This window comes from Thalassotalea sp. Y01, assembly GCF_012932945.1.
GTDB lineage: Bacteria > Pseudomonadota > Gammaproteobacteria > Enterobacterales > Alteromonadaceae > Thalassotalea_A.
Genome location: NZ_JABBXG010000004.1, coordinates 1 through 57,671 on the forward strand (window position 1 = coordinate 1; position 57,671 = coordinate 57,671).

The 57,671-nt window shown below is 42.5% G+C and carries 58 protein-coding genes and 4 tRNA genes (1 of these 62 running past the window's edge); 33 read left to right on the top strand and 29 right to left on the bottom strand.

The genetic code is table 11. The features are described from left to right. Window positions 1-50: 50 nt before the first annotated feature. The 9 genes from tuf to hemE all read right to left on the bottom strand — a co-directional run bounded on the left by tuf (window position 51) and on the right by hemE (window position 5,922). Window positions 51-1,235 (bottom strand): elongation factor Tu, encoded by a 1,185-nt coding sequence (gene tuf, locus HII16_RS06510; protein ID WP_169128582.1) that lies wholly within the window; start codon window positions 1,233-1,235, stop codon window positions 51-53. Between the two features lie 226 nt (window positions 1,236-1,461). Continuing rightward, window positions 1,462-1,537, bottom strand: a tRNA-Thr gene (locus HII16_RS06515). A gap of 15 nt (window positions 1,538-1,552) precedes the next feature. Continuing rightward, window positions 1,553-1,627 (bottom strand) — tRNA-Gly (locus HII16_RS06520). A gap of 27 nt (window positions 1,628-1,654) precedes the next feature. Beyond that, a tRNA-Tyr gene (locus HII16_RS06525) sits at window positions 1,655-1,739 on the bottom strand. A 42-nt stretch (window positions 1,740-1,781) separates the two neighbouring features. After that, window positions 1,782-1,857 (bottom strand) — tRNA-Thr (locus tag HII16_RS06530). Between the two features lie 155 nt (window positions 1,858-2,012). Then, window positions 2,013-2,738, bottom strand: coding sequence for a type III pantothenate kinase (locus HII16_RS06535; RefSeq protein WP_169128584.1), 726 nt, complete (start codon window positions 2,736-2,738; stop codon window positions 2,013-2,015). 4 nt (window positions 2,739-2,742) lie between these two features. After that, window positions 2,743-3,717: a bifunctional biotin--[acetyl-CoA-carboxylase] ligase/biotin operon repressor BirA gene (gene birA / locus HII16_RS06540; RefSeq protein ID WP_169128586.1), complete on the bottom strand. Its 975-nt coding sequence runs from the start codon at window positions 3,715-3,717 to the stop codon at window positions 2,743-2,745. Window positions 3,718-3,729: 12 nt separating this feature from the next. Next, window positions 3,730-4,752 carry a UDP-N-acetylmuramate dehydrogenase gene (gene murB / locus HII16_RS06545; protein WP_211183436.1) on the bottom strand — a complete coding sequence of 341 codons (1,023 nt, stop codon included), beginning with the start codon at window positions 4,750-4,752 and terminating at the stop codon, window positions 3,730-3,732. A gap of 102 nt (window positions 4,753-4,854) precedes the next feature. Beyond that, complete coding sequence (hemE, locus tag HII16_RS06550) at window positions 4,855-5,922, bottom strand: uroporphyrinogen decarboxylase (RefSeq protein ID WP_169128588.1); 1,068 nt, start codon at window positions 5,920-5,922, stop codon at window positions 4,855-4,857. Window positions 5,923-6,392: 470 nt separating this feature from the next. Between hemE and HII16_RS06555 the strand changes: the two genes are divergently transcribed. Both HII16_RS06555 and rsd read left to right on the top strand, forming a co-directional pair. Next, complete coding sequence (locus HII16_RS06555; RefSeq protein ID WP_169128590.1) at window positions 6,393-7,274, top strand: S1/P1 nuclease; 882 nt, start codon at window positions 6,393-6,395, stop codon at window positions 7,272-7,274. 165 nt (window positions 7,275-7,439) lie between these two features. After that, window positions 7,440-7,907 carry a sigma D regulator gene (gene rsd / locus HII16_RS06560; RefSeq protein WP_169128592.1) on the top strand — a complete coding sequence of 156 codons (468 nt, stop codon included), beginning with the start codon at window positions 7,440-7,442 and terminating at the stop codon, window positions 7,905-7,907. 78 nt (window positions 7,908-7,985) lie between these two features. Here the strand turns inward: rsd and fkpA are convergent, their stop codons facing one another. Next, window positions 7,986-8,738 carry an FKBP-type peptidyl-prolyl cis-trans isomerase gene (fkpA, locus tag HII16_RS06565; protein ID WP_169128594.1) on the bottom strand — a complete coding sequence of 251 codons (753 nt, stop codon included), beginning with the start codon at window positions 8,736-8,738 and terminating at the stop codon, window positions 7,986-7,988. Between the two features lie 243 nt (window positions 8,739-8,981). Between fkpA and HII16_RS06570 the strand changes: the two genes are divergently transcribed. Further along, window positions 8,982-9,215, top strand: a complete 234-nt coding sequence (locus HII16_RS06570) for a SlyX family protein (protein ID WP_169128596.1) — start codon at window positions 8,982-8,984, stop codon at window positions 9,213-9,215. A gap of 67 nt (window positions 9,216-9,282) precedes the next feature. Here HII16_RS06570 and HII16_RS06575 read toward each other — a convergent pair whose 3' ends face one another. Beyond that, entirely contained in the window at window positions 9,283-9,474 is a 192-nt protein-coding gene (locus tag HII16_RS06575; protein ID WP_169128598.1) for a YheV family putative zinc ribbon protein, read from the bottom strand. 74 nt (window positions 9,475-9,548) lie between these two features. On the opposite strand from HII16_RS06575, the gene HII16_RS06580 reads away from it, so the two are divergent. Then, window positions 9,549-11,456 carry an ATP-binding cassette domain-containing protein gene (locus tag HII16_RS06580; protein ID WP_169128600.1) on the top strand — a complete coding sequence of 636 codons (1,908 nt, stop codon included), beginning with the start codon at window positions 9,549-9,551 and terminating at the stop codon, window positions 11,454-11,456. A gap of 112 nt (window positions 11,457-11,568) precedes the next feature. Here the strand turns inward: HII16_RS06580 and HII16_RS06585 are convergent, their stop codons facing one another. After that, window positions 11,569-12,144 (bottom strand): PhnA domain-containing protein, encoded by a 576-nt coding sequence (locus HII16_RS06585; protein WP_169128602.1) that lies wholly within the window; start codon window positions 12,142-12,144, stop codon window positions 11,569-11,571. Window positions 12,145-12,284: 140 nt separating this feature from the next. Between HII16_RS06585 and HII16_RS06590 the strand changes: the two genes are divergently transcribed. The 3 genes from HII16_RS06590 (at window position 12,285) to HII16_RS06600 (ending at window position 14,075) form a co-directional block, all read left to right on the top strand. Continuing rightward, window positions 12,285-12,740, top strand: coding sequence for an META domain-containing protein (locus HII16_RS06590; RefSeq protein ID WP_169128604.1), 456 nt, complete (start codon window positions 12,285-12,287; stop codon window positions 12,738-12,740). 94 nt (window positions 12,741-12,834) lie between these two features. Then, on the top strand, window positions 12,835-13,806 hold the full coding sequence (locus HII16_RS06595) for a hydrolase (RefSeq protein WP_169128606.1): 972 nt from the start codon (window positions 12,835-12,837) through the stop codon (window positions 13,804-13,806). A gap of 29 nt (window positions 13,807-13,835) precedes the next feature. Next, window positions 13,836-14,075 carry a YheU family protein gene (locus tag HII16_RS06600; RefSeq protein WP_135438273.1) on the top strand — a complete coding sequence of 80 codons (240 nt, stop codon included), beginning with the start codon at window positions 13,836-13,838 and terminating at the stop codon, window positions 14,073-14,075. A 91-nt stretch (window positions 14,076-14,166) separates the two neighbouring features. Here the strand turns inward: HII16_RS06600 and HII16_RS06605 are convergent, their stop codons facing one another. The 3 genes from HII16_RS06605 to nudE are packed head-to-tail and all read right to left on the bottom strand — an operon-like array spanning window position 14,167 to window position 16,144. Further along, the gene (locus tag HII16_RS06605) at window positions 14,167-14,748 is read right to left on the bottom strand and encodes a YceI family protein (RefSeq protein WP_169128608.1); all 582 of its coding nucleotides are present in this window, start codon (window positions 14,746-14,748) and stop codon (window positions 14,167-14,169) included. 11 nt (window positions 14,749-14,759) lie between these two features. Then, a complete protein-coding gene (gene cysQ, locus HII16_RS06610) occupies window positions 14,760-15,584 on the bottom strand; it encodes a 3'(2'),5'-bisphosphate nucleotidase CysQ (RefSeq protein ID WP_169128610.1) in 825 nt (274 codons plus the stop codon). Between the two features lie 2 nt (window positions 15,585-15,586). Continuing rightward, window positions 15,587-16,144, bottom strand: a complete 558-nt coding sequence (gene nudE / locus HII16_RS06615) for an ADP compounds hydrolase NudE (RefSeq protein WP_169128612.1) — start codon at window positions 16,142-16,144, stop codon at window positions 15,587-15,589. 153 nt (window positions 16,145-16,297) lie between these two features. Here nudE and yrfG point away from each other — a divergent pair, with 153 nt between their 5' ends. The 3 genes from yrfG to HII16_RS06630 all read left to right on the top strand — a co-directional run bounded on the left by yrfG (window position 16,298) and on the right by HII16_RS06630 (window position 18,005). Then, window positions 16,298-16,969 carry a GMP/IMP nucleotidase gene (yrfG, locus tag HII16_RS06620; RefSeq protein WP_169128627.1) on the top strand — a complete coding sequence of 224 codons (672 nt, stop codon included), beginning with the start codon at window positions 16,298-16,300 and terminating at the stop codon, window positions 16,967-16,969. A gap of 237 nt (window positions 16,970-17,206) precedes the next feature. Then, entirely contained in the window at window positions 17,207-17,650 is a 444-nt protein-coding gene (locus HII16_RS06625; RefSeq protein ID WP_169128628.1) for an SUKH-3 domain-containing protein, read from the top strand. A gap of 127 nt (window positions 17,651-17,777) precedes the next feature. After that, a complete protein-coding gene (locus HII16_RS06630) occupies window positions 17,778-18,005 on the top strand; it encodes a hypothetical protein (protein WP_169128630.1) in 228 nt (75 codons plus the stop codon). A 483-nt stretch (window positions 18,006-18,488) separates the two neighbouring features. Here the strand turns inward: HII16_RS06630 and HII16_RS06635 are convergent, their stop codons facing one another. After that, window positions 18,489-19,367: a helix-turn-helix transcriptional regulator gene (locus tag HII16_RS06635; RefSeq protein WP_169128632.1), complete on the bottom strand. Its 879-nt coding sequence runs from the start codon at window positions 19,365-19,367 to the stop codon at window positions 18,489-18,491. A 172-nt stretch (window positions 19,368-19,539) separates the two neighbouring features. Here HII16_RS06635 and HII16_RS06640 point away from each other — a divergent pair, with 172 nt between their 5' ends. The 3 genes from HII16_RS06640 (at window position 19,540) to HII16_RS06650 (ending at window position 22,528) form a co-directional block, all read left to right on the top strand. Next, complete coding sequence (locus HII16_RS06640) at window positions 19,540-20,421, top strand: hypothetical protein (protein ID WP_169128634.1); 882 nt, start codon at window positions 19,540-19,542, stop codon at window positions 20,419-20,421. A gap of 37 nt (window positions 20,422-20,458) precedes the next feature. Next, window positions 20,459-21,835, top strand: a complete 1,377-nt coding sequence (locus HII16_RS06645; RefSeq protein WP_169128636.1) for an amidohydrolase family protein — start codon at window positions 20,459-20,461, stop codon at window positions 21,833-21,835. Between the two features lie 63 nt (window positions 21,836-21,898). Further along, on the top strand, window positions 21,899-22,528 hold the full coding sequence (locus HII16_RS06650) for a DUF3299 domain-containing protein (protein WP_169128638.1): 630 nt from the start codon (window positions 21,899-21,901) through the stop codon (window positions 22,526-22,528). 54 nt (window positions 22,529-22,582) lie between these two features. Here the strand turns inward: HII16_RS06650 and HII16_RS06655 are convergent, their stop codons facing one another. The 4 genes from HII16_RS06655 to coaBC all read right to left on the bottom strand — a co-directional run bounded on the left by HII16_RS06655 (window position 22,583) and on the right by coaBC (window position 27,125). Further along, a complete protein-coding gene (locus HII16_RS06655) occupies window positions 22,583-23,326 on the bottom strand; it encodes an alpha-hydroxy acid oxidase (RefSeq protein WP_248289531.1) in 744 nt (247 codons plus the stop codon). A 361-nt stretch (window positions 23,327-23,687) separates the two neighbouring features. Further along, entirely contained in the window at window positions 23,688-25,145 is a 1,458-nt protein-coding gene (locus HII16_RS06660; protein WP_169128640.1) for an aminoacyl-histidine dipeptidase, read from the bottom strand. Window positions 25,146-25,240: 95 nt separating this feature from the next. Next, window positions 25,241-25,825: a nucleoid occlusion factor SlmA gene (gene slmA, locus HII16_RS06665; protein WP_169128642.1), complete on the bottom strand. Its 585-nt coding sequence runs from the start codon at window positions 25,823-25,825 to the stop codon at window positions 25,241-25,243. A gap of 85 nt (window positions 25,826-25,910) precedes the next feature. After that, complete coding sequence (coaBC, locus tag HII16_RS06670; RefSeq protein ID WP_169128644.1) at window positions 25,911-27,125, bottom strand: bifunctional phosphopantothenoylcysteine decarboxylase/phosphopantothenate--cysteine ligase CoaBC; 1,215 nt, start codon at window positions 27,123-27,125, stop codon at window positions 25,911-25,913. Between the two features lie 172 nt (window positions 27,126-27,297). Here coaBC and radC point away from each other — a divergent pair, with 172 nt between their 5' ends. Beyond that, on the top strand, window positions 27,298-27,969 hold the full coding sequence (gene radC, locus HII16_RS06675; protein WP_169128646.1) for a DNA repair protein RadC: 672 nt from the start codon (window positions 27,298-27,300) through the stop codon (window positions 27,967-27,969). Between the two features lie 11 nt (window positions 27,970-27,980). On the opposite strand, the gene HII16_RS06680 is transcribed toward radC, so the two are convergent. After that, window positions 27,981-28,880 carry a neutral zinc metallopeptidase gene (locus HII16_RS06680; protein ID WP_169128648.1) on the bottom strand — a complete coding sequence of 300 codons (900 nt, stop codon included), beginning with the start codon at window positions 28,878-28,880 and terminating at the stop codon, window positions 27,981-27,983. A gap of 418 nt (window positions 28,881-29,298) precedes the next feature. Between HII16_RS06680 and rpmB the strand changes: the two genes are divergently transcribed. The 5 genes from rpmB to mutM all read left to right on the top strand — a co-directional run bounded on the left by rpmB (window position 29,299) and on the right by mutM (window position 33,306). Next, entirely contained in the window at window positions 29,299-29,535 is a 237-nt protein-coding gene (gene rpmB, locus HII16_RS06685; RefSeq protein ID WP_135438283.1) for a 50S ribosomal protein L28, read from the top strand. 11 nt (window positions 29,536-29,546) lie between these two features. Further along, window positions 29,547-29,702, top strand: a complete 156-nt coding sequence (rpmG, locus tag HII16_RS06690) for a 50S ribosomal protein L33 (RefSeq protein WP_033078277.1) — start codon at window positions 29,547-29,549, stop codon at window positions 29,700-29,702. A gap of 201 nt (window positions 29,703-29,903) precedes the next feature. Further along, on the top strand, window positions 29,904-30,503 hold the full coding sequence (locus HII16_RS06695; protein ID WP_135438284.1) for a LemA family protein: 600 nt from the start codon (window positions 29,904-29,906) through the stop codon (window positions 30,501-30,503). A gap of 23 nt (window positions 30,504-30,526) precedes the next feature. Then, on the top strand, window positions 30,527-32,452 hold the full coding sequence (locus HII16_RS06700; protein ID WP_169128650.1) for a M48 family metallopeptidase: 1,926 nt from the start codon (window positions 30,527-30,529) through the stop codon (window positions 32,450-32,452). A gap of 38 nt (window positions 32,453-32,490) precedes the next feature. After that, a complete protein-coding gene (mutM, locus tag HII16_RS06705) occupies window positions 32,491-33,306 on the top strand; it encodes a bifunctional DNA-formamidopyrimidine glycosylase/DNA-(apurinic or apyrimidinic site) lyase (protein ID WP_169128652.1) in 816 nt (271 codons plus the stop codon). A gap of 109 nt (window positions 33,307-33,415) precedes the next feature. Here mutM and coaD read toward each other — a convergent pair whose 3' ends face one another. Further along, on the bottom strand, window positions 33,416-33,913 hold the full coding sequence (gene coaD / locus HII16_RS06710) for a pantetheine-phosphate adenylyltransferase (protein ID WP_169128654.1): 498 nt from the start codon (window positions 33,911-33,913) through the stop codon (window positions 33,416-33,418). 203 nt (window positions 33,914-34,116) lie between these two features. On the opposite strand from coaD, the gene HII16_RS06715 reads away from it, so the two are divergent. Next, the gene (locus tag HII16_RS06715) at window positions 34,117-34,782 is read left to right on the top strand and encodes a TetR/AcrR family transcriptional regulator (protein ID WP_135438288.1); all 666 of its coding nucleotides are present in this window, start codon (window positions 34,117-34,119) and stop codon (window positions 34,780-34,782) included. Window positions 34,783-34,786: 4 nt separating this feature from the next. Here the strand turns inward: HII16_RS06715 and HII16_RS06720 are convergent, their stop codons facing one another. Beyond that, entirely contained in the window at window positions 34,787-35,527 is a 741-nt protein-coding gene (locus HII16_RS06720) for a 3-deoxy-D-manno-octulosonic acid kinase (protein WP_211183437.1), read from the bottom strand. A 108-nt stretch (window positions 35,528-35,635) separates the two neighbouring features. On the opposite strand from HII16_RS06720, the gene HII16_RS06725 reads away from it, so the two are divergent. The 3 genes from HII16_RS06725 (at window position 35,636) to HII16_RS06735 (ending at window position 40,319) form a co-directional block, all read left to right on the top strand. Then, entirely contained in the window at window positions 35,636-36,673 is a 1,038-nt protein-coding gene (locus HII16_RS06725) for a glycosyltransferase family 9 protein (RefSeq protein WP_169128656.1), read from the top strand. Between the two features lie 117 nt (window positions 36,674-36,790). Then, the gene (locus tag HII16_RS06730) at window positions 36,791-37,405 is read left to right on the top strand and encodes a hypothetical protein (RefSeq protein ID WP_169128658.1); all 615 of its coding nucleotides are present in this window, start codon (window positions 36,791-36,793) and stop codon (window positions 37,403-37,405) included. Next, entirely contained in the window at window positions 37,395-40,319 is a 2,925-nt protein-coding gene (locus HII16_RS06735) for a prolyl oligopeptidase family serine peptidase (protein WP_169128660.1), read from the top strand. Before HII16_RS06730 ends, HII16_RS06735 begins: the two co-directional genes overlap by 11 nt. A gap of 62 nt (window positions 40,320-40,381) precedes the next feature. Here HII16_RS06735 and waaA read toward each other — a convergent pair whose 3' ends face one another. After that, window positions 40,382-41,668, bottom strand: a complete 1,287-nt coding sequence (gene waaA / locus HII16_RS06740; protein WP_169128662.1) for a lipid IV(A) 3-deoxy-D-manno-octulosonic acid transferase — start codon at window positions 41,666-41,668, stop codon at window positions 40,382-40,384. 329 nt (window positions 41,669-41,997) lie between these two features. Between waaA and HII16_RS06745 the strand changes: the two genes are divergently transcribed. From HII16_RS06745 to HII16_RS06770, 6 genes are all read left to right on the top strand, one after another. After that, window positions 41,998-43,191, top strand: a complete 1,194-nt coding sequence (locus HII16_RS06745; protein ID WP_169128663.1) for a glycine C-acetyltransferase — start codon at window positions 41,998-42,000, stop codon at window positions 43,189-43,191. A 14-nt stretch (window positions 43,192-43,205) separates the two neighbouring features. Continuing rightward, window positions 43,206-44,231, top strand: coding sequence for an L-threonine 3-dehydrogenase (gene tdh / locus HII16_RS06750; protein WP_169128664.1), 1,026 nt, complete (start codon window positions 43,206-43,208; stop codon window positions 44,229-44,231). 180 nt (window positions 44,232-44,411) lie between these two features. Continuing rightward, complete coding sequence (gene glpE, locus HII16_RS06755) at window positions 44,412-44,744, top strand: thiosulfate sulfurtransferase GlpE (protein ID WP_135438295.1); 333 nt, start codon at window positions 44,412-44,414, stop codon at window positions 44,742-44,744. Window positions 44,745-44,753: 9 nt separating this feature from the next. After that, the gene (glpG, locus tag HII16_RS06760) at window positions 44,754-45,614 is read left to right on the top strand and encodes a rhomboid family intramembrane serine protease GlpG (RefSeq protein WP_169128665.1); all 861 of its coding nucleotides are present in this window, start codon (window positions 44,754-44,756) and stop codon (window positions 45,612-45,614) included. A gap of 3 nt (window positions 45,615-45,617) precedes the next feature. Next, a complete protein-coding gene (locus tag HII16_RS06765; RefSeq protein WP_169128666.1) occupies window positions 45,618-46,184 on the top strand; it encodes a chorismate lyase in 567 nt (188 codons plus the stop codon). A 147-nt stretch (window positions 46,185-46,331) separates the two neighbouring features. Continuing rightward, window positions 46,332-46,736, top strand: coding sequence for a DUF3718 domain-containing protein (locus HII16_RS06770; protein ID WP_169128667.1), 405 nt, complete (start codon window positions 46,332-46,334; stop codon window positions 46,734-46,736). 154 nt (window positions 46,737-46,890) lie between these two features. Here HII16_RS06770 and HII16_RS06775 read toward each other — a convergent pair whose 3' ends face one another. Beyond that, window positions 46,891-48,240 carry an MATE family efflux transporter gene (locus HII16_RS06775; RefSeq protein ID WP_169128668.1) on the bottom strand — a complete coding sequence of 450 codons (1,350 nt, stop codon included), beginning with the start codon at window positions 48,238-48,240 and terminating at the stop codon, window positions 46,891-46,893. Window positions 48,241-48,413: 173 nt separating this feature from the next. On the opposite strand from HII16_RS06775, the gene ubiA reads away from it, so the two are divergent. Both ubiA and HII16_RS06785 read left to right on the top strand, forming a co-directional pair. Then, on the top strand, window positions 48,414-49,277 hold the full coding sequence (gene ubiA, locus HII16_RS06780) for a 4-hydroxybenzoate octaprenyltransferase (RefSeq protein WP_169128670.1): 864 nt from the start codon (window positions 48,414-48,416) through the stop codon (window positions 49,275-49,277). A 74-nt stretch (window positions 49,278-49,351) separates the two neighbouring features. Then, window positions 49,352-51,676, top strand: coding sequence for a hypothetical protein (locus HII16_RS06785; RefSeq protein ID WP_169128672.1), 2,325 nt, complete (start codon window positions 49,352-49,354; stop codon window positions 51,674-51,676). A gap of 21 nt (window positions 51,677-51,697) precedes the next feature. Here the strand turns inward: HII16_RS06785 and recQ are convergent, their stop codons facing one another. Then, a complete protein-coding gene (gene recQ / locus HII16_RS06790; RefSeq protein ID WP_169129214.1) occupies window positions 51,698-53,467 on the bottom strand; it encodes a DNA helicase RecQ in 1,770 nt (589 codons plus the stop codon). A gap of 159 nt (window positions 53,468-53,626) precedes the next feature. Between recQ and HII16_RS06795 the strand changes: the two genes are divergently transcribed. Beyond that, a complete protein-coding gene (locus HII16_RS06795; protein WP_169128674.1) occupies window positions 53,627-54,079 on the top strand; it encodes a thioesterase family protein in 453 nt (150 codons plus the stop codon). 75 nt (window positions 54,080-54,154) lie between these two features. Beyond that, window positions 54,155-55,060 carry an EamA family transporter RarD gene (gene rarD, locus HII16_RS06800; RefSeq protein ID WP_169128676.1) on the top strand — a complete coding sequence of 302 codons (906 nt, stop codon included), beginning with the start codon at window positions 54,155-54,157 and terminating at the stop codon, window positions 55,058-55,060. A gap of 145 nt (window positions 55,061-55,205) precedes the next feature. Here the strand turns inward: rarD and HII16_RS06805 are convergent, their stop codons facing one another. The 3 genes from HII16_RS06805 to HII16_RS06815 form a co-directional block, all read right to left on the bottom strand. Beyond that, window positions 55,206-56,606 carry a S8 family serine peptidase gene (locus HII16_RS06805; protein WP_169128678.1) on the bottom strand — a complete coding sequence of 467 codons (1,401 nt, stop codon included), beginning with the start codon at window positions 56,604-56,606 and terminating at the stop codon, window positions 55,206-55,208. Window positions 56,607-56,974: 368 nt separating this feature from the next. Next, the gene (locus HII16_RS06810; protein WP_169128680.1) at window positions 56,975-57,262 is read right to left on the bottom strand and encodes a DUF2185 domain-containing protein; all 288 of its coding nucleotides are present in this window, start codon (window positions 57,260-57,262) and stop codon (window positions 56,975-56,977) included. A 16-nt stretch (window positions 57,263-57,278) separates the two neighbouring features. Further along, window positions 57,279-57,671, bottom strand: partial view of an alanine racemase gene (locus HII16_RS06815; protein WP_169128682.1) — the 3' end only. The gene runs 825 nt beyond the window's last position; 393 of the gene's 1,218 nt are visible here — the last part of the coding sequence; the start codon falls outside the window, past its right edge; its stop codon occupies window positions 57,279-57,281.

Below are 57,671 nucleotides of genomic sequence, written 5' to 3' on the forward strand. Positions count from 1 at the left end.
ATGACCACCACGGATGGTGGAAACACAATTAATGCAGGAGCAATTAATTGTTAGTCGATGATTTTAGATACAACACCAGCACCTACTGTACGGCCACCTTCACGGATAGCGAAGCGTAAACCTTCGTCCATCGCGATTGGGTTGATAAGCTCAACAACAAACTTCAAGTTGTCGCCTGGCATTACCATTTCTACACCTTCTGGAAGCTCTACTGCACCAGTGATGTCTGTCGTACGGAAGTAAAACTGTGGACGGTAACCTTTAAAGAATGGCGTGTGACGACCACCTTCATCTTTGGTTAGTACGTATACTTCTGATTCGAACTTAGTGTGAGGAGTGATTGAACCTGGCTTAGCAAGTACTTGACCACGTTGAACTTCATCACGCTTAGTACCACGTAGAAGAACACCACAGTTCTCACCAGCACGACCTTCGTCTAGAAGCTTACGGAACATCTCTACACCAGTACAAGTTGTCGTCGTCGTTTCTTTAATACCAACGATTTCTACGTCTTCACCAACTTTGATGATACCGCGCTCAACACGACCAGTAACAACTGTACCACGACCTTGGATTGAGAATACATCTTCGATTGGAAGAATGAAGTCACCGTCAATCGCACGCTCTGGCTCTGGAATGTAAGTATCTAGTGCTTCTGCAAGTTCTAGTATTTTCGCTTCCCAATTAGCTTCGCCGTTCAATGCACCTAGTGCTGAACCTTGGATAACTGGTAGGTCATCACCTGGGAAGTCATATTCTGAAAGAAGTTCACGAACTTCCATCTCTACTAGCTCAAGTAGCTCTTCGTCATCAACCATGTCACATTTGTTCATGAATACGATGATGAAAGGTACACCAACCTGACGTGAAAGAAGGATGTGCTCACGTGTTTGTGGCATTGGACCATCTGTCGCTGCAACTACTAGAATCGCGCCGTCCATTTGTGCCGCACCTGTGATCATGTTTTTAACGTAATCGGCGTGACCAGGACAGTCTACGTGTGCGTAGTGACGAGTCTCTGTATCGTACTCAATGTGAGAAGTGTTGATTGTGATACCACGCTCACGCTCTTCTGGAGCGTTATCGATTTGAGCGAAATCACGTACTTCACCACCGTGAGTTTTAGTTAGAACTGCAGAGATTGCAGCCGTTAGAGTTGTCTTACCGTGGTCAACGTGGCCAATAGTACCAACGTTAACGTGCGGTTTCGAACGTTCAAATTTTTCTTTTGCCATTTTCAATTACCTTTATGTACAAAACAGTATTTTGCAGAGCGTGTGATATTTTTACACCATTTTTGCAGGTCGAAAATTCACGCCGATTTATATATTCAGGTCTGCACTGATCAGCAGATACAATGCAGCATGCTACACGATCTAAGAATCAACAGTTCCTAAAAATTCACGATGAAAATAAATGGTAGACGGAGAAGGAAGGTTCTTCATTAGGGATAATCAGGAGTGGTGCTAATGGGGAGATTCGAACTCCCGACCTCACCCTTACCAAGGGTGCGCTCTACCAACTGAGCTACATCAGCATCCTGATATCCAAATGGAGCGGGTGACGGGAATCGAACCCGTTTCTCTAGCTTGGAAGGCTAGGGTAATAGCCAGTATACGACACCCGCGCGTCTCACAGCTATTTCAGCGAAAATTGGTGGAGGGAGGTGGATTCGAACCACCGAAGGCGGAGCCGTCAGATTTACAGTCTGATCCCTTTGGCCACTCGGGAACCCCTCCAAAAAATTCTTTTTTTACCACAACTTAACGAAGTGGAATTAATGGTGCCGTCTGCCGGAGTCGAACTGGCGACCTACTGATTACAAGTCAGTTGCTCTACCAACTGAGCTAAGACGGCACTGCATTAAGTGGAGCGAATTCTAGAGTAATGTTTTGCGCCTTGCAACCGAAAATTAAAAAAAAATTCCACTTTTTTATCGATTGTCGTTTTTTCAGTCAAAATTGTTAGAAATTCATTGCCAATGATGGTTTTTATAATCAATTTTTAACATCTTAACTGCCATCTATAAAACGCGCGATTCCCTGAAACACAAGATTTTCAACGGTTTCACCATTAAATTTCCCTGCCTTTTTAAGGCTATCGCCATAACCACCGGTAAAAACCAAAATAACGTCATCCAATTGCTGCTGTTTGCATAAACTAATGGCCTGATTAACCAAGCCAATGTTAATCGCCCAAACGCCCATATTGACGTTATCTGGCGTGCTGCTACCAAATTCCAATTTCTCTATCGCGCTTACCTCACCAAATACTTTATCGGTGTTGCTAAATAAGCTATTCGCCATCAAGTCGATACCTGGTACGATCCAGCCACCTTGATGTTGTTTGTCTGCAGATAACACATCAATGGTGGTCGCCGTTCCAGAATCAATTACGATTAGATTACGATTCGGATAGAGTTGCTCTGCACCAATCACCGCAAGCCAGCGATCAATGCCCATGGTATGGTAATTTGCATAACTGTTTTTGATGGCAAATGACTCAGCTTGGGTCACAAGATGCTGACAGACGATGTTGTTGTCTTTGGCCCACTGACAAATACTGTCAGCAAAGGTATCGTTAGCCACGCTGGCCACTAATATTTGTTGTACATTTTCAAAGCGAGGCAATAACTGCAAAAATCGCTCATTGGAGGTGCGCTCAATTAAGCCCATCTCCCCTAAGTGCGACTGCATATATTTAACTTGGGTATTTCCCGTATCAATCAACAAATACATTATATTATCCGGCCCGTAAGCTGACTTCACCGCCATATACTGGCTGCAATTTACCATCAATTTCCAATAATAGTGCACCGCTTTGGTTAATGCCTTTGCAAATACCTCGCGTGGTTTTATCGCCGGCCAGCAACAACACATTTTTATTATAAAAGTAATCTTGTTTTTGCCAATCGTCTAACATCGGCGCTAAACCAAATTGATGGTGCTGCTTTAATCGTTTGCTGATTTGCGCGATCAATTGCGCGGTTAATAAATTACGGTCAATATTGTCGGTTAATTCACGACTTAGGTCAGTCCAAGATTGGTCGATTTCTGCGGCGCTGTTGTCTGGCATTTGTACATTCAAGCCAAGGCCAATAACACAATGACCGGGGCCAATGCTTTGCCCTTCTAACTCAACTAAAATACCAGCAAGCTTGGCGCCATCAACGTATATATCGTTCGGCCACTTCAATTGCACAGGTAAGCCATAAATACCTTTAAGTACATCGGCTACGGCAATACCAACAACAATGGAAATGCCCATCGCTGCCGCCATACCTTGTTCTAAATACCAATACATCGACATATATAGATGAGAGCCTAATGGTGACTGCCATTGTTTACCGCGACGACCGCGACCTGCCGATTGATATTCAGAGATACATACTTGGCCGTGAGTGACCTGATTCGGTAATCGACGCATCAAATACGAATTGGTTGAATCAATGATGGTGTGCACTTCGACGTTATTTTGTGCACCCAAAGTCTGAAGATGTTGGCTTATTTGCTGCTGCTCTAACAGTTGCATTGGGTGGGCAAGTTTGTAACCTTTGCCTTGTACCGAGAAGATATCTAACCCCATCTCGCCGAGCGCTTTAACATGTTTGGAAATCGCAGCTCGGGAAACCCCTAAATGCTCAGCCAGAAACTGCCCAGAAACAAATTGTCCTGATGCTAACTGCCTGATAAGTTCTTCGCGTACTACTTTTGCCAATGTGCTATCTCTCTATACAAATTGCTCTAAGGTCATCTCGCCTTGTTGGCCGATAAACCGAACTTCTGGCTGCAATTGAATCGCAAATTTGTTAACGACCATTTGCTGTACGTACTTGGCCAGCTCGATAATATCGCGACCTTTCGCGTTATCTTTGTTGATAAGCACTAACGCTTGCTTAACATGCACTGCCGCACCACCTATTTGATGCCCTTTTAACTGACATTGGTCGATTAACCAACCTGCGGCAATCTTTACCGAGCCATCGGCTTGTGGGTAAGCCGGTATATCTTTAAACTGAGCCTGTAATCTTTGGTATGTATTATTATCAACAACAGGGTTTTTGAAAAAGCTACCGGTATTTGGGGTTTGCGCAGGATCAGGAAGTTTACTCTGACGAATTCGCACTACAGCATCAAACACCTGGTGTGCCGTTGCTTCACTGCCAAGTTCTTTTAGACCAGCGTAAGCAATCTTCGCTTGCCAAGCTTTGCTTAATTTAAGACCGATGGCAGTGATAATGCCTTTGCCCTTTAATGCACCTTTAAAAATACTATTACGATAACCAAATTGGCATGCATCGACCGACATTCTGACCACTTCAGCTTTGTCAAAATCATACCAGTCAACGTAGTCACAGACATCGCTCAACTCGACACCATAAGCACCGATATTTTGAATCGGAGCCGCGCCACAGTTACCGGGAATAAGGGCTAAATTTTCCAGGCCATACATACCTTGCACTAAGCAATGCTCAACAAGCTGATGCCAATTTTCGCCACTACCTACATGCAAATGAAAATGCTCAGCGGTTGTGGTTACCTCAATGCCTTTTAATTCAGGGCATATTAGTGCGCCAGCATAATCCTCAACAAAAATAGTATTGCTGCCGCCGCCAAGAATATAAAACGACTCAGGTAAATTGGTTGCAAGCGCCTGAACATCTGCCAAAGATTGCAAATGAATAACGTTTTCACCAAAGCTCTCGATGGCAAAGGTAGACAGAGTTTTCAATGATTGAGTCAAAGTTTGCATGGTACGGAGATTATTTTATTAATAGCAGGTATTAAACCGCATTTATGGGCAACAAACAATAAAGGGGCATCTGCCCCTTTATTGTTTGTCGTTGTACGCTGCTTATCGATGATATTGTTTACTGTACTTGTGCACGGCATCGATAAAGTAACCTGCATGTTCTGGGTTCACATCTGGGTGAATACCATGACCTAGGTTAAATACGTGACCTGTGCCCTTGTGACCAAAGCCATTAAGAATGCGTTGTACTTCATCTTCAATACGCTCTTTTGGTGCATATAACATTGATGGGTCCATATTACCTTGTAAGGCAACTTTATCACCAACACGAGCAACCGCATCTTCAATATTAATGGTCCAATCAAGACCAACCGCATCACAACCTGTTGCAGCGATTGATTCTAACCACATACCACCGTTCTTAGTGAATAAGGTTACTGGCACTTTACGGCCTTCGTTCTCACGATTTAGACCATCAACGATTTTCGCCATGTATTGCAAAGAAAACTCTTTGTACATGCCTGGGCTAAGTACCCCACCCCAGGTATCAAATACCATGATCGATTGTGCACCAGCCGCAATTTGCGCATTCAAGTATGAAATTACTGAATCAGCCAACTTGTCTAATAACAAGTGCAAAGTTTGCGGCTCAGCAAACATCATTTTTTTGATTTTGGTAAAGGCTTTAGAGCTGCCGCCTTCAACCATATAAGTTGCTAATGTCCATGGGCTACCAGAAAAACCAATTAGTGGTACTTTGCCATCAAGTTCTTTACGAATTGAACGAACCGCATTCATAACGTATTGCAATTCACCTTCTGGATCTGGGTGACCGATTTTTTGTACATCGGCGGCACAACTAATTGGGCGTTCAAATTTTGGACCTTCACCGGTTTCAAAATATAAACCTAACCCCATGGCATCCGGAATGGTTAGAATGTCACTGAATAAAATAGCGGCATCCAAATCAAAACGACGTAAAGGCTGAATGGTCACTTCAGTTGCTAATTCGGTATTGCGACACAGTGACATAAAGTCACCGGCGTCTTTACGGGTTTCTTTATACTCAGGTAAATAGCGTCCAGCTTGGCGCATCATCCATACAGGAGTGTAATCAACCGGCTCACCTAATAGAGCACGAAGGTAGGTATCATTTTTTAATTCGGTCATCGTTTTTTGTAGCCCTGGAAAAAATTGCCGACATTCTACCCAAAACGCACCACAGATACTATGTTTTAAGGCAAACAAAACTCAAATTACTGACAAAAAACTGCATAACATTCCGACAATTGTGATAAAAAGTGAAATAAATTTGTAAAAAAATGTTGCGTAAGCGCCGATGCTTTGTTATAAAATTTACCAAGCTTAAGAATAACTAATAAGAAGCTAGTTTAACTAGACCATACAGCGAGCATTTCAGGCCTTAACTTTGTTAAGGCCTTTTTATTTTGTGCGGTCCCTGCACAAACCCTTCGGGTAGTTTCGCTAAAGAAAATTTGCTCCTGACAAATTTTTATTTTGTGCTCTCTGTTATCAACAAACACAATCCATTCGGGTAACTTCTCCATCATCATATACATACTTAACGCCATAGAAGCAGCTTCGACTTTGCTATTTTCAATGGCTATGTAACACTTTGAATGGTTAATATTGTTTTGAGTTCATCATATATGCGTCAGCTGTTTGCGTTGCTACTGATTAGTCTATCGTTCAACACCTTAGCTTTAGGTAAAGACGGCCATGTATTGGTATGCGAATCGACTTGGCAGCAGCTTGCTCAAGACGACAGACAAAAAATACGCGCGATCCTAAAGACTGTCCCCAGTAAAGAAAAACAACGCATAAATCGCTACCTCAATTTACCAAGCCAACAAGCTCTTACTTTTGCCAATGGCTGTAATTGGCCAGATGCGATAAAGCGTGACAAGCTTTATGACCAATACAAACCATGGCATTACATTAACGTAAAACGCAATCATACCCGTGTTAGCAAAGATAGCTGCTCGGCCAACAAGCCTTGTATTACCTATGCCATACATACCCACTTGCAACACTTAAAAGCAGCGTTTAATGAGCAACAATTATGGCAAGCATTATTCTTTCTCGGTCATTGGTTAGGTGATATTCACCAACCACTGCATGTTAGTTTTTCCTCTGATAGAGGTGGCAACCAAGTAAAAACATCAAGTTTCTACCGCCATTGCGATAACCTGCATGCGGTGTGGGACTACTGTTTACTCGATGGCAAAAGCAATAAAAAATGGCTGCAGATCATGCAGCAAAAAATGCCCGACTATAGCACCGAACAGGCCATTGATATTACGCGCTGGGCGAATGAATCGTTGCAAATCAGCCGCTTGCCAACTACTGGCTACTGCCAATTAAAAGGCGAATTATGTCAATCACTTAGCCATCCAACGGTGATTGATCCACTCTATGTAAAGACCAATCAACAGATTCTGCTGCAGCAAATGAGTAAGGCTGCACAACGATTAAAAATAATCCTCAAAAAATACTTGTAATTACTGTCCTAGGACTATACTTAATTTAATCGATTGCTGCTTCCCAACAGACAAAATCGAATTCTAAATAACTTATAATCAAGCATAAAAAAGTGTTGCATTTGTGTTAGAAATTCAGTCTTATATAGATTATCTCACAAGCATCACACTAATGATGGAGGGAACATGCTTACACGTTTAGAACAAGCACAGCAACAATGGGGCGGTTCACATACCGCGATTGATAATTGGCTGGCTGAACGACAGGCTGTTTTAGTGGGATATTGCCAACTGGCAAGCTTACCGCCTTATGATCAAGCTGACCGAGCTTTACCAACAAAAACCGAACTTCAATCGTTTTGCCAATTGCTAATGGATTACATATCCGCAGGCCACTTTGAGGTGTTCGACCAACTCGTTGCCCAATGCAAGAAAAATGGTCCTGATTCTGTTGCCCTCGCCGCCCGCATCTACCCTGAAATCTCTAAATCAACGGATGTCGCTCTGAACTTCAATGACAAATACGCTGAAGTGGCAGAAGACGACACCTTAGAAGGGTTCGATATTAATTTATCTGCCTTAGGGCAATTATTGGAAGAGCGTTTCGAGATGGAAGATATCCTTATTGAAGAGCTATTTACCAAGCATAGGTAGACCGCTTTTTAACCGTCTTATACAAAAAAAACGCCGGACATTGTCCGGCGTTTTTCATACTAGCTATCAGACCAAGAATTAAGACGCAGTCTCTGCATCTGTTGCTGGCTTGACGATTTCAATAAGCTCTACTTCGAAAACCAAAGTTGCATTGCCCGGAATTGGACCTGTACCTTGTTCACCGTAAGCAAGCTCTGATGGGATAACAAATTTGTAATGAGAACCTGGGCTCATTAATTGTACGCCTTCAGTCCAACCTTTGATTACACGGTTAAGTGGGAACTCAATTGGTTGGTTACGCTTGTATGAGCTATCAAATTCAGTACCGTCGATTAAAGTACCTTTATAGTGAACTTTAACGGTATCAGTAGCAGCAGGCTTGTCACCTTCGCCTTCTTTAATAACTTGGTATTGAAGACCAGACTCGGTTACTACAACACCTTCAAGTTTTGCATTTTCAGTCAAAAAAGTTTGACCGTCTGCAAGTGCTTTCTCACGATCAGCGTTTGCTAATGCATCACGCTTTTCACGAACACGTTGGTCAAGAGCCATCAGCATTTCTTGCATTTTTTGCTCGTCAAACTGGCCTTCACCGTTAAGGGTTTCTTGGAAACCAGCTAAAATCAATTCTTTGTCTAAGTTGATTTCAAGCTTTTCATTTTCAGTTAGGTTGTTGCTCATGTAGTTACCGATAGAAGCACCTAAAGCATACGCTTGCTTTTGATCATCAGTTTCAAGAGTAGCGGCTTTCTTCTCAGTTTGAGGTTCGTTACAACCAATAAGAGCCAATACGGCTACGGCAACCATGGTTGGCTTTGTAATAAATTTCATCTCTTTCTCCAAAACATCGTATGTAAGAAAGCACCTCATATACAATGTTTAATTTTTAATTTCACCCAATACTAGCTATAAAAACTCGTAATGCATAGGCTTTATTTGTTGTTTTATTCAACAAAAGTGTTGATAAATGCAGATATGGGGTCAAAAAGCGCTTTTTAAACCCTAGTACTAATAAAAGGTTTACTTCATGCGCGCTTTGGCGATAATGAGCAAAATTTATTACAGGTTAGTCCAATGACTGAGAACACTTTACTCATTGAGCAATTACAAGACCGCATTGACAACCTAGAAGCCAAAATTGCTTTTCAGGACGATGTGATCGAACAGCTCAACATCGAAATCACCGCGCATCAAGAAAGCATCAGCCATTTAAAAGATCAGCTGAACTTGGTTGTCGACAAGGTAAAAAGCATGAACGCTTCGCAAATTGCGAACCCAGAAGATGAAGCGCCGCCTCCACATTACTAAGCAGCAGTGGGCTATAACGCTGAAAGAGTTAATGGCCTTCGTGAGATCTTAAGCAGACTCTGAAGAGTTAAGGCTTGAATACGCCAATTACGGTTTCGTCACCACGTACTTCAGGCGCTACCTTCTCGTCCGGTTGGGTCATTAACATGCCACAGGAAACACAGGTTACTTTTTCAACGCCGTCTTCTTTATATAAGGCTAAGGTATCCATAGCATTGCATTCTGGACATTTGGCACCGGCGATAAATCGTTTTTTCATAATAAAAACAGCTAAAATTGCTCAATTAGGGCGTTATTTTATCGCGTTTCCCTACAGAGAAAAAGGAAAGAAGTTTGATTAAAGCATCGCAAATCACTTTAGATAGGGGCTTAAAGACCCTTATTGAAGACTCTAGCTTCACCATTTACCCTGGTCATAAAGTTGGTTTGGTTGGTAAAAATGGTTGTGGCAAGTCGTCTCTTTTTGCAGCGCTGTTAGGGCAATTACAAATCGATAAAGGCAATTTAGATATGCCGCGCAACTGGGATATCGCCACTGTAAAACAAGAAACCCCTGCACTAACTAAAAGCGCACTTGAATACGTTAAAGACGGCGACCGTCAGTTCCGCCAATTAGAACAGCAACTGCAAGTTGCTCGAGATAACAACAATGGTAATGAAGAAGCCAACATTCTCGATCAAATTGATGCCATCAACGGCTACTCATTGCCAGCCAGGGCCGGTGAACTACTGCATGGTTTGGGCTTTAGTCAACAGCAACTGAGCTTAAGCGTTGGTAGCTTCTCTGGTGGTTGGCGTATGCGCTTAAACCTCGCACAAGCATTAATCAGTCGTGCTGATTTGATGCTGCTCGATGAGCCAACCAACCATTTAGACTTAGACGCGGTGTTATGGCTACAACGTTGGTTAAAACGATACACCGGCACCTTAGTGTTGATTTCCCACGATAGAGATTTTCTCGATGACGTAATCGATGAAATTTTGCATATTGAACAAGGAAAGGCCAAGCTCTACAGTGGCAATTATTCCTCGTTTGAGCGTCAACGCGCCGAGCATTTAGCGCAACAAGAAGCAATGTTTCAAAAGCAACAAAAAGAGGTCAAACACCTGACCTCATTTGTTGATCGATTTCGCGCTAAAGCGTCGAAAGCAAAACAGGCTCAAAGCCGCTTAAAACGACTTGAAAAACTACCTGACTTGATGCCGGCGCATGTAGATAGTCAATTCAGTTTTGAATTCAGCAATCCAGAGCATATGCCCTACCCATTACTGTCTGTGCAAGCGAGTGACTGTGGCTATGGTGAAGGCGCGAAAATCCTTAGCCAAGTGAACATGGATTTGGTACCTGGCAGTCGCATTGGTTTATTGGGTCGCAACGGCGCTGGTAAATCTACGCTGATAAAGTCTTTGGCAGGCGAATTGGCGCTTATGTCGGGTGAGCGGTTTAGCGCTCAAGAACTTAATATTGGGTATTTCTCTCAGCACCAACTTGAACAGTTGCGTATGGATGATACCGCTGTGAATCAGGTGCTATTAGCGCACCCGGAATTTACCGAGCTGCAAGGCCGTAATCACCTTGGTCGCTTTGGCTTTAGTGGTGATCAAGCCTTGAATGTCATCAATACAATGTCAGGTGGTGAAAAAGCTCGCTTGGTGTTAGCGCTTATCGTGCTGCAAAAGCCGCAATTGTTGTTACTCGATGAACCGACTAACCATCTCGATTTAGAAATGCGCCAAGCATTGGTTATGGCATTGCAAAACTTTGAAGGTGCAATCATCCTTATTGCCCATGACCGTTATTTGCTAGAGTCTTGTGTAGACGAGTTTTATCTTGTCGGCCAAGGTCACGTCACAGAATTTAAAGGCGATATCGATGACTATCAAAAGTGGCTAGACGACGATAAAAAAGCCGCGAGTAAAGCCGCAAATACCAACGACTCGCAAAGTAGCGAAAAAGTCGATAAAAAAGAGCAACGCCGTGCGCAAGCAGAGCTTCGCAAAAAAGCCGCGCCATTAAAAAAACAGGCTGATAAGCTCGAGCAGCAAATTGAAAAATGGCAAGCGACACTCGATGGAGTCGAACAACAAATGGCCGACCCTGCAACTTATGAAGAGCAAAATAAAGCCAAGTTAAATGAATTGCTATCAGCGCAATCTGATCTCAAACCTAAGTTGGAAGACGCTGAAGAGCAGTGGATGATGTTGCTAGAACAAATAGAAGAGATTATGGCGGCAGAATAACCCGACGAGAGATCTCTGACTTCTATAAAAAGGGCATTACGTTAATAAAGTAGCGCCCTTTTCAATTCATCTGAAAAGGGCAATTAAACATATAACACCGAATGGTTTGGTATTACATCTTCTTAGTGTAAGCTGCAATAATGACGATGCGGGTACCATTTACACGACCTTCAATATGTAATGGGTTGGAGCTAAGTGAGATGCCACGAACGGCCGTACCGCGCTTGGCGGTGAAGTTTGCGCCTTTAACGACCAAATCTTTTACTAGCACAACATTATCACCAGCTTGCAAGTGAGCACCATTGACATCAAGGGTTGGATCTTCGGCCTCCGGCGCATCGCCAGCAGCAGAGTCTGCCCACTGTTTGACGTCGTCATCCATATATATCATATCGAGTAGGTCTTGTGCCCAACCTTCAGAGTCAAGGCGCTTTAACATACGATATGCCATGACTTGCACTGCCGGTACTTGCGACCACATACTGTCGTTAAGGCAGCGCCAGTGATTGGTGTCATAATCGCTGTCGGTTTGGTTTATCTGCGCGCTACAATGCGCACATAATAAAACGCTCTTATCTGAGTTTGGCTCGGCGACCGGCGGAACTTCATAGACAGTTAAGTTGTCTGTAGCACTACATAGTTCACATTTGTTTTCACTGCGGTCACGCAACGTTTGTTCGATTGACATGGTTTATTCTCAATAGATAAGCAAATTAACATCGATTATATCAGAGCGTTGTTCGCTTCGCTCGAATTGCACCTTAATTAGCTCGGCATTTATGGTGCAAAACATCTATCCTTAAAACACAGTTCTTATGGAGTGCAATAATGAAAAAAATACTCACTATCATCTTTCCTGCGATATTTATCGGTCTTGCTGGCTGCCAGTCTGCGCCACAAGCAGAGACCCCAGATGTCACCGTTGATCTGCTTGGTCAGCCATGGAACCTGACCATGCTCGCAGGTAAAAAGGTCGCCTTAGGTGAGAATCAAAAGGCCATTTTTATTCAATTTTCACAAGACCCGCAAAACTTTACTGGCTTTGCCGGTTGCAATAACTACTCTGGTCGTTTTGAAATGACCGAAACCACCTTAGAGTTAGGCCCAGCGATGGCGACCCGCAAAATGTGTCAAGCAGGCATGCAACAAGAACAAGGTCTGTTTAAAGCCTTTAGTGAAACCGATTTATATCAAATCGACGCCAACACGCTCACCCTAATGGATGACGCCAATCAACCATTAGCAACATTTATCGCCGTTACAAAAAAAAGCAGTAAAAAATAGGCCTTGGTTAAAATTTGTCAAAGGGAATGTTTAAGCAACACAAATAGCGCTATAATCGCCGTGATTTAATAAATAATTAGCGCACTAACTTGCAATGATAATAAACAGTAACTTCCGACCAGCGTGGTGGATTAGCAACTGCCATTTACAAACAATGGCGGGTAAGCTTCTTCGTAAAAACCTACAACTCGACATCATTACTGAGACCGTTGAAATACCGGATGGTGATTTTGTTGATCTTGCTTGGACCGAAGACCCTGCTGTCGCACCAGACAAACCTATCGTCTTTGTTTTACATGGCTTAGAAGGTTCGATTGATAGCCATTACGCCAAGGGCATGATGATGGCCATCAAACAGCGTGGTTGGATTGGCCTATTAATGCACTTTAGAGGCTGCTCAGGCAAGCCCAATCGCCACGGCCCGAGTTACCACAGTGGTGATACCTTTGATATTCATTATTGTGTCGAACACCTCAAGCAACAGTTTGCTAATCGTAAGCTTGCCATATTGGGTTTTTCGCTCGGCGGTAATGTATTGGCGAACTACCTAGTGGAAGATAAAAACCACCCATTTGCTGCAGCAGCAATCATTTGTGCACCTTTGCATTTAAGCAGCTGTAGTCAGCGCATCTCCCAAGGTTTTTCGCGTATTTATCAAAAATACCTAGTTGATATGCTAAAAGACAGCACTCAGCAAAAGATGGAGTTGGGTTTAATTGACCATATAGAAAAGAGTGAACTTAGCACTATTCGGGAGCTGTGGCAGTTTGACGATAAGATCACCGCACCTATCAATGGCTTTGATAATGCAAGCGACTATTATGAAAAAGTCAGTGGTATCTATCAGCTAGAGCACATCACCACATCGACGCTGGTCCTACATGCGCTGGATGACCCGTTTTTATGCCATAAATTTATCGAGCAACTGCCCAACAATGATAAGCTGACCTATGAACTGAGCCAGCACGGCGGACATGTTGGCTTTATCGGCGGTAGCAATCCATTCAAACCTGAATACTTTATTGAACAACGGGTGTTGGATTATTTTTCTGAGGCTTGGCGCTAACCAGTACCGTTATCGACAACAGGCTTATTATGATCATTCCATTACAACAACTTAACAGTGATGTGCTCGACAACATTATCGAATCATTCGTTTTGCGCGAGGGAACCGATTATGGCTTTGAAGAGATCTCGCTAGACGATAAAAAACAGCAAGTAAAAGACAAACTGTTGTGTGGAGAATGGGTCATCGTTTATTCAGAATTGCACGAAACCGTCAACATCATGGAACGACACTTATTCGAACAAGGTGAGCAACCGTCTAGCGACTAAGTTTGATATTTGCTGGGTCGCACCCTAGTTATTAATTTACAAACAAAAAAGCCAGGCTCTGCGAGACTGGCTTTTTTAGCGTAGTTAATACTTACTTACGAGTAAAGGTTAGTACAAAAGATACCGGCACGGCCTTTGAAATACTTGGCAGACCCGCAACCTCTGTCAATTTAGCGATTCCTTCATCAAAACCAAAATCACTGGCATTGATAATTACTGGGTGGATACTTGAGATAAGAATGTTGTCTTTATCGTAGCTGATAATGGTTGTTGCAACATGAAAGCTTTTGGTAACGCCATGCATCTCGATGCTACCTTGGATGGTTTTAGGGTATGGCTTACCCTGCTCCATTTCCATCATGAACATACGGCCAACATCAACGTTAATGATGGCTTTACCAAACCGTTCGGTTTCAAACAGCATTTCTTTCATGCGCGTATCACGCACTTCGATACCGGTATTAACGCTTGCCAAGTCAATCACAACCTCACCTCGACCATGCTCAATCAGTCGGCCTTTAAGGTTAGCAAAACGATGCAACTCAGCAATATCCTGTTTTTTAATGCTTACGAAGTTGATACTCGATTGGTTATTATTCAGTAACCATTCTGCCGTCGCATTAAAGCTACAACAGGTTAATATCACACTCAATAGGGTTAAAACGCGTTTCATAATTAAATCCTCTAATAATCTCGGCTGCATCGATGTGGAATAATCACTTTTTGCCAATCAATTTTAGTATTTCCCAAACCGATAAAATCTGGGTTCATCAAACTTTCACGACGGTTGTAACTTAATTCATTCATCTCGCTATCGACAATATTACCACCCGCTTCTTGCAGGATAATTTGGCTGGCGCCAGTATCCCATTCGCCAGTTGGGCCAATACGCAAATAGCAATCCGTTGAGCCTTCAGCAATTTGACAACTTTTTAGTGAACAACTGCCTAGCGGGATATGTTGATAGCTATAGTCTTTACTTAAATATTGCTCTATTACCGCCACGTTTTGTCGACGAGAAACACCAACGTTAAGCGCTCTTGAACCATCATAATCAGCAACCTGAATGGCGTTTACGTGTTTACCATCGTCTTTAAACGCGCCATCCCCTTTACTCGCGTAATAGGTAACGCCATGTGCTGGTGCATGTATTACGCCGATGGTTGGCCAGTTATTTTCGACTAAGGCAATGTTAACCGCAAAGTCGCCACTGCCAGCGATAAACTCGCCAGTACCGTCGATAGGATCGAGTAACCAGTAACGAGGCCAATTACGTCGTTGTTGAAACTCTATATTGGTACTTTCTTCGGAGATAATTGGAATGTCAGGGGTAAGGCGAGTTAATTCATCGACCAACAGTTTATTTGCCGCTAAATCGGCACTGGTTACCGGTGAATCGTCCGCTTTATGATATTCTTCGAAATTACCCTGTTGGTAAAATCGCATAACGTCTTCACCAGCGAGTTTGGCGAGCTTGATAGCAATTTCTAACAACATCGATTGCTTCATTATTAGCCTTTTATTCTATCTAAAAGTAGCATCAACGCAGTGATACTGCGTGCTTCGGTGAAATCTGGTTGTGCCAGTAATTGTTGATAATCTTTTAGTTTCCAATGCACCACTTGCAATGGCTCAGGTTCATCACCTTGTAAACGACTTTCGTACAATCCTCGGGCGACAAATAGCTCCATAGTGGCATTAAAAAACGCCGGCGCTAGGCTTACCTTATGAATATAGTCGATTTCGGTCGCCGCAAAGCCTATTTCTTCTTGCAACTCACGATTTGCCGCTTCACTGGCTTGCTCACCTGGGTCAATCAGGCCTTTAGGAAAGCCCAGTTGATATGAGTGGGTTCCTGCGCAATATTCGCGTATCAAAATAATCGTTTCATCATCGAGCATAGGCACAATCAGTACCGCTCCTCGACCAGCGCCTTTAATTTTTTCGTAAGTGCGTAATTCACCGTTACTGAACTTGAGGTCAATCGCCTCGACCGTCACCAAGCGGCTTTTAGCTACATCCTGACTTTTCAGGATTTCAGGCAAAACCAGTTTTGTATCGTTATCCATGGAACTTCAACGTATCAGTGCATTTGAGGAATGAGGTCAAACAACATACTTGCCTGAATAATATAACCAAGTTAATGTCTAATTAAGCATAGCAAATCGTTGCCAATTTCTTAATAATATACTTAATTGGTTAACGTATTGATAGGATTAATAATGCTGGACTGGGCAAATATCAACACCGTTCTACTGGATATGGATGGAACCATTCTTGATTTGCATTTTGATAACTATTTTTGGCAACAACATTTGCCCAAAAGGTATGCACAATCACAAGGAATTAGCGTCAGTGCCGCACAAGATTTTCTGGCGCAAAAATATTGTGATGTAGAAGGCACCATTTCTTGGTACTGCCTCGATTACTGGGCTGAGCAAATTAATATGCCGATCACCGACATAAAACGGGAGGTTGACCATTTAATACGCCTTCGAGATGATGCTCATGACTTTATGCAAGCGCTGAGAAAATCGGGGCGACGCGTTATATTAGTCACCAATGCACATCCAGGTAGCTTGAGTCTGAAAGTCGAAAAAACCGCCCTTGATAAATACTTTGATAGGTTAATCTCATGTCACCAATATGGTGTCAGTAAAGAATCGCAAAGTTTATGGCAACAGTTGCAACAAGACGTCGGCTTTGACAAGCAACACACCCTTTTTGTCGACGATAGCACACCAATTCTTGATGCTGCAAAAACCTTTGGCATAGGTCATTTATTAGCTGTCGCTAACCCGGATAGTAAGCAAGCGAGTAGGCAAATCGATGATTACCCATTTATCACCGACTACCGAGTATTGCTCGACGATATATTGCAGTCCCACGCTTAATTTTAAGCAATAAAAAAGCCACTACACAGCAAGCTATTTACCTTTCGTGGACCTGAGCAAAAGCGTCAAATCTTTTTGGATTTGGCGCTTTTTTATTAATAACTCTTTACAAGGTGCTTTCAATCCTTAGGATGAATACAGGTGAGCGGAAAACTTCCGCTTTGAGCGAGCAGCGGACGCACACAAGCAAGAAAATTTAAAACAGGTTTACCATTTTCAAAAACGTCGTTGAATCCCATGAATACAGAAGAATATATAACTAAATTATTTGTCGATGCTGGGTGGTATAAGGGACGACAAATTAAAAGTACAAGCCAAACCTTAGACTCACCGAATAAAGCTCATGAAAATGCACTTGCAGTGCTAACTGAGTTCGGCGGCTTAAATGTTGGGGAAGTTGGTGCCGGACGAGAAATTTCTGCAAGCGACGTATCGTTCAAAAGCGATGCAGTTAACTTTGGAGGGATGATAGGTAACTGTTGGCAAGATATAGATGTATCTCTCTTCGCCTTTGCATCGGCACATCACGACCATATGATACTGCTAGTAGACGATAATAATTGCTTTTACATATTTACTGATCCGGATGAGCAACTCTACAAAATTGGAAATTTCGAAGAAACAATGAGAAGAGTATTGTTAGGTATCGATTATGGTATTGCTCTAGAAAAGAACAGATAACCAAATGCTATTCTATTACTTTTGAATGGTTAGCTATTGGTGCAAAGTTGACGTTTAATCATTGAAAAAGTTAATGTCTCTTAAAAGCGATAAACGGCAATGTGTTTTAACAAAATAAAGGATTATTATGAAAAAATTGATCGCTTTTTTAGTCACTGTAATTTTCTCCTCGAATATATTTGCATGCTCTTGTGGTGGTAGCGCGACTTTAGAATCTAGCTATGAGCATTATCCGTTTGTAGCGGTTGTTGAGTTACAATCATTGCAGCTAGAAACAGAGGAAAGAGAGTCTTTGAACCTTAAAACAGATAGGTGGAACACCAGCGTCGAAAAGTATGTAGTAGGTCAAAACTAGTTGACCACTACAAGATGAGGTTTTGGAAATTGATGAAGGTTCTATTGACGATGGTGTAGCTATAGAAGCACCTACTATTAGTGCTAAAAAGGCGCTCGTAAAAATAATCTTGGACATGTATATAACTCTTAGAACTATCAATCATCCCTAATCCATTGGTTTATATTTAAAATAGAATAGTAGGCAGGTTCTGATAAATCAAAGTTCTAAGCTGGTGTTTTACTTGCTAATTTTTATAGGATTTCTACTGTAACAGTAAACCAACTTGGCATTTATGAGGTTTAGCTTGGATAAGTAAATTAGAAGTAACTAAACACCTTGTGATTGGTCATTTTGATAACACGTCTAACACCTTGATGCTCAGCATTGCTGGCTAGCGCATTTGGCGTGAAGGGTTTTTATCACTTGCTATGAGTTAAAGGACATTACTGTACTTCGCTTTTTTCTGTTAAAAGTTCTTTGTAGTATTATAAACGCAAATAATTACCTTTTATAATTTTTTCGATATGACGAAGGTGTCGTACTGAAATATTTTTTAAATGCCCTACTAAAATGGCTTACATGTTTATACCCTAACTGCTGCGAAATATTTTCTACTGAAAATTCGTCATTTTTCATAAGCACTGCGGCGTTGAGCATCTTAATTTCTTGAATTATTTCTATATAGGAGGAGTTAGCTTTTGATAACTCTCTTTGTAGAGTTCTTGTTGAGCACTCTTCCATTTCTGCAATGATATTGACTGGCGGAAGTTGCGATACATCATAATTTAATAAAATTAACCTTAAACGCTCAAGGGGAGCACAACTTCTATAATTAAGTAATTGACTGTCTTCTGTATCTTCAACTTCATTTTCGTTGAAATTATGCTTTTTTTGTAAATTAGGAAGTTCCAACATCCTTTTAGGGATTAAAAATGATAAATAGGCTTGGCAGTCGCGAATCTCTTTCATTGGAATATAATGAGAAGCCTTACTTCTAATCTTTGCACAAAATAAATCTATTTTTTCACCGGTAATTATGCTTATAAATTGTTTAAAAAAGCCAAGTAAAAACAACTCCAGTTCAAGGTAGCCTTTGTTAAGTTTATTTACTCCACCTTTGTGACAAAATTCAATTGTATCCTTGTGTTCTGTTATAAAAAAATTAGCATGAGAGGACCCCTTAGGAGATTGATTCACGAATTCTTTTATTACCTCCCCTAAATTGCTTTTTTCAGCGGCACGGAGGCTTATTTTAGCTAATCCATCTAGGGAGCTATTATTTCCAACCACCCAGCCAAATCCTCTTAGCCCTTCTTTACAGCCGATGTCTTCAAACATTCTATAAATTAATGGCGTCGAAACAATCACATTTTTATTCATTATTATAAATTTGTTAGGCAAATAATTTTGACTTAAGTATAAATCGACATTTACCCCTTTAGAGTCAAAATAATTAATAAAAGCTCTTAACAAGAGCGACGATGTCGTTGCGAATTTCATATAGGTGAAAAGTAGTGGCGCATAATGGTAAATTATAGGTATCGTATCGATTATGCTCAACTACAATTTACAGAAAAACAATAACTTAAATTTAAAAGGGATTATTCTTGAAAATTACTATAAAAAAGCGCTCTGTGTTTTACCTATTTTTATAATCGCGCATTCGCCTATCGCTTTGGCAGACAAAAATGCTTCCGCTGATGAGGCTGCTAAAGAGCTTGCCAATCCGAATACCGCGTTTGCTAGTTTAGCGTTCAAAAACCAATATAAATCTTTTGAAGATGATACTGAATTAACGCAGACGCTTTTCCAACCAGTGTTGCCTTTCATTTTATCTGGCGGTGATAAAATAATTTTTCGTCCAGCTTTACCTATTATTTATGATAGCCGAGGTGAAGAGTCAGGCTTAGGCGACCTTAGTTATGATTTGGTATATGCTTTTGGTGATGTAACCCCAGGAACATTGTTAGCTGTAGGTATAGTAGGAACACTGCCTTCAGGTGATAGTGAAGTAGGAGGAGGGGAAATAACAGGCTTTGGCCCCAGCATTTTTTATGGAAAATTAGATAAAACAGGCTTGTTAGGCGCATATACATCTCATATTCAAAGCACCGACGAAGGAGATTTAGGGGAAGCAGGAAAACTAAGCGTTACTTCTTCTCAATTGATGTGGGTCAATTTTGCTTCTGGGGGTTGGACTTGGGGAAGTACCCCTAAAGTTGAATATAACCATGAGGCTGATGAACAAGAATGGACAATTCCACTAAATATTAATATTAGTAAAACGACAATATTAAATTCCCGACCATGGAAATTTGGTTTTGAATTCGATTACTACATTGAAAAAGATGAAGACTTTGGCCCTGAATTTATGGTGACCTTTTCGATAACCCCTGTTGTCGAAAATGTTCTAAATACTTGGCTGAACAACTAATTACTACATAAACTTTTAATAGCATAAGGATTAATAGATGAAAAAGTTAAAATTAAGTATAGCGATTGGTATCTGTACCACACTAATGACTAGTTCAGTAATGGCTGGGCAAGTGTTATTTAAAAATGTTGACGTCTTTAATGGTACCGACAATAAACTATATGAAGATCTCAATGTACTAGTTGATGGTAATAAAATTGCTCGTATTTCAGAAAAAGACATCGAAGCGGCACAAGATGCGACCGTTATTGATGGTACAGGCAAAACATTAACACCAGGCTTTATTGAAAACCATGCGCATTTAATGCTTATGGGGCCTACGTTACCAGCAATGGAAGCAAATACGACTTGGGAAGATTTTGCTATTCATGGCACTCGTATGGCTGAAATGTATTTAATGCAGGGGTTTACCACTGTGCGTGATGCTGGTGGTGCTAATGGCGGCTTAAGAAGAGCCATCGATTCAGGGCAAATTAAAGGTCCTCGCTTTTATCCTTCTGGTGCTTTTTTAAGTGCTCGTGGCGGCCATGCTGATTTTGCCGACTATTCGGCACCAGTTGGTGCCCAAACAAACATGGGACGATTAAACCTAGCACAAGAGGCTGATAGCGTTGCTGAAATTAACAAATACGGTCGAAACAATTTTCGTATGGGGGCGACTCAGCTGAAATACATGCAATCAGGTGGGGTTGTTTCAGCATTTGATCCATGGCAATTACTAGCGGGTTCAAAAGAAGAGTTAGAAGCTGCAGTAGCTGTAGCAGATAGCTATGGTTCTTATGTTATGGCTCATTCATACCGTAAAGAAGCAATTATCAATGCTCTTAATGCTGGTGTTAAAACTATTGAACATGGCTTTATGTTTGATTGTGAAATCGCTGAATTAATGAAAGAGAAAGGTGCATATATAACGACTAACATTACTGCTTTTGATCCAGGCTTACTAGATATTCCAGCAGTTAAAAATGTACCTTCAAGTTTGCGCAAGGCGAAATCTGCAACGGCGGCATTTGTAAGTTATATGCCTAGCATGACAAAAGAATGCCCAGTAAAACGTGGATTCCAAACAGACTGTGTAGGATCGGTTGATGCATGTAACATTCAAATTGCATATGAAAAACATTTGAATAATCATTTCTTTGGCCCTTATGAATCGCTGAAGACATTAACGTCTATTGGTGGTGAGATTGCTGCGTTAACAGGCGATTACTGGAACCCATACCCAGAAGGTAAGCTTGGTGTTATTGAAGTTGGTGCTTATGCAGATATCCTACTTCTAGACGGCAACCCATTAAAAGACTTCTCTATTGTTGGTACTGGCGATAAATGGTTTGGCGCAGAAAAACGCCCAGATAGCCCTGAAACAATTAAACTTATCATGAAAGATGGTGTAATTTATAAAAATACGCTTTAATACACTATGGCTCGAAGTTCATTTGCAACTTCGAGCCTCTTTTATCTTAATAGAGATACTGTTTTGCTAAAATTTCTTCCCTTAATCATTTTTTTCCTTGTATTAATCAATTCAGCCTTCGCATCAGAAACAATTGAGTGGGACCAATTGAAACCTCCCCCCCCGAAGAGCGATATTGTTCTACCTAATTTGACTGATTCACAACTAAGAAAGATACAAGAAATATTTTGGTTAACTCATTCCAAAGAGAGTGAAATCTCTCAAAAAATAGAAAAGATAAAATTGGAGTTAAAAAAGGAAGGTGTTGACGCCGATGAAGTTTTTCGTATACGAGAAGAATACATCGCTCATAAAAAAAGTGAAGCTGAAACAGTAAATCATGACATTGATGGCAAAGTAGTTCGCATGTCAGGTTTTTTAATACCTACAAAGTTTAAAGAGAATATAATTGTATCTGAGTTTTTACTCGTACCTTCGGTAGGCGCTTCTATTCATATGCCTCTTCCACAGCCTAATCAAATTGTACGAGTTTCATTTCCCAAAGGTTTCACTGTTAAAACATTAAGACAACCCGTGCTGGTCGAAGGAATCATCAATTCTAATTTACATTCTGATAATCTACACATCATCGATGGTAATAAACTTGTTACAATGGGCTACAGTTTAAGAGCGGTCCACGTTAGCGACTTATAGAGAAACGTTTACTGTTTCTGGGCAAGTATTAGGAATGCAATAAGATAAAGTTTATTAGTTGTTTTTGAATAGATAATCATGGTCAACTTGCGCAATCGATTTAGCTCCCATTAATGCCATTGTTCTTTCAACTTCTGATTTCAACATAGATAAAGCAAGTTCGACACCTTGTTGCCCCCCAGCAGCTAGGCCATACAAATATGGTCTTCCAATTGAACAAGCGTTTGCTCCAGCTGCTAGTGCTTTGACGATATCACTGCCTCTTCGTATACCCCCATCAACAATTAACTCCAGATCCTCACCAACCGCGTCACGAATGCCTTTGATGCAATCTATAGGAGCGGGAGAACAATCTAGCTGCCGCCCACCATGATTTGATATCATCATCGCACTAGCGCCAGAATTGATTGCAAGTTTTGCATCATTACCAGATTGGCACCCTTTAATAACAATAGGCCCATCCCATTGCTCTGCTAACCAACTAACATCATCCCAATTAATCGTTTGATCAAACTGGCTATTGATATAATTAATCATCCCTGCAGTGCCCGTTTTAAAATCTTTAATTCTGTGAGCAATATTGGCAAATATAAATTCAGGATCTCTTAAAAAATTAACTCCCCAATGCCAACTTGTCATATAACTAATTGCTGAACGCGCGGTAAATCTAGGTGGAATTGTCATACCGTAAACAATATCCCTTTCTCTATTCCCTGCTACAGGCGTAGATGGTGTATTCATGGAGTATGTCGATAATTCAAAAGAACTACTTTTCTTTTTAAGGGATAACGTCGTCAAACGTGTAGACCTGCATTCCAATGCCTAGCCTATTGCTATAAATATTGAATAGTATATTAGCAAATGCTAAAGGTCAGCTAATGGCACAAAACGGCCCCTCAAAGCCACCTCGAAACGAAGGGAGATCCCATCCAAAGGCATGATGGGATGACGGTGAATTCTTTCTATATATGAACGACTCCAAATGGCACAAAGCGGTCGCATCCCTCTACAAGTCAAGCAAAAAAATACTCAGACAAATATTTGTCTGAGTATTAATCTCTGCACCCTAAGCTTTTCCTGCCTTGGACGGAATTCTAGGTCCACAAAAGGTAAATAGCTTAACTACACAGTAGCTTTTTTAGTTAATCTTCGGCGTAATTTAGGCTTCTGGAATATTCGCCAATACTGCGGTTAACAACTGCCAGTATTCACCAACGGTCTTAACTTCCACTTTTTCATCTGGAGAATGCGGGAATTTAATTGTTGGACCAATCGATACCATATCAAGATGTGGGTATTCGGTTTTAAACAAGCCACACTCTAAGCCAGCATGGATGACCATGATCTCGGGCGTTTTATCGAAGTTATCTTGGTAAGTTTCACGCACTAAATTCATGATCTGTGAATCAGTACTTGGCTTCCAACCTGGGTAGGCACCAGAAAACTCAACCTTAGCGCCCGCTAGTGAATATACTGACTCAATCATTTCTTCGGTTTCTATACGACCATCGTCATGCAAAGAACGAATTAAATTAAGTGCAACAAATTTAGGTCCTTTACAGCGTAAGACACCCATATTGATCGAGGTTTCAACAACCCCTTCAATATCATCACTCATGCGCAATACACCATTAGGTGCACCATTAAGTGACGCTAGAATGTTGCTTTGACAAGCACGTGACCACATTAGGTCAAATTCTTCTGGCTGAATCAGCATCATAGAAAGATCCGGTTCAACAGCATGCAAGTTTTGTTTGATTTGCGCTAAGTAATCGTTAAATGCTGTTGTTAATGCCTCAATGTGCTGTTTGGCAACAACAAAGCTTGCGTTTGCTTCACGAGGAATAGCATTGCGCAGGCTACCACCATTAAGCTCGGTTAGCTGAATAGCAAATTGCTTGCTCGCTTGTAATAAAAAGCGCACTAGAAGCTTATTGGCATTGCCACGACCTAAGTGAATATCAACACCAGAGTGACCACCTTTTAAGCCAGAAATTGAAATATTAAACGATTCCCAATCTTGTGGTACCGCTTCAGTTTCAAGCATATACGTCGCAGTAGCATCAACACCACCAGCGCAGCCCATGTAGACTTCACCTTCTTGCTCAGAATCGGTATTAATTAAAATTTCACCGTCTAACCAACCCGGCTTAAGGCCAAACGCACCACTCATGCCAGCTTCTTCATCAATGGTTACTAGTACTTCTAATGGACCATGAACAACATCATCACTCGCTAACACCGCCATCGCTGACGCTAAGCCAATACCATTATCAGCACCTAACGTGGTGCCATCTGCAGTGACCCACTCGCCATCAATGTATGGACGAATCGGATCGGTCAGGAAGTCATGGTCTGTACCACTATTTTTTTGCGGCACCATATCCATATGCGCTTGCAGAATAACACCTTTACGGTTTTCCATGCCTGCTGTTGCTGGCTTCTTCAAAAATAGGTTACCAACTTCATCTTCTTTGCATTCAATGCCAAGATCCGCTGCCCATTGTTGTATCCATGCTGAGATTTTTTGTTCGTGTTTTGATGGATGCGGAATCGCACAGATATTGGCGAAAATAGACCACAATGAGGATGGATGTAATTGATTTAATTCATTCATAATAGGCTCTTTTAGATATAGGAAAGCCAGCAATGGTCTGCACCTTCACTGGCTGAACTGTTTTATGTCATTAAATATGGGGACGATTTAAGCGCTTAACAAGCCGCGGTAATGAATTGCCATTGTTCAGTAAAGCTTTCACTTGGCTTTTTACTAAAACCAGAGCGCACGTAAGCACCTATTTTACCTTCACAGTAACTTAGTAAGGTATTAGCCAATGCCCCCTCAGCGATAGGAAAACCTTTACCTTCGCGCAATTTGCGTTCGCGTAGAATTTGTTTGTATTGGGTTTCAAGCTTTTCAAATAATTGATGCACTCTGGCCCGTAGACGTTCGTTTTCACCAACCAACGCATCACCAGCAAGAATTCGACACATACCCGGATTGCGTTCAGCGAACATCAAAATAACATGGGTAATATGGTGACAACGTACCATGGTTTCTTTTTGATCTGCCAAAATCATATTGATGCGTGAAAACAACGCCTCTTCGATATATTCAATCAGACCTTCGAACATGCGGGCTTTTGATGGGAAGTGGCGGTACAACGCCGCTTCAGAGAAACCGACTTGTGCAGCTAACTTAGCGGTTGTTATACGCTGCCCAGGACTGGTTTCCAGCATATGAGCTAAGCATTCTAGTATTTGCTGTCGTCTATTTGGTTTTTGATTTTCAGACATGTAATTATTCTTCTTTATTCGACTTCTTTATATTGCCGCAAATAGCTTTGCTTAATACACCACACAGCTAATTGGCACGATACGATTATTCATTGGACATGCGTTGTTTAACTAACAACACCAGCTGCCTTGCCAAAGATTGTTTATCCATTAATGGCAGTTGCTGATCACCACCTTGCCAAAATACACTAAGCGCGTTGTCATCACTATTAAAGCCTTGGCCTTGTTTTGACACATCATTGGCGGCAATCATATCTAGATTCTTGCGCTGCAATTTTGCTTTGGCGTAGCTTTCAACATCTTGGGTTTCAGCCGCAAACCCCACAGTAAAGGGCTTGTCTGGTCGTGCCGCAACACTGGCGACAATATCAGGGTTTTTCACCAGCTCTATCGCCATCTGTTGATTATCGCTGGTTTTCTTGATTTTCTGATCGCTGACGTTCGCGACCTTATAATCAGCAACCGCTGCACAAGCAACAAACACATCTGTTTGCTCAACGCCGTTCATTACCGCTTGATACATATCATCAGCGCTTTGTACGCACACGCACTGACACCCTGCTGGTGCGGGCAAATTTACTGGACCGGAAACCAATGTGACTTTTGCGCCAAGTTGGCGCGCAGCATCAGCAATGGCATAGCCCATTTTTCCAGATGAATGATTGGAAATATAACGCACAGGATCAATCGCTTCTCGCGTCGGTCCTGCCGTTATAAGCCAGTGCTGTCCCTGTAATTCTTGGCTCTGTTCTAGCGCACTAAAGTGCTCTAGGGTGTGTTGAACCAACTGATCAGGTTCTAACATACGGCCATAACCGACGTCACCACAGGCTTGTTCACCTGCTGCTGGCCCCCAGATTTTGACGCCACGTGATATTAATGTCGAAAGGTTTTGTTGGGTTGCTGCTGCTGCCCACATTTGCTGATTCATCGCCGGTGCAATGGCAATCGGCGCTGCCGTTGCCAAAACAATGGTCATTAGCAAATCATCGGCCATACCGGCAGACATGCGCGCTAAAGTATTTGCAGATGCTGGAGCAATCAACACTAAGTCAGCCCATTTGGCTAACTCAATATGTCCCATTGCCGCTTCAGCGGCAGGATCTAGTAGACTGTCAGCGACTGGATTACCAGAAACCGCTTGTAAGGTAAGAGGGGTAATAAAGGCTTTGCCGCCATTGGTCATTACCACGCGAATATTGGCGCCATGATCTTTTAAACGGCGAACCAGTTCGGCGCATTTATAAGCAGCAATACCGCCGGTTACGCCCAAAACGATATTTTTATTCTGTAAAAACATCTCGTCCTGCTAAAATTAGTGACACAGATTACGTACTGTGTATAACAATTGTGGCGATAAGATAACATGTATTTAAATGGATATTAAATAGTTATCTTCAGATTAGTAAGTATTCACATTCAGCTAATTGACCGTAATACGCCACCAATACATTAAAGCAAGGAGTGCAAATATGTTATTAGATTGGCCTGCAAGCGAGCGCCCTCGCGAAAAATTACTCAACCTAGGGGTACAAAACCTCAGTGATGCCGAATTATTGGCGATTTTTTTGCGAACCGGCATTAAAGGTCTTGATGCTGTGGCTCTAGGTCGACTGCTATTACAACGTTTTGGCAATTTGCATAATCTCTGCACCGCCGATCTCGAATCCTTTTGTCAACAGCCCGGTCTTGGGCAAGCCAAGTTTGTGCAACTACAAGCGTGTTTAGAAATGTCACGCCGTTTTCTTGCCGCCAAACTAGAATCCGGTGTTAACTTAACCTCGTCGCATCAAACTCGACAATATTTAATCAGTCAATTAAAGCATGAACCGCATGAAGTGTTTGCGGTGTTATTTCTTGATAACCAACACAAGGTTATTTGCTACAAAAAAATGTTCTTTGGCACCATAGATGCCGCCACCGTCTATCCACGCGTTGTCGTAGAGGCAGCTTTGAAGTATCGCGCCGCAGCGATTATTTTATCGCACAACCACCCGTCAGGGATTGCCGAACCTAGCCTTGCTGACAAACAAATAACCCAGAAATTAATCAAGGCGCTGGCACTTATTGATATAAGGGTGCTCGATCACATTATCATCGCCGGTCATTTAACCTGTTCGTTAGCCGAACGCGGCGACATGTGATCATGCGGCGTCTATAAGTTAGCACCGCCAAAGGTATTGCATTGCAAATAGTCGCCACTATCAAAGCCGCGACGGAACCAACGTACCCGTTGCTCTGAACTACCATGGGTGAAACTATCGGGCGTCACACGCCCTTGTGCCTGTTTTTGTAGTCTGTCATCGCCAATTGCCGCCGCGGCGGTTAGCGCTTCTTCTAAATCGCCAGCTTCGAGCATGTCGCGCTCGTTATGAGCATAGTAACCCCACACACCGGCATAGCAATCCGCCTGCAATTCTAATTTCACCGACAATTTATTGGCTTCGGTTTTACTCACCCCTTGTTGCGCCTGTCTAACTTTGGTTGTTGTACCGAGCACTTTTTGCAAATGATGACCCACTTCATGGGCGATGACGTAGGCTTGGGCAAAATCGCCAGGCGCACCATGACGGGTTTTCAAATCTTCATAAAATGACAAATCTATATATAGTTGTTCATCACCTGGGCAATAAAATGGTCCCACCGCAGCACTTGCTGTGCCGCACGCTGACTGCACTGCCTGCGTAAATAACACTAATACCGGCTCGCGATAGCTTTTCTGCTGTTGTTGTAGCAATTTGTGCCAAGTATCTTCGGTGTCCGCTAAAATCACCGCGACAAACTCTCCTAAATGCTGTTGCTGCTCGGTTAATTGCGTATTTGCCGGGATTTGTTGCTCTGAACTTTGCTGCGGTGCGATATTCACGCCCAGCATTTGTGCGCCAAAATAACCGACAACACCAACAATAAGTAATATGCGGCCTATTTTGGTTTGCAGTAAAAAAGGCAGAAAACGCATTAATAAGGTGGCAATTCCCCCCCCACCACCAGCCGACACTCTCTGGCCGCGGCGGTCTTCGACATTCGAGCTTCTTCGTTTACCTTGCCAACGCATAACCCACCTCGTATTGCTTACTATCCCTAAAATTTAGCAGCGATCTGCGTTGAATCCCAATTTGCCGTGGCTATTGAAGGATAAAAATACTTACCGCTTGAAAACCTTTGATTAACAGAACCGTACTATTTTTATACATATGTCGTAATAAAAGCGATTTTGGCGGTAATTTCTGTTGGGTTTTTCAGCAAATACACGTATAATCGCGCCCATTAAGAACATCAGCTTAATTAGTAGCCGATAAAGCTTGATCATTTAAAAGGACGTCTATATAATTTGCGACCTTTTTCAGGCTCCTATGGGCGACGGCCTGAGGAGTTGATATCGGATCAATCGTCAATGCGCACCAGTGTGCTTTGCTACTGAATCGATATAATAAACAAGCTCGAGCTGAAAATTATTTATTGGAGTGACTCACATGTCTAAAGTTTGCCAAGTTACAGGCAAAAAACCGATGGTAGGTAACAACCGTTCACACGCGTTGAATGCTACCCGTCGTCGTTTTTTACCAAACCTTCAAACACACCGTTTTTGGGTTGAAAGCGAAAATCGTTTCGTTAAATTACGTACTACTCCTAAGGGAATGCGTATCATCGACAAGAAAGGTATTGATGCTGTATTAACAGACATCCGTGCCCGTGGCGAAAAAGTCTAAGGAATTGAACAATGCGTGATAAAATTCGTTTAGTTTCATCTGCTGGTACTGGTCATTTTTATACTACTGACAAGAATAAAAAGACCATGCCTGAAAAGATGGAAATCAAAAAGTTTGATCCGAAAGCTCGCAAGCACGTGATCTACAAAGAAGCTAAAATCAAGTAATTGGTTTACTGCTTTCTTAAAAAACCCGGTTTATCCGGGTTTTTTTATACCTAAAATTCCCTTGCTGTGATTATTGCCCCAATCATTGCCCCTAATTTTTATCGAAATTCGCCTTATCTAGAAACATTTACTCCTTGCAGCTAACCAAAGCAACCGATACATTAAGGGCATTGCAACATCAATTTAACACTAGGAGCGCCTGTGAGTATCACTACAATCGTATTTTGGGTTGTTGTTTTTATTGCTATTTTTTACGTTATTGGCATTTATAACCAACTCGTTGCCTTAAAGAATCGCTATAAAAATGCCTTTGCTCAAATTGAAGTTCAACTAAAGCGTCGTTATGACTTAATACCGAACTTGGTTGAAACCGCTAAAGCTTATATGAGCCACGAACGAGAAACATTGGAAGCGGTAATCAGTGCTCGTAACAGCGCAGCCAAAGGCTTAGAAGCTGCTGCGGCACAACCTGGCAATGCGCAAGCGATGCAATCGTTAATGGGCGCGGAAGGTGCTTTGGTTGGCGCCTTGGATAAACTTAATTTTGTTATGGAAGATTATCCAGAGCTGAAAGCCAATGAAAACATGATGCAGCTTAACGAAGAGCTGGTCAGTACCGAGAACCGTGTTAGTTTTGCGCGTCAAGCGTTTAACGATCAGGTCATGGCATACAACACCTATAAACAGAGTTTTCCACAAACTGTATTTGCCGGTGCATTCGGTCATGGTCCAGATGCTAGCCTACTTGAGTTTGAGGATTCTCAACAAATCCAGCAAGCACCAAAAGTGTCTTTTAAATAAGCGCTATTTAAGGCTTTCAATTAATGGATTTTTTTCAGGCCCAACAAAACGCCAGACGCAACACCTGGCGTTTAGGCGTTTTATTTTTAGCGGCTGTATTTAGTCTTATCGCCATGACCTACCTTCTGGTTATGGCACTACAAGCGTACTTGGCACTCGATCCAGACCAAGCATTGAGCATGTCCTTGATGACTCAGCAATTTGAATGGCGAACCGCCATTTTTGTTGCCTGTATCGTCGCCGTGGTTATCTTCTCAGGCAGTGCCTATAAAAGTATTAGTTTGGGCTCCGGTGGTAAAAAAATAGCCGAGCTGCTCGGGGGCCAACGCGTCACCCATGACAGCAAAGACGCCAATGAAAAAATGCTGCTTAATGTCGTTGAGGAAATGGCCATTGCTTCAGGCACGCCGGTGCCAGGTGTCTACATACTTGCGCATGAACCTGCAATTAATGCCTTTGCCGCCGGCTATAACAGCTCGGACGCTGTCATTGGTGTCACTCGTGGTTGCATTGAGCGCTTGTCACGAGAAGAACTTCAAGGGGTTGTCGCCCACGAATTCAGTCATTTGCTAAACGGTGATACACGCTTAAATATGCGCTTGATTGGCGTCTTGCACGGCATCCTGATTATCGGTTATATCGGTTACTATATTTTACGCACAGTACGCGGTAACAATAAAAATACCGGAGCGTTCTTAGCATTAGGTTTAGGGTTAATCGTCATTGGTTTTAGTGGTAACTTTTTTGGCGGTTTGATCAAAGCAGGGGTCAGTCGACAACGGGAATATTTGGCCGATGCCAGCGCCGTCCAGTTTACCCGCAGTAAAGAAGGTATTGCCGGTGCCTTATATAAAATAGGTCACTCAGATCATGGCTCACTATTAGATACACCTTTGGCGCCGCAAATGAGTCACGCCTACTTTAGCTCTGGCGTAAGTTCTTTTGTCGAATCGATGTTTGCCACCCATCCGCCATTAGATAAGCGCATTGAACGTATATCGCCGCACTTTAAATTGCAGCGCAAAATCAATGAGCAACAACGTGAAGATGAACTAAAGAAACAACAACGCCAACAAGCGAAAGAGCAAAAACAAGCTAAAAAAGAGCAGTTTGCAAAAACCTTGACGTCTGCGGTTGTGGCGCAAAAAGCCATTGAAAGTGTTGGTAAAATCAGTGACAACAACATCGATTATGCGCAACAATTATTGCTTGAGATGCCCGTTAATGTGATTGATGCGGTCCGCACCCCACATGGTGCCCAAGCGTTTGTGTATGCCTTAATACTAGAAGCTGATGAATCCTTATTAAAGGCACAACTGAGCCACTTAAAAGAGCATTGCCCAACCGATGTGCTCGATAACGTGTTCGCATTACGCATTACCGTTGGCAAGTTACAACGTCGCTTCCGCCTGCCATTAATTGACATGAGCGTACCGCTTCTGCAATCCATGGACGAATCTCAATATAAGAAATTTACCGATAATATTCAGGTACTTATTGACATTGACCAGCACATCAGTTTGTTCGAATGGATATTGCAAAAAATCATCACCCGACATGTTGGCTCATCATTTTCTCGTGCCAACAAACTGCACAAACAACGTCGCCTTCAGCAATGCTATGCCGCAGTCGAAGTTTTGTTTAGCACTTTATTACACCAATTGGTCAGCGATGACGATGAGAAACAGCGCTTACTGCCATTAGTTAGGCAAGTCAGTGACATGAGCGAGTTACGTTTATTATCTGCAGATAAGTGTCAATTTAGTGATCTAGACGGCGCGCTGCAAACGTTAGTCGAGTTGCAGGTAAAAGAGAAACCTAGGATACTTAGGGCCTGTTTATTGATTGCAACCGGTGACAAGAGCTTTACACACCAAGAAATGGAGTTAGTGAGGGCGATTGCAGATACGCTGGACTGCCCAATGCCACCTAACCTTGTTGCAAGCTAACTTAGTTGCCAACCACTACAGCCTGTTAATGAATTATCATGCCTGAATTACCTGAAGTAGAAACATGCCGACGCGGCATAACCCCACATATCGTTAATCACACTGTCAAAGAAGTTGTGGTTCGAAATGCCAATATGCGCTGGCCGATTACCGATACCATTGATGATATCCAAGGCCAAGTGATCGACAGCGTTACTCGACGCGCTAAATACCTGTTGCTCAAAACCCATAAAGGCACCTTGTTATTGCATTTAGGCATGTCTGGGACGCTACGAGTTATCCCTGAACATACCGAAGTCAGTAAGCACGATCATTTTGATTTGGTGTTTGATAACGGCCTCACTTTGCGCCTCAATGATCCAAGACGGTTTGGTGCGGTATTGTGGCTTACCGGTGACGTTTACCAACATCCGCTGTTGGCAAGCCAAGGGCCAGAACCGTTATCCGAGCAATTTGATGGACAGTATTTATATGAAAAATCTCGCAATAAAACCGTGGCGATAAAAACCTTCATTATGAATAATCATATCGTGGTTGGTGTGGGTAACATTTACGCTAATGAAAGCCTATTTCAAGCCGGTATCAACCCCAAAAAAGCCGCGGGCAAGATTTCGAAAAAACGCTTTATCGATTTAGCAAAGAGAATTAAAAAGGTATTACAACAAGCCATAGAACAAGGCGGAACCACCCTAAAAGACTTTACTCAAGCCGATGGTCGACCGGGTTATTTTGCCCAATCATTGATGGTCTATGGTCGCAAAGATCAGCCCTGTTTTCTCTGTGAAACCCCGTTAAAAGAAATTAAACAAGGTGGACGGGCGACAACATTTTGCCCTCGTTGCCAAAAAAATTAACCGCATCGAACGCGGTGCATTAGTTCTGTAGCTTGTATAAATAGCGGATTTAAAAACTAAAAAGCTGGCATTGGCCAGCTTTTTTAATTTGCCTTGATGGGCTGCTCAATTAGCTTTGATTGGCTTTATTAAACACGGTTTTATCAAGAATTTGTTTAACATGCGGATGCACAAACTCAGATACATCACCACCATGTAAGGACACTTCTTTAACCAGTGTCGATGAGATAAAGGAGTTTTCCTCAGCAGGTGTTAAGAAAACACTCTCCAGCTCGGGATATAATCGACGGTTCATGTTGGCCAATTGAAATTCATATTCAAAATCAGAAACCGCGCGCAAGCCACGAATCAGCACTTTAGCATTTTGCTCTTTGGCAAAGTCTACCAATAAACCGGAAAAACCAACCACAGTGACATTATCTAAGTGAGTGGTGATCTCAGTGATCATATCGACGCGTTGTTGTAAGTCATAACGAGGCTTTTTGCTAGGACTCGCAGCAACCCCAACCACAACCTGATCGCACAATGTAGCCGCTCGCTCAATCAAATCCAAGTGACCATTGGTTACCGGGTCAAACGTGCCCGGGTATATCGCCTTATTTTTCATAAATAGCTATTAACAAATCATTTTCTGCCATTTTAGCTTGTGCTGCACACAAAGCAAATACGGCGTGCTGATTAGCCATCTAAAGTAAATACTCAAAAAACTTCCTTTTTCAGTTAATTTGATAGTATGATGGTGAGTAATATCTACCTTACCTGGATAAATATGCTTATCGGGCCAGGCATTAAATAAGAGTTTCGGAAGAAATGAAAACAAGAGATAAGATCATTCACGCCAGCATAGAGCTGTTTAATGAAAAAGGTGAGCGCAATATCACCACTAACCATATTGCCGCACACTTGGGTATTAGCCCTGGTAACCTGTATTACCATTTTCGTAATAAAGAAGACATCATCAATACCATATACAGTGAATATGCGGATGATTTAATTTCTGAATTTCAACACTTACGGGAAACTGAAGACCCATTAGACAGCATTTTGTTGTATATGGATATCGTCTTTCAGCTTATTTCCAAATTCCGTTTTTTCTATTCCAACTTACCGGTTTTGTTAGCGAAAAACCCGGCATTAAAAAAACGTTACAGTGAAATTCAACGACAAATTAAACAGCGTGTATTACACATGCTGCACTCGTTAAGCGATGCTGGCATTCTATCCATTCAGGATGATGAATATGAAGATTTAACCTGTTTGTTGCGCCTAACCACGACCTTTTGGTTAAGCTACTTGCAAACACAGGTTGATGAAGAACCAGATATTAATGATGAAAGTATTTACGATGGTCTATTAAAGATTTTCGCATTGCTAAGCCCTTACGTTACCAGCGATGCTAGAGATGCATTTGAAACCGCTCGTGACAAATACAAGACGCTACAGCAACAAGCTATGACCGAGACTGCCGAAGCGTAATAAGTTAGCTCGAATAGCCTTGCAATAATGATTGCCAGTTTTCCTCACTAAAATGGAACACTGGCAATTTTTTTTGCTCTTTTAAAAATGAGCGTTGCAGACGTTGCAAATTTTGTTGCTGCCATGGCCCTTCGCTGGCCATTTGTTTACCTTGGTCAAAATCAATTAGCCAAATTTTATTGTCGCTATCCAACATAATGTTATGGGCGTTAAGATCATGATGATAGATGCGCTGCTGATGAAAGGCTTTTATACAAGCACCTATCTGCTGCCAGCTTTGCTCTGGCAATTCAGTTTGCGTCAATAACGCCACCAAATCATTTGCACCAGGAATAAGCTCAATTAAAATATCGGCGTTATAGGTCAATCCTTGACGCTCAATTTTAAGGGCGACAGGTTTTGGTGCAGGTAATCCCATCAGTTGCATGTCTGACAACAGAATAAATTCTTTCGCGGCGCGCGTATTCATAAAGCCGGTATAGAAATAACTATCATTGATCAGCTTGCCAATCAAGCCGCCACGATAATAATGACGCAGTACCATTTTCACTTGAGGGTGCTGTACAAACCATGCAGTGCCGCGGCCAGTAGAGGAACCCAGTACCGCGTTTTGTTGTTGCCAGTAGCTCGAATCAAACATTTCAACACTAAAATCATTGAGCAGATCGGCATCATATAAACAACGAATATTGCCTTCTTGAAAAAGATTTATGTTTGAATGTTTTACAAATCTCGATAGGTTCAAGATAATAAGCCTTTATATAGGGGCTATTGATAACGTCACGGCAAACAATGTTTGCGGCGATTGCATCAATAAGCACATGGTTATAACTATTATTGTGGTGAATCCTTTATGCCGGGTCAAACCTCTCTTGAGCCAAAATCTCTTTGTATTTTAAGACTTTCAGCTATAGGCGATGTTTGCCACGCGGTAGCCATGGTACAACAAATCCAAAAGCAATATCCACAAACAAAGATCACTTGGGTCATTGGTAAAGTCGAACACATGTTGCTCAAAGGCTTACCTGGTGTTGAATTTGTGGTGTTTGATAAGTCTTTAGGCTGGCAAGGCTACATGCAATTACGTCAACATATGAAAGGACGTGACTTTGATGTTCTATTACATATGCAAGTTGCCTTAAGAGCCAGTATTGCCAGTTTATTCATTCCCGCCAAAGTCAAAGTTGGTTTCGACAAGCAACGTGCCAAAGAAGGCCAATGGTTGTTTACTAATAAAAAAATAGCTCCACAAGCTGAGCCACATGTGCTCGATGGTTTCATGAATTTCGCCAAAGCCATTGGGGTTAATGTCGAAGCGCCAAGCTGGTTGATGCCGTTCGGTCAACAAGAACGAGACTGGGCGCATGACAATATTGACCAAAGCAAACTGTATTGCGTTATCTCAGCTGCCGCCAGTAAAGCCGAGCGCAATTGGCATGCTAAAGGCTATGCTGAGGTTGCTGAACACCTCACCGCCAAGGGATATCAGGTGGTGTTATGCGGTGGCCCGGCGCAATTGGAAATCAACCTTGCTAATGACATTGAAAAGCACGCTAACTGTGCTCTGACCAATCTGGTTAGTAAAACCAATTTAAAACAAATGTTAGCGGTGCTTGAGTCAGCTAAATTAGTAATCGCCCCAGATACCGGCCCGGCGCATATGGCAACCACAGTATCGACGCCAGTTGTTGGTCTTTATGCCCATTCAAACCCACAACGCACAGGCCCATACAATAGCCTAGATTTTGTCGTCAGTGTTTACCCCCAATGTGTATTAGAGCAACACAGCAAACAGGTTGCGCAGTTGCCTTGGGGCACCCGGGCTAAAGGCGAATTAATGGATCGCATTAGTGTTGCTATGGTCACCAACAGTATTGATAAGATCCTATAAGCCCATTATGCTACTTTATTGACCAACCATGCGCTGTTGGTTATCATGCTACTTGCTATATTACATGGAAGTAATGCTTGTTAGTGATCGCTTACCTCCTCAAAAAGCGAGATAATAATGAGAAATAACATTCTGCTTGTGGCCATACTTTCTATTGGCTTATTGACTTCCTGCGCCACCAAAGTCTCTAGCATCAAAGACGACATTGACAATAAACTCGACAAAGAAGAGGGTTACTTATTACTCGCCGTCGATACTAACCGTCCATTACGGGAAATCCTTATCAGTGGCACCAAGCTGATTAAGCTGACATCAGATGATCTGCAAAAAGGTAGCAACTATATTCTCATCAATTTACCCGCGGGTGATTACACTATCGACGAAGTCAAAATCAATTTCAATGCGCATATTCGCGGGTTCGAAGATGAGCTTTGGCAGTTTTCAGTTGAGAAAGACAAAATCAGTTACGTAGGTCACCTCAACGCTACGACATACACATACTGGTACTACGCCGGTGGCCGATTTGAATTACTTAATAAATCATCGGTTGCCCTTGAATATATGGAAGAGAACTTTCCACAAATTCTTGCCGGTCGAGACATGGTATATCACGGTGTCGGTGAGGATTCGTTTTTTGAATTGGTCGCAGAAACTCAACGCATGGAGCAAGAGCAACCGCAAACACCGTTTATCGCAGAGTCAGCAGACAAGGGGACTGTCAATGCCAAATAAGTTAATCATCAGTTGTATCTTCGCACTGGTCAGCTTTAGCAGCACTGCCGGCGAACCATTACATGCAGAAGAGCTGTATAAAAATTCCGATCATTACAAAATTGCAATGCGCCCTGATGGTAAATACATCGTCTCTTATGACAGAGATGATGATTATGACGTGATTGAATTGATTGATCCTAACAATGAAACTAGCAGCAAATTAATTGAAGTTGAACACAATTCGAAAACTCGTATTTCTGATTTAAATTGGATAGACAACCAAAGTATTTTTGTCTCCTTTGCCTCACGTCGCAACGGTATTATTAAAATTGATTATAGTGACGGCAAGACCAAAGCCAAATGGCGATTATTAGAACCAGAGGGTAGGCTTGTTGACAGCCTGCCGAACATTGAAGACGAGGTATTGTTTGCCCATAAAGGCGACGCACGACGTGATGATTTAACCGTATATAAAATCAATATCAAAGACTTATATGCAGGTAATTTCGATAGCAATTTTGAGTTTATCGAGCCACTGGACGACGCTTTATATTATCGTTACGACAGACAATTCAATGCTATGTTTTCAGCGACCTTTGATGATGATGAAGTCACGCAATGGTATTTTAAAATTGATGACCAAGATGGCGAATGGATTGATTACAACAGCTATGAATTAGGCGAAAAGTTCACACCAGCTATTGGCTTTATCTCTGACAGTAAAATTGCGGTATTAAGCAACGAGATCACGGATTTAGTGTCGTTAGTGGAGTTTGATTTACATAGCCAAGAATTTGGCGAGGTGTTGTTTCAGCATAACCGCTATGATCTAACCGATGCCGGTCTTAACCCTGACGGTTCTATCGCTTACGTCACCTATTTCTCTCATGGTTTACCGACCAATCAGTATTTCCACTCTGCGCACATTCGTCTTCATAAATCATTGAAAAAATCTTTTCCTGAACAGTCGGTTTCGGTGGTGCAAGCAAGTCTAGATGATAATGCCTTATTGGTGTCGGTCAGAGGCTCAGACAACCCAGGGCAGTTTTATTATTATGATGTGAGTGCCAAAAAACTCACCTTGATACGCAATCGCTACGAAGTGCAACAGGATGTGGTCTACGCAAGGGCAAAATCCTTTGACGTTAAAATTGATGACGAAACCTATATTGAAGCAATTCTTACTTTACCAACCGGTAACGACAATGGTGTGCTAATTGTTAACCCACACGGAGGCCCGGTCGGTGTTCGTGACTATGCGATATTTAATCGCAACAATCAGTACCTTGCCAGTCGAGGTTACGCGGTATTAAATGTTAACTTTCGTGGCTCTTCAGGCTTTGGTAAAGAGTTTTTGCAACGTGGTAAAGAGCAATTTGGTCAACTCATTGAGCAAGACATCTCAGCCGTTGTGAGCAAAGTGGAGCAAGAGCACAATTTTGAACGAATGTGTTCAATGGGCTCCAGTTATGGTGGTTATTCGGCAATGATGTTAGCCATCTACCACCCAGACAAATACGAATGCGTTATCTCCAATTTCGGGATTTATGATCTACCCCATTTGTTTAATGCCAGTAATTTAAAAACACAGCAAGAGTTTCAAGAAAAAGTTGCCGAAATTGTGGGGGATTTTGACGAATCATTAAAGGATGTTTCACCTATATTCTTTGCCGAAAAATTGCAAGCGCCAGTCTTGTTGATGGCCGGTGAAAAAGACACCATTGCCGACTTTGAACAAGCGAACCGCATGAAGTATCGCTTAAAGCAGCTCGGCAAAGATATGGAATATTTGTTCTATGCCAATACCGGACATGGCCACAAATATTGGAGTGGTGACCGCCACGAAATCGCTTATATCGATGACTTTATTCGCCGTAAGCTGGATTTACCATTACCAGAGGCGTCAAAAGACAATGACGCATTGGCCTATGACAAAGTTGTCATCGCCGATGCGTTTGAGTTTGATGACAATGTTGCCAATGATGAACACAAAGCCGCCAAATACTATCAACAAGCGGCGGATTTAGGGCATGCCAGAGCAATGTTCAATATTGGCAGTTATTATCACCGTGGTATTGTTTATCAAGAAGACATAGAACAAGCCGTGAATTGGTACCAAAAGTCATCTGATGCCGGTCGTGCCAGTGCCTCGATTCGTCTTGGCGATATCTATCAACAAGGCCAATATGTAGAAAAAGATTACGATAAATCCTATCAATACTACCAACAGGCTTATCAGCAAGAGGCTCACTATGGCCAACTCTATATGGCGCAAGCGCAATGTTTAGGGCAAGGGGTCGAGTTTGACTTTGAGCAATGTATGGCGCAATTGTTCTACCAAGATCTACCTGAACATGAACGCCGTTGGGTAGAGAAAAAATACCTAGGTACTCAGCGTTCGGTGATCAGCACCATCCTTTGGCAGGCTCAGTTTAATGACCAACAGCTAGAGAAAATACAACAGAAGATTAAACAAAAGTACAAATTGGACATCGTCGATGTTGCTGTCGATAAAGTTGAGTCAGGTGTTTTTAAGCCGGAGTATTATCGTGGCGATTACCAATACTCAAAAATCGAAGATGGCACAACACGCTTCAATGTTGAGAAAGATGTTCGTTTTGGTACCACCATAACCCTTGCAGCCAATGAAGATTTGAAGAGCAAATATAAGAGCAATACCATGCTCGTCGTGCGCTGGTTACCACCTAAAGAAATCAATGAGTATGAAAGCTTATTTTTGGTGAATACAGATTTGCAAAGGCGGTTACACCTAGATAAAAAGCTGACCAAAGAGGACGTATTAATACCTGGTGATTGGATCTTAGAAGTAAGAAGTTTAACAGGCACAGTACTGCATACTCAGACATTTAATTTAACCGCTATTGCAGATACTGACGAGTCTGGCGCGCTACATAGCAATATTAGCGAATAACGATTGCTGCTAGATACAACATAGACGCTCTCTCTCGCCTGTGTTGTATCTTAATATCATCATCAATGAGTTAAAGAGTTTGCCAGCGTATCTATGCTAAGTTGAGTGGCGCCTTGATTTTCAAGGATCACCTGCTCTGCATTTTTACCAATATCACTGATTAGCTGCTCATCGAGTAGTAAGTTAAACAGGGTGTTAGACAATTCTTCGTTATGGTCTAGCTGAATAATACCGCGGCCATCAACAAGCTTTTGGTTCATGTCTTTAAAGTTTGCCATATTAGGACCAACCACAATCGGCTTGGCGAACACTGCGGCTTCTAATGGGTTATGACCACCAACATCAGAAAAGCTACCGGCGATGATACTGATATCACTGATCGCATAACAGGCGACCAATTCCCCTAAACTATCAATCAGCCAAACATCATCATCCGTTGTTACTGGTTTAGATTCGCTGCGACGAACCAAGTTTAATTGCTGTTTAAGTACCAATTGTGCAACGCCATCAAACCGCTCTGGATGGCGCGGAACGATAATCAGTAGCAAATCATTAAACCTTTCTTTCAATGTTCGATACGCTACCAACGCGACGTCTTCTTCACCTTGATGGCTGCTGCCTAACACCAATACTTTACGTTGCTTTGTGTCAACAAATTGACTTAGCTCAGCAATTTTTTCGCGCAACGAATCGGTAATATCAATGTCATATTTTAAGTTTCCACTGACGGATACTTTGTCGCTATTAGCGCCTAAGCGCATAAAGTGTTCGGCGTTATCTTGGCTTTGACACATGATTGCCGAAAGCTTATTTAACGCTGGGGTAATCAACCAAGTTAATTTTTGATAATGCGCTAACGACTTTTCAGATAGGCGTGCATTAATGAGCACTAAGGGAATGTTGGATTTATAACACCGTTGAATAATGGTTGGCCAAATTTCAGTCTCCATGAGCACCATCGCTTGTGGTCGCATTAATTTATAAAATAAATGCACACAAAACGATATATCAAGCGGTAAGTAACAATGCTGAACTCTATTATGAAACGACTTAACCACTTGCGCTGAGCCCGTTGGCGTAAACGTGGTAACCGTTATCGGCAGTTCAGGAAAACGCAGCAATAGGCCTTCTACAAACGGTTTAATGGCAATGACCTCACCAACACTGGCTGCATGCACTATAATGCCACCGGGTTGCATGTTGCTGCTGACCCAGCCAAAACGCTCGCGCATTCGTTGTCGATACTCTTTATGGTTAATCGAACGCAACAAAAATATCAGTACCAACAAAGGTGTGAGTAGTAAAATCAACACTTGGTACAGGCGCAAACTTAGCTTGTATCGGTTCAAATTTGAGACCCGTTTATAAAACAATGGCTTAAGTATACCCATCAGTCCGTCATTTTTAAATTAGCAATTACAACTCAAGCACAAACCAACGATGTCATAAGCCTTGTTTTAACTCTGGTCTATAATCATCCTATTCCCTAGCCTACAGCAGCTCTATGCCTAGCCGTAAACTGGAATATAAACTTGCCAGTTTTCCCCTGTCTAGCTTTTGTTAACAAGTGCAAATTGGGCTAGGCACTGATGGTTTAAAAGCGTACAATGGCGCGCAAAATTAACAGGGTACGAAATCACAATTCGCGCCGTTATTACAACAACTTACTGAGGTTGATATGTCAGCAAATTTCCTCAACCACCTGCAACAACAAATTGAGCAGGTTAAAGAAGAAGGTCTATACAAATCTGAGCGTGTTATTACCACGGCGCAAAAAGCCGATATTGCGGTAAATACTGGTGAAGAAGTTATTAATTTTTGTGCGAACAATTATTTGGGTCTGGCGAATCACCCAGAACTGATCAAGGCCGCTAAAGCCGGTTTAGATGATCACGGTTTTGGTATGGCATCAGTACGCTTTATCTGTGGTACCCAAGACATTCATAAAACGTTAGAGAATAAACTGAGTGCTTTTTTGGGTATGGAAGATACCATTCTTTATTCGTCATGTTTCGATGCCAACGCCGGTTTGTTCGAAACCATTCTTGGTGCAGAAGATGCAATCATCTCTGATGCCTTGAATCACGCTTCAATTATTGATGGCGTACGTCTTTGTAAAGCGAAACGTTTTCGTTATGCCAACAACAACATGGAAGACTTGGAAGCACAGCTTATCGCGGCCACTGAAGCCGGTGCTCGCTTTAAGTTAATTGCTACCGATGGCGTATTTTCAATGGACGGCGTAATTGCCAACCTTAAAGGGGTTTGTGATTTAGCCGACAAATACGATGCGATGGTTATGGTTGATGACTCCCATGCGGTTGGTTTTGTTGGTGAAGATGGTCGTGGTTCTCACGAATACTGCGAAGTCATGGATCGTGTTGATATTATTACCGGTACCCTAGGTAAAGCCATGGGTGGTGCATCTGGTGGTTACACATCTGGTAAAAAAGAGATCGTCGAATGGTTGCGTCAGCGTTCACGTCCATATTTGTTCTCGAACTCTTTAGCTCCGGCTATTGTTAGTGCCTCTATCCGCGTTATTGATATGCTTGCTGATGGTGGCGAATTACGTACAACTTTAAAAGATAATGCCGCTTACTTCCGCAATAAAATGGAAGCTGCAGGCTTTACCTGTGCCGGTGCTGACCACGCTATCGTACCTGTGATGTTAGGCGATGCTAAAATTGCAGCTGAAATGGCCGATCGCTTATTAGCACAAGGGATTTATGTTATTGGTTTCTCTTTCCCAGTCGTACCGAAAGGCCAAGCACGTATTCGTACACAAATTTCTGCAGCGCATAGTAAGGCGCAATTGGACAAAGCCATCGATGCGTTCATTCGTATCGGTAAAGAAATGGGCGTGATCTAATTTAAGGCAAGAGCATGAGATCTTTAGCAAAATTAAAACCAGAAACCGGCATTTGGATGACAGACTCACCAATGCCAGAAGTAGGTCCAAACGATCTACTGATTAAAATTAAGAAAACCGCTATTTGTGGTACTGACATTCACATTTACAACTGGGATGAATGGTCACAAAAGACCGTTCCAGTGCCTATGGTTGTTGGTCATGAATACGCCGGTGTCGTGATTGGTATGGGCAGTGAAGTAAAAGGCTTTGCTGAAGGTGATCGCGTTTCTGGCGAAGGTCATATTACCTGTGGGCATTGTCGTAACTGTCGTGCTGGTCGTACCCACTTATGTAACAACACCATAGGTGTTGGTGTCGATCGCACAGGCTGTTTTGCCGAGTACTTGGTGATTCCAGCCTTTAATGCCTTTAAATTACCTGACGAAGTACCAGATGAATTGGCATCAATTTTTGACCCATTTGGTAACGCCGTACATACTGCGTTGTCATTTGATTTGGTCGGTGAAGATGTGTTAATCACAGGCGCTGGTCCAATCGGCATTATGGCAGCCGCGGTTGCCAAACACGTTGGTGCACGCCATGTAGTGATCACCGATATCAATGAATACCGTCTTGATTTGGCCCGTAAAATGGGCGCAACACGCGCCGTAAATGTTGCCAATGAAAACTTGCCAGATGTTATGAAAGAACTCGGCATGACCGAAGGTTTTGACGTCGCATTAGAAATGTCTGGTGTGCCATCAGCGTTCCACGCCATGCTCGATAGCATGAACAATGGTGGTAAGATTGCCATGCTAGGTATTCCGGGTCAGGATATGGCTATCGACTGGGCTAAAGTGATATTCAAAGGTTTGGTTATCAAAGGCATTTACGGTCGTGAAATGTTTGAAACCTGGTACAAAATGGCGAGCTTGATCCAATCTGGTTTGGACATCAGCCCTATCATTACCCACGAGTTTGGCATTGACGAATTCCAGCAAGGCTTTGATGCCATGCTGTCGGGTAATTCCGGTAAAGTTATTCTTAACTGGGATTAATCCCTCAGCGTCTTAAACGCATATAATACAAGGTCGAAACCATCATGTTTCGGCCTTTTTTACTTTTATAATCCGTTATCGATTGTGAATCTACGAGGCTTTATACAGAGTTTTGTTAGGTTGTTTCAACACAGCCAAGCTGTGATACAATCGACACAAATGTTCTAAAGGAAATCAACCGTGCACGGCGAACAAAGCAGTTTTAAACATTTGCATATTGATGATGTCTATAACACCTTAGACACAGACAAATTTGTCATTGTCGATATCCGCGACCCACAGTCATTTACCAATGGTCGAATCCCCGGTGCTATCCAATTAAGTAATGAAAATCTTGGTGATTTTTTACGTGATGCAGATTTTGACGCGCCAACCGTTGTCTGTTGCTACCATGGCATTTCTAGCCAACAAGCAGCACAATTTTTAATTGGCCACGATTTCAGTGACGTGTATTCATTAGATGGTGGCTTTGATTTATGGTCACGTAGCTACCCAGATAAAGTTGAGCGCTAAATAAAATCAATGCAGCCGTTTGTTAATATCAATCATCAAGCCATGGCAAAAATATTTGCCAGTTACCTAAATAGCCTAGGTATTGCCACGCGTGTCACCGATGCGCAAGACGATAATGGCCAACGTGATGGTTATACCCTATGGTGTGAAGAGCAGCACATGGCGCGAGCGCGCATTGAGTTTGAACAATTCAGACAAAATCCTGGGGCCAGTAAATACCAATCATCGGCTTGGAATAGTGGCGCATCGGTATCATTGCCATCAAGTGGCAGCTGGCTAACCCTCAAAAACAGTTTTATTGCCAACGCCGGCCCTCTCAGCTTGATTATTTTTGCCATCTGTTGGTTGGTATATATCGCCACCTTCGTCGTTTTTGGTGACAGCCTGTATCAACTGGTGCTATTCAATCAGTTCGGTGACATTGAGCAAACGATTTCTCAGCCTTGGCGATTTATCACCCCAGCGCTGTTTCATTACGGCTTATTGCATATTGCTTTTAACACCATGTGGTGGTGGCAACTTGGCGGTCAAATTGAAAAACAACTGGGCAGTCGCTGGTTGTTGGCGATTTTTATAATCTCCGCCATCGTTTCTAACGTCAGTCAATTTTATGTCTCCGGCCCTAATTTTGGTGGCTTGTCGGGTGTGGTTTACGCCGTATTTGGTTTTGTCTGGTGGTTTGGTTACTTAAATCCAGGGCGCGGCATAGGTATATCTCAGTCGCTGATTGGCTTTATGCTATTTTGGCTGGTGCTTGGTTTTACCGATTTTATGCCAATTAATGTTGCCAATACAGCTCACCTAATGGGCTTGATCAGTGGCTCATTACTGGCCTTTGTGTATAACTATCAGCACTCTAAAGCGAGATAACCTATGCAGCGTTTAAAGCAAGAGTTTCCGATAGGTCTAGATGTCAACTGGGTCAGTGCTGAACATGCACCAACAACCTCCACACTTAATGATTGGTTGCTAGACCCAACCTCATTAACCGCTCGGCTTAAAGCACAATGCGTTGATTTTAAAGTAGAACTGTTAGGGCAAAGAATAGAAGCTTGTCAGCCCCATGAGGCCAATGCTGATATTGAGCAAGGTGAGCAAGTGCTGGTGCGTGAAGTGGTGTTGTTTTGCGATGCTGTGCCCCACGTATTTGCCCGCAGCCTTTTACCACTCAAGATTTTAACCGGCGATCAACAGCAATTAGCCAACCTTGGTGAGCAACCGTTGGGGCAAGTCTTATTCAATAACCCCAAATTGCATCGTGAAGTGGTTCAAGTCGCAGAAATAGCACCGAGTCTGCGGGTATGTGAACTCGCTAACATGCTCAATTTAAGCGTTGACCATAACCTTTGGGGGCGCAGAAGTTTATTCTATATCGAGCACAAGCCGTTAATGGTTGCTGAAGTCTTCCTACCCGGTGCCAGAGCTTATAAAAAAGCTTAATAAAAGCTAATGATAAACTGAGAACAAACCAATAATCATATGATTTTAAAGCGAAATTAAAGCGATATCTTTTAATCTTATTATCCTTACATCGCACCCTATACTCCTGCCTATAATGTTACGTGACGGAATCGACTGGAGAAAATCATGAAGATTACACCCTTAACTATTGGCTCACTGCTTACCACCTCTTTATTTTGCCTCAACAGCATGGCAGCTAATGTAACCTTCGTTGCGAAAGACAATTCAATCGCGACCAAGTTATGTGTACATGCAGTCAACAATGATGTTTCCGCCATGAAGACCTATTTACGTCGTAATGCCGCGAATTCGGTGCGCGATTTAAGTGGTCAAGCTCGCATGGCTGCATCACAAATAAAGTGCAATAACACCAATTTGGTTGAATTCACCGCGCAATACGGTGCAGATAATACCTTTAACTATCTCAACCGACGAGCAAGATCTAAATATCGAATAGACAATAATGTGGAAATCATTGATTTGAGTAAAACATTGGCGCCAAATACTGTGATCGTGGTTAGTGCCAACTAAAACGGTTCACTAGCTAAAAGGCGTATGTACTTTTTACAAGTACTCTTAACAAGTATCCTTAACAAGTACTGAAAGTAAGCAGTGAAAGTACGTAGTTACATTATGTAAGTAAATTAAATGGATAAAGTAAGTTTATAAACTTACTAAAAAATGGCTAAGTCAGATTTCTTAGCCATTTTTTCTGCATGGTGCGCCAGCCAAACAGCAATAACTTGCACACTTCTTCTGAATAGGCCGCCAGTGCCACATAAAACATTGGCAGTTGCCAGTAAAATGCCACCAGCATTGTCAGCGGAATACTGATTAACCACATGCCAATCGTATCAATATACAAACAGGCTTTGGTTTCACCGCCGGCACGTAACACCCCCATCGCTAGGGTCATATTGCTGATTTTTATCCATGCGCCAAGGGCAATCAACACAAAAATATTTGACGCCAAAGCCAAGGTGCTTTCAGGCATATCATTAAATGGCAGGAAAATAATAGGTTCAAGAATCAACATCACGGTCCCTAAAATAAGGGCGACCACAGGAGCTATGGTGATAAATGAGCGAGCTATCGACCAAGCCTGATCAAATTGGTTGGCGCCCAATCGCTGCCCGACCATAATCGCACATGCTGACGCGAAACCAAAAAACACCGAAATGAACATGCCTTCAACCGGAGCCAATAGACTGATTACCGCCAACTCAGTGGTGCCCATTCGGCCGTAAATTACCTGATAAACAAAGGTTCCCACCGACCAAACACCGAAACTAAACATCAATGGCAAAACCAACATCACCAGTTTTTTCCAGGGCTGAAACTGATTAAGACTTTTTATATCGGCGCTTGATGGTCGAAGAAAATGGCGAATATGTATTAGTACCGCGATCAACAGCAGCATATGGAAGAAACGACTCACCGTGGTGGCAATTGCGGCGCCATCGACGCCTAACGCAGCGACACCAAGTCCACCATTGATTAACCAATAGTTAAGCACGATATTAAGTACAATCGCGACCACACTGAGCAACATGGGCAGTTTTACTTCGCTGGTACTGCGCAATGCATTTTCAAATACCATGCTCACCGTAACGAACAATAAGCTTGGCATGGTGATCCATAAATAGCGTTCACCAATGGCGATAACACTCGCATCTTTGCTGCCAATTGCCATAATACCGTCGGCATAGATCACGCTGGCAATTATGATCGGACTCAGCGCGACAATGCCAAGCACAATACCCATCAAGATAGAGCGGCGTATTTTTTGCTGATTGCCTGCGCCATAGTATTGCGCCGCTAAAATGCCAACGCCCCAAGACAAGCCAGTTACTAAGATCAAAATAACGAATTGAATGCGATTACCTAAGCCAACAGCGGCAACCGAGGCATTCCCTAAATGACTCACCATCATTACATCGATCATGCTTAGCATGGTCACCAATGTATTTTGCAGGGATATCGGCCAAGCCAGCTTAAAACTGGACTTCAGCGCCGGTTTATTTAAAAAGGTCATCTGGGTTTATTCGCATTACGGGTTACGTTAATATAGGTAAAAATTTATGGTAAATCAGGGTTCATTTTACCCATTGCAGCAGTAATGCACTTAGTGAATACGTATGTAGACTAAGCAGATTCAATCCATATTTATAATGACAATAATAATGATTCTCTGAATCCTAGATATATATGACAGATTTGACACAAAAATGGCAGGCAGTGAAGCTCATAACTCGCATGGATAAGCCAATTGGCACCTACTTATTGTTGTGGCCGACGTTTTGGGCGTTGCTGGTTGCTGCAGATGGTTTCCCTGGCTGGCATTTAACCTTAGTCTTTGCAGCCGGTGTTTTTATCATGCGCAGTGCCGGTTGTGTGATCAATGATTTTGCAGACAGAAACGTTGATGGCCATGTAAAACGCACCGCGCAGCGGCCGTTAGTCAGTGGCCTAATTACTGAAAAACAAGCCATTGCATTGTTTATTGGATTATTGCTCATCGCCTTGATGTTGGTACTTACCTTGTCTTGGCAAACCATTCAATTGTCATTCGTTGCGCTATTGCTCGCCGCCAGTTACCCCTACATGAAACGCTTCACTCACCTACCGCAGGTGGTCCTCGGTGCGGCATTTAGTTGGGGCATGATCATGGCATTTAGTGAAATTAACGGCTCAGTCCCAATCGTTGCTTGGTTACTTTTTTTCGCCAACTTATTTTGGACCGTAGCATACGATACCATGTACGCGATGGTGGACAGAGACGACGATAAAAAAATCGGGGTCAAGTCAACCGCCATTTTATTTGGTCGATTCGACAAAATGGCGATTGCTTTTCTGCAGCTTTTAACCCTGACTTTGTTGTTTAAAGTTGGGCAACTTCAACAGTTTAATGCATTTTACTATTTGGCACTTATATACGTCACTTTAAGCTTTGCCTACCAGCATCACCTGATTCAGCGGAGAGAGCGTGACAACTGTTTTAAAGCATTTTTAAATAATCACTATGGATTACTGGTGGTTTTATTTGGCATCATCTGTCAGTTTGTGTTTTAACCCTTTTTAAAATTCTCTGCTAGGCTAATAAATAATCACTTATATGTAATAACAATAATAGGGATTGTTGGAACATGGCCAAAGCAAAAATAATTTGCCCTTTTCTCTATCTAATACTCGTCTCAACGTTAACTGCCTGTGGCGGTGGCGGCGGTGGCGGCGGTGGAGGCGGCGGTAACAGTAACACTGCTAATTTAAGTATTGCTAACGACTCAATAACCGGTATTCCTGGTCGTAAGGGTGCAAACAGTCTTAGTATCATTGGTAATGATACACTTGATAGTAAAAACCTTTCGCTTGACGATGTCACCGTGACAGTAAGTTCGGCGCAGGACCCCTTATCCTTAAACAGTAACGCCACCCTAAATGTTAAACCAATGACCTCCGCTGGTGAATATCAGATGGTGTATGAGGTTTGTCTGAAAAGCGACAGCAGTAAATGTGCGCGTGGCGTGGTTACGGTTGAAGTTATCCCTGCGGTGTTTAGTTTAAATTCCGATCAGGCAGACGATCTCGATGGTGCCTACCCAATCAATAACGTCGTTGATTTGCTCGCCAATGATCAAATCGACGGTGACACCATTGACCCTAATGAAGTAAGCATGAATCTGGTTGTCCCAGATTTTGACGAATTCTTTCAAATACAATCGAACGGTAGGTTGAACTCCCTAGGCGATGTGCCATTAGGCAACCTTGATGTTCGCTATCAAGTCTGTGAAGTCATAAACCCTGAAAACTGTGCCGCAGATAGTGCATTGTTAGGTTTTAACAAAGGCATCTTTATGGATGGCAATGTCGAAGGTATTTGTTACGAAAAATCAAACGGCGAAACCGGTTGTATCGATGGTACCGGACGCTTTACCTGCGAACCGGGCGAGACCATTGCCTTTTTTATTGGTTCAGTACAGCTTGGCGATAGCATTCCTTGTGAAGGTCGAATTAGCCCTTATGACATGGCACCTGAATCGTTTTTACCGGTAAGCCTTGTTGAAGTAAGACGCTTTTGGAACGGTTATGCCAACGACAGTTTTCCAGGTCGTGGCTTTAACATTGCGTCAGTTATTTATTCAGTCGATTCTGATCAAAACCCAGAAAACGGTGTCCTTATAACACCCGCGACACACACCAGTTGGCAAAATATCACCCTCGATTTGTTCAAACCGATGGAAAATTTTTATCGTGACAATGCTTGGCAAAATGCCCGCAACAAGTTAGTTGAAGACAACATTTTAGCCAATGCCAGCGTGGTTCATTACATGCGCTCTGTTGATATTCTCTTAGACAGTGAATCAGAACAAAGCAGCAATTTTGTTGCGACGCAGGTTGAGCAAGATAACGATGGCGATAACACCGTTGATTCACGAGTTTCTTTTGATATTAATAACGGCGGTAAATTTGTCGGCCTTTCCGTACAAACCTTGCAAAGCGGCAGCGTCACCGAGCAAGATACCGAAACGGTAAACTTTGATAACAATGGTAATTTATTGGCCGCTACTTATACCAATCTTGAAGCTGGTGGTACGATATTGGAAGAGATCCAATCTAACTTTAATGCCGACGGCAATCTAACCCGCTTTGTGAAAAAAGAAAGTGGCGTCACCTTTACCAAAAGGTACACATATAACGCAAAAGGCTATTTAACTAGAGCGATTGAAGACGTTAACACTGACGGTGAAGACGATTATCAGGAAATCTACAATCGCGACAGTTTTGGTAATGCGTTATCGGTTACTGCAGAATTCATCGATCCCGGTACTAATACCATCGACTATGTCAAAACCTCGACTTTCGACAGCAATAATCGCATGACAAAAGAAGTGTTTGATCACAAGTTCTTGGCGTTTAGAGACTACACCTCGGAGTACAGTTATAACAACCTAGGTTTAGTATCAGCTTATAGTTTTGATCAACTCAGCGACGGTGTCATTGATGATTCTCGTGCTCAGATCCGCTACGATAGTCAACGCCGTATTATCGAAGAGTTGCAAACGCATACCGACCCGCAAATACGCATTGCCTATAACTACGTCGGTAATCTGTTAGCGTCAATTCATGAAGACTTTAATGACGACGGCTCAATAGAACTAGATACCCAGTTTAGCTACGATGACAATGGCTTCATTAGTGGCTTCAGATCATTTGATAATGGTAATTTGGTGAGTTTAGCCAATTATATTAACGATGAATTTGGTAATGCGATTACCGCTGATTTGGATATCCAAGGTGATGGCGTACTCGATAGACGCTCAACCACGGTAAACGAGAGAGGCTTAGTCAGTAAAACCGAAATAGACTTTGATGCCAATGATGTTATCGATATGAGCATTATGTCGAGCTATGACAATGTCAGCTTTATGACCCGTTACTTAATGGCAACCTATGAGTCGCTATCTAACTAAACGCAACAAACAGCATCAGCGTTAAGCGCTGATATTTTCCTCGATCAATTGCATAAATGGCCTGCCATAGCGGGCCAATTTTGTTTCCCCTACGCCACTAATCGATAAAAATGCAGTGCTATTGGTAGGCTTGTACTTGGCCATTTCAATCAAGGTTGCGTCATTGAAAACGATAAACGGCGCAATATCTTCGGCATCGGCAATCTCTTTGCGCAATGTACGAAGCTTTTTAAATAAGCTTTTATCGTAGCTGACTTTCGCTTTACTTTGCTGCCAGTAACTCTGACTTTGCAATCGCGGTCTGGCCATCATCAGTGCTGTTTCGCCTTTCAATATCGACCGTGATGCGTTGGTCAATTGCAGCGCTGATTGTTTTTCAATATCCTGCTGCAGCATACCGAGATGGATAAGTTGGCGGATGACGTTAAACCAATAACCACGGGTTTTATCTTTACCAATACCGAACGTTGATACTTGATGATGTTTATTGTTGCTCACTTTGTCATTATCGCGACCACGTAGCACATCAATAAGATAATGAATGTCACCGCTTTGCCCTATACGATAGACACAAGATAACACCTTTTGTGCATCCACCGTGCCGTCATAGGTACTTGGCGGATCAAGGCAAATGTCACAATTACCGCAAGCTTGTTCGGTATATTCCGCAAAGTAATTTAATAACACCTGACGACGACAAGTCTGAGCTTCGGCGAAACCCGCCATCGAGGCAAAGCGTTGCAACTCAACATTGACTCTGTGGTCATTGTCATTCTGCATAATGCGCTTTTTCACCTTATCGATATCTTGATTATCAAAAAGAAACAGTGCTTCTGCCGGTAAACCATCACGTCCGGCACGACCCGTTTCTTGATAAAAAGCTTCTAAGGTACGCGGTGTATCGTAGTGAATCACAAAGCGCACATTAGGCTTATTAATACCTAAGCCAAAGGCAACGGTTGCCACCACAACCCGAATGTTATCTTTAGTGAAACCATCTTGAATAACATGTCGAACCTCAGTTTCCATGCCCGCATGATAGCCGGCACAGTTAACCCCTTGTTGCGCTAGCTTTTTGCACAAATTGTCGACTTGCCAGCGACTCGAGCAATAAATAATGCCGCTGTCATCTGGATTTTGGTTTAAGTATTCGAGAATCTGGCGCTCGCCATTGTAACGTTCGGTTAGGGTGTAGCGAATGTTGGGACGGTCAAAACTATCTAAATGCACATAAGGGTTTTGTAAGCGTAACTGGGTAAGGATATCCTTACGGGTAGTCACATCCGCGGTCGCTGTTAGTGCAATGACAGGGGTATAAGGGAAATGCTCTTTAATGCGACCTAATTGGGTATAGGATGGCCTAAAGTCGTGCCCCCACTGAGAAATACAATGCGCCTCGTCAATGGCAAAAAAAGCGATGTGCATGCTTGCCAATGCCTGTAAAAAATAATGGCTAAGCAATCGTTCCGGTGCCACATACAAAATCTTAATCTCACCACTGGCAATACGCTGCATGGTGTTATTAATTTCTTGTTGTGACAACGATGAATTAATGTACGCAGCACCGATGCCTTGGCGCACCAAGCCGTCGACCTGGTCTTTCATCAACGCAATCAATGGTGACACCACCACCGTAAGGCCCGGTAATATGGCGGCGGGTAATTGATAACACAGCGACTTACCACCGCCGGTCGGCATCAAAACCAAACAATCTCTACCACTGATTAATTGCTCGATTACCTGCTGCTGACCCATACGAAAACTGTCGAAGCCAAAATACTGGCTTAACATGCTTTGCAGGTCTATTTCATTGTACTGAGTTGATGATGACTGTGGAATCAAAGGAGCATTATTGTTATTGCTTGTATCGCTATTTTACTTAACTGATAGATGCTAAGGTAGGCTTTTTTGAAGTTTATTTTTTTAGCTTTCGTATTAATGAGTTAGCCCATGCAATTAACAGATATTTTTAACGAAGTCACCGCCATCTGGAACCAACATATTGCCTTTAATCGCTTGCTTGGCTTTAACATTGTCGCCATGCGTGAAGATTACGCCGAGATCCACTTTGATTGGGACGACAAGCTTATGGGTAATCCGGTGCAAAAAATTCTCCATGGTGGCGTTACCGCATCAGTGCTGGATATGGTCGGTGGCGTTGTTGTCGCGGCGAACTTAATCAGCAATATAAAACAACCGAGTAAAGAAAAAATTCACGACAAATTGACGCGTATGGCAACCATTGATTTACGTACCGATTATTTGCGTCCCGGTCGTGGTAAATCCTTTATCGCCACCGCACGTATTATCCGCCATGGCAGTAAAGTCGCCGTAGCCCGAATGGAGCTGCACAATGAGCGTAATGAGCACATCGCATTCGGCACCGGTACTTACATGGTTTAAACTATTATTGGTGGTTATACAGCCACTTATGCTACACTTCGCGCCCCTTAAAAACACGCACACGGCAATGCACTAATGCAAGCAGCAAACGAAACCAAAAAAGGTGTGATAAACGCCTTATGCGCCTACACCCTTTGGGGTATAGCGCCTATTTATTTCAAACTATTATCTATGGTACCTGCCATGGAAATTTTGGTGCACCGAATCGTTTGGTCATTTGTGTTATTGGTCGCTATTGTCTTGCTCATGGGCAATTGGTCTAAAGTCAGAGCGATTTATCGAGATCGTAAAAAGCTCGCTTGGCTTTTTTTCACCAGTCTTATTTTAGCGGCCAATTGGTTATTGTTTATTTGGGCGGTGAATAACGACTACATTCTAGAAGCCAGTCTGGGCTACTATATCAACCCGCTATTTAGCGTTGCCTTGGCCATGCTGTTTCTCGGCGAGCGACTCAGCCGATGGCAGCTAGTTGCGGTTGCATTGGCCATGATTGGTGTATTTATTCAACTGTTCAGTTTAGGCAGCGTACCTTATGTTGCTCTCGGTTTAGCCACATCGTTTGGTGTTTACGGCTTATTGCGCAAAAAAATGCCGGTTGATTCCTTACCAGGGTTATTAATAGAGTCGTTCTGGATGTTACCGCTGGGTCTATTGTATTGGGCATTTTTTGCCGAATCAGCAACGTCCAATATGATGCTCAATGACATGTCGTTAAACATCACCCTTATCGCCGCCGGCTTGGTAACAACAGCACCCTTGCTGTTTTTTACCGCCGCAGCCAAACGCTTGCCGTTAACCACCATGGGCTTTTTCCAATACGTCGGCCCGAGTATCATGTTCGTATTGGCAATCACTGTCTATAACGAGCAACTCATTTTCGAGAAAATGCTAACCTTCGCGTTTATCTGGAGCGCCTTGGTAATCTATAGCATCGACTCATTAAAAAGACGTCGTCAACGCCAGCGTCAAGCCAACAGTTAAGGTGACACACGGTTAGGTCATACCGTGTGTCAATCTAGCTTGGTCAATCGCATATCGGTACGCCGAGTTAGCAATTTAATGTATTTATTCTGGCATAAAAAAAGCTCCTGTTTAAAGGAGCTTTTTACTATGTAGAAATCGGATGCTAGTGAGGTGAGACTACACGGCCAGCACCGTGAACGTCATCATTACCTGGCTTACCAAGATCGTCCGCTAAACGACGCATTTCTTTCTCAACGTCATTTGGCGACATATCATCACCATTTGCACTGATGATAAGAGCTGCAACACCAGCGGCGTGAGGCGATGCCATTGACGTACCGACAGACCAGTACCATGAACCATTACCGCCGGTGCTAAAAACGAAGTCAAACACATAACAAGGACGGGTAATAAAACCAACAGTACAATCATCAAAACCACCTGGCATAAACGCACTGCTGTAATCGCCGCCTGGAGCAGAGAAATCAACCAATGATTGACCATAGTTCGTGTAAATCGCTTTGTGATCCAAGTTGGTGTATGAATCCATTGCCCACATCATAGGACCTGTTGCCGAGATGCTTAATACCGCAGGAAGCTCTGCCGGTAGTGCAATCAACGAGTCAGCATGGTCATAATCAACACCATCATTACCCGCAGCAGCAATTAAGATAACACCGTTGTTACGAGCGTATTTTGCCGCTTTGCCGTATGCATTCTTAAATTGGGCAATACCGTCTTTACCACCTGGTGCAAAACGGATGTCATCGCTGATGTCTTCTGGCGTGCCTTCAACATCGTAATAACCATTTTTACGGATACTCAAACCCAAGCTCATGTTGATAACATCAACATCGTTTTGCGCTGCGTAAACCATTGCCGCCATAGTGCCATAACTGTCACCTGAGCCAGTGTATGCTGATAATACTTTTAAAATCACCAATTCAGCTTCCGGTGCAACACCTATGGTACCAAAACCATTATCAGCTGCAGCGATCGTACCTGCAACGTGGGTACCGTGGTTACCGACTTCACCGGCGTAATCAAACCAGTCTTCACCGGCAATAAATGAACGGCTAAGGCTGTAATTGATATTAGGTGATAAATCTGGGTGTGACGCGTCAGCGCCAGAATCTAGAACCGCAACTCGTACACCTTGACCTCGGTGACCCGCTGCCCAAGCTTGTTGAGCCGACACCGCATCATGACCCCATTGCAAACCGAAAAAGAAGTCATCTTCTTGTTGTTGTATATCCATCGCTTCATTAGACGTTAAAGTCATATCAGCCACAGGTAAAGACGAGGTGTCCATCTTTGGTACGAAGGTAGATACATTTGGCACTAAACCTAAATCCGCATCCATTGCTTGTTGGTGTGTATCAAACAAGACCTTACAAACACCAATTTCTGGCAAACAATCAACAACCTGACCACCTTTGGCAGCGACTTGTTTTTCAACCTTGTTGGCATCGAAGTGTTTGTTGGTAGAGTATAGGTAAGAGCCTGCAATAGACGGCGTAGACACAGCCGCTAGCATAGCTATCGAGATAATCTTAGTTTTCATTTTAACTTCCCTAATATTGTTATTTTCAACGAATAATGAATCACCACCACTGAATCAATTAGACCTATAAATTCAGTATCTTACGATGTTCGTTGGGTTTTATTTGTTTGCTAAATTAACACCTGTTGTTGTGAGATATTACTTTTGCAAAGGTATTGGTATAACAAATAAAGCGAAGAGAAGTGAAAAATCGATTAAATATTGCACAAAAATCCTAACCAGACTTTCGTAACATTCTATTTACAAATTAGACAGACGATGACATAACTTATAACTAAAATGGTGGCGCATTACATTCTTGACCATAATTCAAGATACATAGCCACGAGGCTCTTCAATGCCATCAAGAATCGCCTGCTGTTGTTCTGTTAGCTGCATTGTTGTTGCTCACTCACATAGGGTTGCCCGTGGCCATGCTTGAATTCAAAACAGCTACCGGCCGGTAAATCAAGTTGAAACTGTGCACAGCGCGTTAAGTTATTTGCTAGAGGGCTAAATTGCTCAATATCAAGCATTAAAATGTTGCTTGGTTTGGCTAAAAACTCACCGGTTTCGTCGCTGGTAAATACTCGCCAGCCACTGTCTTGATTAGAAAAGGGCTTTTCACGATACGCAAGTCGCGCAACATTGTCATTGCTGACCAATTTCGAGATCAAAAAAACTGCTGGGGCATTATCTATCCTCATTACGCTGTCGTTGCATGCGTCCCGGCAAAGGCTTGGCTTTGTGTTGTGACATAATCGACCAACGGTGCTGTAAACGTACTTGATCATTCTTACGACGTAACAGCAAAATATCGCCAAACTGCAACAATACCGCTTCACTTTGGCTTGGCCTAAAAAATACAAAATCATCAACATCAATTGGCTGTTTGCTATCGACCATCATAAATTGTTGATTTGAGCTCAAGCCATATAAGTAATTGCGCATCAGATTTGGATACACCGCTTTAGCAAGCCAGCGACCACCGTACAAAAACAAAGTATCTTTGTATTTTTGCGTCCATTGACAATACTTGTCAGGTACAAAAGGAATGCTGATGCCTTTTAATCGCTTTAACACCTG

Bases quoted from the DNA above. Each gene is read 5' to 3' on its own strand.
- tuf (WP_169128582.1), bottom strand. From the start codon at position 1,235: ATGGCAAAAGAAAAATTTGAACGTTCGAAACCGCACGTTAACGTTGGT.
- HII16_RS06535 (WP_169128584.1), bottom strand. From the start codon at position 2,738: ATGTATTTGTTGATTGATACGGGAAATACCCAAGTTAAATATATGCAG.
- murB (WP_211183436.1), bottom strand. From the start codon at position 4,752: ATGCAAACTTTGACTCAATCATTGAAAACTCTGTCTACCTTTGCCATC.
- hemE (WP_169128588.1), bottom strand. From the start codon at position 5,922: ATGACCGAATTAAAAAATGATACCTACCTTCGTGCTCTATTAGGTGAG.
- HII16_RS06555 (WP_169128590.1), top strand. From the start codon at position 6,393: ATGGTTAATATTGTTTTGAGTTCATCATATATGCGTCAGCTGTTTGCG.
- rsd (WP_169128592.1), top strand. From the start codon at position 7,440: ATGCTTACACGTTTAGAACAAGCACAGCAACAATGGGGCGGTTCACAT.
- fkpA (WP_169128594.1), bottom strand. From the start codon at position 8,738: ATGAAATTTATTACAAAGCCAACCATGGTTGCCGTAGCCGTATTGGCT.
- HII16_RS06570 (WP_169128596.1), top strand. From the start codon at position 8,982: ATGACTGAGAACACTTTACTCATTGAGCAATTACAAGACCGCATTGAC.
- HII16_RS06575 (WP_169128598.1), bottom strand. From the start codon at position 9,474: ATGAAAAAACGATTTATCGCCGGTGCCAAATGTCCAGAATGCAATGCT.
- HII16_RS06585 (WP_169128602.1), bottom strand. From the start codon at position 12,144: ATGTCAATCGAACAAACGTTGCGTGACCGCAGTGAAAACAAATGTGAA.
- HII16_RS06590 (WP_169128604.1), top strand. From the start codon at position 12,285: ATGAAAAAAATACTCACTATCATCTTTCCTGCGATATTTATCGGTCTT.
- HII16_RS06595 (WP_169128606.1), top strand. From the start codon at position 12,835: ATGATAATAAACAGTAACTTCCGACCAGCGTGGTGGATTAGCAACTGC.
- HII16_RS06600 (WP_135438273.1), top strand. From the start codon at position 13,836: ATGATCATTCCATTACAACAACTTAACAGTGATGTGCTCGACAACATT.
- HII16_RS06605 (WP_169128608.1), bottom strand. From the start codon at position 14,748: ATGAAACGCGTTTTAACCCTATTGAGTGTGATATTAACCTGTTGTAGC.
- cysQ (WP_169128610.1), bottom strand. From the start codon at position 15,584: ATGAAGCAATCGATGTTGTTAGAAATTGCTATCAAGCTCGCCAAACTC.
- nudE (WP_169128612.1), bottom strand. From the start codon at position 16,144: ATGGATAACGATACAAAACTGGTTTTGCCTGAAATCCTGAAAAGTCAG.
- yrfG (WP_169128627.1), top strand. From the start codon at position 16,298: ATGCTGGACTGGGCAAATATCAACACCGTTCTACTGGATATGGATGGA.
- HII16_RS06625 (WP_169128628.1), top strand. From the start codon at position 17,207: ATGAATACAGAAGAATATATAACTAAATTATTTGTCGATGCTGGGTGG.
- HII16_RS06630 (WP_169128630.1), top strand. From the start codon at position 17,778: ATGAAAAAATTGATCGCTTTTTTAGTCACTGTAATTTTCTCCTCGAAT.
- HII16_RS06635 (WP_169128632.1), bottom strand. From the start codon at position 19,367: ATGAATAAAAATGTGATTGTTTCGACGCCATTAATTTATAGAATGTTT.
- HII16_RS06640 (WP_169128634.1), top strand. From the start codon at position 19,540: ATGCTCAACTACAATTTACAGAAAAACAATAACTTAAATTTAAAAGGG.
- HII16_RS06645 (WP_169128636.1), top strand. From the start codon at position 20,459: ATGAAAAAGTTAAAATTAAGTATAGCGATTGGTATCTGTACCACACTA.
- HII16_RS06660 (WP_169128640.1), bottom strand. From the start codon at position 25,145: ATGAATGAATTAAATCAATTACATCCATCCTCATTGTGGTCTATTTTC.
- slmA (WP_169128642.1), bottom strand. From the start codon at position 25,825: ATGTCTGAAAATCAAAAACCAAATAGACGACAGCAAATACTAGAATGC.
- coaBC (WP_169128644.1), bottom strand. From the start codon at position 27,125: ATGTTTTTACAGAATAAAAATATCGTTTTGGGCGTAACCGGCGGTATT.
- radC (WP_169128646.1), top strand. From the start codon at position 27,298: ATGTTATTAGATTGGCCTGCAAGCGAGCGCCCTCGCGAAAAATTACTC.
- HII16_RS06680 (WP_169128648.1), bottom strand. From the start codon at position 28,880: ATGCGTTGGCAAGGTAAACGAAGAAGCTCGAATGTCGAAGACCGCCGC.
- rpmB (WP_135438283.1), top strand. From the start codon at position 29,299: ATGTCTAAAGTTTGCCAAGTTACAGGCAAAAAACCGATGGTAGGTAAC.
- rpmG (WP_033078277.1), top strand. From the start codon at position 29,547: ATGCGTGATAAAATTCGTTTAGTTTCATCTGCTGGTACTGGTCATTTT.
- HII16_RS06700 (WP_169128650.1), top strand. From the start codon at position 30,527: ATGGATTTTTTTCAGGCCCAACAAAACGCCAGACGCAACACCTGGCGT.
- mutM (WP_169128652.1), top strand. From the start codon at position 32,491: ATGCCTGAATTACCTGAAGTAGAAACATGCCGACGCGGCATAACCCCA.
- coaD (WP_169128654.1), bottom strand. From the start codon at position 33,913: ATGAAAAATAAGGCGATATACCCGGGCACGTTTGACCCGGTAACCAAT.
- HII16_RS06715 (WP_135438288.1), top strand. From the start codon at position 34,117: ATGAAAACAAGAGATAAGATCATTCACGCCAGCATAGAGCTGTTTAAT.
- HII16_RS06725 (WP_169128656.1), top strand. From the start codon at position 35,636: ATGCCGGGTCAAACCTCTCTTGAGCCAAAATCTCTTTGTATTTTAAGA.
- HII16_RS06730 (WP_169128658.1), top strand. From the start codon at position 36,791: ATGAGAAATAACATTCTGCTTGTGGCCATACTTTCTATTGGCTTATTG.
- HII16_RS06735 (WP_169128660.1), top strand. From the start codon at position 37,395: ATGCCAAATAAGTTAATCATCAGTTGTATCTTCGCACTGGTCAGCTTT.
- HII16_RS06745 (WP_169128663.1), top strand. From the start codon at position 41,998: ATGTCAGCAAATTTCCTCAACCACCTGCAACAACAAATTGAGCAGGTT.
- tdh (WP_169128664.1), top strand. From the start codon at position 43,206: ATGAGATCTTTAGCAAAATTAAAACCAGAAACCGGCATTTGGATGACA.
- glpG (WP_169128665.1), top strand. From the start codon at position 44,754: ATGCAGCCGTTTGTTAATATCAATCATCAAGCCATGGCAAAAATATTT.
- HII16_RS06765 (WP_169128666.1), top strand. From the start codon at position 45,618: ATGCAGCGTTTAAAGCAAGAGTTTCCGATAGGTCTAGATGTCAACTGG.
- HII16_RS06770 (WP_169128667.1), top strand. From the start codon at position 46,332: ATGAAGATTACACCCTTAACTATTGGCTCACTGCTTACCACCTCTTTA.
- HII16_RS06775 (WP_169128668.1), bottom strand. From the start codon at position 48,240: ATGACCTTTTTAAATAAACCGGCGCTGAAGTCCAGTTTTAAGCTGGCT.
- ubiA (WP_169128670.1), top strand. From the start codon at position 48,414: ATGACAGATTTGACACAAAAATGGCAGGCAGTGAAGCTCATAACTCGC.
- HII16_RS06785 (WP_169128672.1), top strand. From the start codon at position 49,352: ATGGCCAAAGCAAAAATAATTTGCCCTTTTCTCTATCTAATACTCGTC.
- recQ (WP_169129214.1), bottom strand. From the start codon at position 53,467: ATGTTAAGCCAGTATTTTGGCTTCGACAGTTTTCGTATGGGTCAGCAG.
- HII16_RS06795 (WP_169128674.1), top strand. From the start codon at position 53,627: ATGCAATTAACAGATATTTTTAACGAAGTCACCGCCATCTGGAACCAA.
- rarD (WP_169128676.1), top strand. From the start codon at position 54,155: ATGCAAGCAGCAAACGAAACCAAAAAAGGTGTGATAAACGCCTTATGC.
- HII16_RS06805 (WP_169128678.1), bottom strand. From the start codon at position 56,606: ATGAAAACTAAGATTATCTCGATAGCTATGCTAGCGGCTGTGTCTACG.